This is a genomic window from Amycolatopsis sacchari, from assembly GCF_900114035.1.
GTDB classification, from domain to species: domain Bacteria; phylum Actinomycetota; class Actinomycetes; order Mycobacteriales; family Pseudonocardiaceae; genus Amycolatopsis_E; species Amycolatopsis_E sacchari.
The window spans coordinates 1-57,069 of the sequence record NZ_FORP01000027.1 but is presented as its reverse complement, the minus strand read 5'-3'; the positions used below and the strand labels follow the sequence as shown (position 1 = coordinate 57,069).

Annotated in this window: 50 protein-coding genes; 21 read left to right on the top strand and 29 right to left on the bottom strand. The window is 72.7% G+C overall.

Annotated elements, in window-relative coordinates:
* The first annotated feature begins 147 nt into the window (after positions 1-147).
* Positions 148-477 (top strand): hypothetical protein, encoded by a 330-nt coding sequence (locus tag BMZ92_RS37635; protein WP_177228947.1) that lies wholly within the window; start codon positions 148-150, stop codon positions 475-477.
* Positions 478-561: 84 nt separating this feature from the next.
* Here BMZ92_RS37635 and BMZ92_RS31000 read toward each other — a convergent pair whose 3' ends face one another.
* Positions 562-1,527, bottom strand: coding sequence for an Lrp/AsnC family transcriptional regulator (locus BMZ92_RS31000; protein WP_091514958.1), 966 nt, complete (start codon positions 1,525-1,527; stop codon positions 562-564).
* 114 nt (positions 1,528-1,641) lie between these two features.
* Between BMZ92_RS31000 and BMZ92_RS30995 the strand changes: the two genes are divergently transcribed.
* The gene (locus tag BMZ92_RS30995) at positions 1,642-3,084 is read left to right on the top strand and encodes an FAD-dependent monooxygenase (RefSeq protein ID WP_091514884.1); all 1,443 of its coding nucleotides are present in this window, start codon (positions 1,642-1,644) and stop codon (positions 3,082-3,084) included.
* Between the two features lie 28 nt (positions 3,085-3,112).
* Here BMZ92_RS30995 and BMZ92_RS30990 read toward each other — a convergent pair whose 3' ends face one another.
* From BMZ92_RS30990 to BMZ92_RS30980, 3 genes are read right to left on the bottom strand one after another with little or no spacing between them, the layout of a single operon-like run.
* On the bottom strand, positions 3,113-3,550 hold the full coding sequence (locus BMZ92_RS30990) for an SRPBCC family protein (protein ID WP_091514882.1): 438 nt from the start codon (positions 3,548-3,550) through the stop codon (positions 3,113-3,115).
* A complete protein-coding gene (locus BMZ92_RS30985) occupies positions 3,551-4,390 on the bottom strand; it encodes a phosphoenolpyruvate hydrolase family protein (RefSeq protein ID WP_091514879.1) in 840 nt (279 codons plus the stop codon).
* 1 nt (position 4,391) lies between these two features.
* On the bottom strand, positions 4,392-5,588 hold the full coding sequence (locus BMZ92_RS30980) for a Tm-1-like ATP-binding domain-containing protein (RefSeq protein WP_091514877.1): 1,197 nt from the start codon (positions 5,586-5,588) through the stop codon (positions 4,392-4,394).
* Positions 5,589-5,675: 87 nt separating this feature from the next.
* On the opposite strand from BMZ92_RS30980, the gene BMZ92_RS30975 reads away from it, so the two are divergent.
* Positions 5,676-5,882: an RNA-binding S4 domain-containing protein gene (locus BMZ92_RS30975; protein WP_091514874.1), complete on the top strand. Its 207-nt coding sequence runs from the start codon at positions 5,676-5,678 to the stop codon at positions 5,880-5,882.
* Between the two features lie 9 nt (positions 5,883-5,891).
* On the opposite strand, the gene BMZ92_RS30970 is transcribed toward BMZ92_RS30975, so the two are convergent.
* Together BMZ92_RS30970 and BMZ92_RS30965 are read right to left on the bottom strand one after the other, a co-directional pair.
* Positions 5,892-6,632, bottom strand: a complete 741-nt coding sequence (locus tag BMZ92_RS30970) for a S1 family peptidase (protein WP_091514872.1) — start codon at positions 6,630-6,632, stop codon at positions 5,892-5,894.
* A 102-nt stretch (positions 6,633-6,734) separates the two neighbouring features.
* Complete coding sequence (locus BMZ92_RS30965; protein ID WP_091514869.1) at positions 6,735-7,817, bottom strand: DUF5937 family protein; 1,083 nt, start codon at positions 7,815-7,817, stop codon at positions 6,735-6,737.
* A 158-nt stretch (positions 7,818-7,975) separates the two neighbouring features.
* On the opposite strand from BMZ92_RS30965, the gene BMZ92_RS30960 reads away from it, so the two are divergent.
* The 4 genes from BMZ92_RS30960 to BMZ92_RS30945 are packed head-to-tail and all read left to right on the top strand — an operon-like array spanning position 7,976 to position 12,248.
* Entirely contained in the window at positions 7,976-8,710 is a 735-nt protein-coding gene (locus BMZ92_RS30960; RefSeq protein WP_091514867.1) for an amino acid ABC transporter permease, read from the top strand.
* Complete coding sequence (locus BMZ92_RS30955; protein ID WP_091514865.1) at positions 8,710-9,489, top strand: amino acid ABC transporter ATP-binding protein; 780 nt, start codon at positions 8,710-8,712, stop codon at positions 9,487-9,489. Before BMZ92_RS30960 ends, BMZ92_RS30955 begins: the two co-directional genes overlap by 1 nt.
* A 33-nt stretch (positions 9,490-9,522) precedes the next feature.
* A complete protein-coding gene (locus tag BMZ92_RS30950) occupies positions 9,523-10,356 on the top strand; it encodes an ABC transporter substrate-binding protein (RefSeq protein WP_091514862.1) in 834 nt (277 codons plus the stop codon).
* A complete protein-coding gene (locus tag BMZ92_RS30945; protein WP_091514861.1) occupies positions 10,353-12,248 on the top strand; it encodes a CocE/NonD family hydrolase in 1,896 nt (631 codons plus the stop codon). The genes BMZ92_RS30950 and BMZ92_RS30945 overlap by 4 nt, the downstream gene beginning before the upstream one ends.
* Positions 12,249-12,290: 42 nt before the next feature.
* Here BMZ92_RS30945 and BMZ92_RS30940 read toward each other — a convergent pair whose 3' ends face one another.
* The gene (locus BMZ92_RS30940; RefSeq protein WP_245783354.1) at positions 12,291-12,686 is read right to left on the bottom strand and encodes a winged helix-turn-helix transcriptional regulator; all 396 of its coding nucleotides are present in this window, start codon (positions 12,684-12,686) and stop codon (positions 12,291-12,293) included.
* A 97-nt stretch (positions 12,687-12,783) separates the two neighbouring features.
* Here BMZ92_RS30940 and BMZ92_RS30935 point away from each other — a divergent pair, with 97 nt between their 5' ends.
* Positions 12,784-13,653: an alpha/beta fold hydrolase gene (locus tag BMZ92_RS30935; protein ID WP_091514856.1), complete on the top strand. Its 870-nt coding sequence runs from the start codon at positions 12,784-12,786 to the stop codon at positions 13,651-13,653.
* Positions 13,654-13,655: 2 nt separating this feature from the next.
* Here BMZ92_RS30935 and BMZ92_RS30930 read toward each other — a convergent pair whose 3' ends face one another.
* Positions 13,656-14,993 (bottom strand): MFS transporter, encoded by a 1,338-nt coding sequence (locus BMZ92_RS30930; protein ID WP_091514854.1) that lies wholly within the window; start codon positions 14,991-14,993, stop codon positions 13,656-13,658.
* 53 nt (positions 14,994-15,046) lie between these two features.
* Here BMZ92_RS30930 and BMZ92_RS30925 point away from each other — a divergent pair, with 53 nt between their 5' ends.
* Positions 15,047-15,658 carry a TetR/AcrR family transcriptional regulator gene (locus BMZ92_RS30925; protein WP_091514852.1) on the top strand — a complete coding sequence of 204 codons (612 nt, stop codon included), beginning with the start codon at positions 15,047-15,049 and terminating at the stop codon, positions 15,656-15,658.
* Positions 15,659-15,895: 237 nt separating this feature from the next.
* Here BMZ92_RS30925 and BMZ92_RS37630 read toward each other — a convergent pair whose 3' ends face one another.
* A complete protein-coding gene (locus tag BMZ92_RS37630) occupies positions 15,896-16,063 on the bottom strand; it encodes a hypothetical protein (RefSeq protein ID WP_177228945.1) in 168 nt (55 codons plus the stop codon).
* Between the two features lie 71 nt (positions 16,064-16,134).
* Complete coding sequence (locus BMZ92_RS30920; RefSeq protein ID WP_091514850.1) at positions 16,135-16,977, bottom strand: SDR family NAD(P)-dependent oxidoreductase; 843 nt, start codon at positions 16,975-16,977, stop codon at positions 16,135-16,137.
* 70 nt (positions 16,978-17,047) lie between these two features.
* Here BMZ92_RS30920 and BMZ92_RS30915 point away from each other — a divergent pair, with 70 nt between their 5' ends.
* Positions 17,048-17,965: a LysR family transcriptional regulator gene (locus BMZ92_RS30915; protein ID WP_091514847.1), complete on the top strand. Its 918-nt coding sequence runs from the start codon at positions 17,048-17,050 to the stop codon at positions 17,963-17,965.
* A 9-nt stretch (positions 17,966-17,974) separates the two neighbouring features.
* Here the strand turns inward: BMZ92_RS30915 and BMZ92_RS30910 are convergent, their stop codons facing one another.
* A complete protein-coding gene (locus BMZ92_RS30910; RefSeq protein WP_091514845.1) occupies positions 17,975-19,024 on the bottom strand; it encodes an aldo/keto reductase in 1,050 nt (349 codons plus the stop codon).
* A gap of 101 nt (positions 19,025-19,125) precedes the next feature.
* On the opposite strand from BMZ92_RS30910, the gene BMZ92_RS30905 reads away from it, so the two are divergent.
* On the top strand, positions 19,126-19,710 hold the full coding sequence (locus BMZ92_RS30905; protein ID WP_091514844.1) for a TetR/AcrR family transcriptional regulator: 585 nt from the start codon (positions 19,126-19,128) through the stop codon (positions 19,708-19,710).
* Between the two features lie 8 nt (positions 19,711-19,718).
* On the opposite strand, the gene BMZ92_RS30900 is transcribed toward BMZ92_RS30905, so the two are convergent.
* Complete coding sequence (locus tag BMZ92_RS30900) at positions 19,719-21,323, bottom strand: ArnT family glycosyltransferase (RefSeq protein WP_245783353.1); 1,605 nt, start codon at positions 21,321-21,323, stop codon at positions 19,719-19,721.
* A gap of 171 nt (positions 21,324-21,494) precedes the next feature.
* On the opposite strand from BMZ92_RS30900, the gene BMZ92_RS30895 reads away from it, so the two are divergent.
* From BMZ92_RS30895 to BMZ92_RS30885, 3 genes are read left to right on the top strand one after another with little or no spacing between them, the layout of a single operon-like run.
* Positions 21,495-22,022 (top strand): (2Fe-2S)-binding protein, encoded by a 528-nt coding sequence (locus tag BMZ92_RS30895; protein WP_091514842.1) that lies wholly within the window; start codon positions 21,495-21,497, stop codon positions 22,020-22,022.
* The gene (locus tag BMZ92_RS30890; RefSeq protein WP_091514840.1) at positions 22,019-23,011 is read left to right on the top strand and encodes an FAD binding domain-containing protein; all 993 of its coding nucleotides are present in this window, start codon (positions 22,019-22,021) and stop codon (positions 23,009-23,011) included. Before BMZ92_RS30895 ends, BMZ92_RS30890 begins: the two co-directional genes overlap by 4 nt.
* Positions 23,008-25,101, top strand: coding sequence for a xanthine dehydrogenase family protein molybdopterin-binding subunit (locus tag BMZ92_RS30885; protein WP_091514837.1), 2,094 nt, complete (start codon positions 23,008-23,010; stop codon positions 25,099-25,101). The genes BMZ92_RS30890 and BMZ92_RS30885 overlap by 4 nt, the downstream gene beginning before the upstream one ends.
* Before the next feature lie 20 nt (positions 25,102-25,121).
* On the opposite strand, the gene BMZ92_RS30880 is transcribed toward BMZ92_RS30885, so the two are convergent.
* Positions 25,122-25,676 carry a TetR/AcrR family transcriptional regulator gene (locus tag BMZ92_RS30880; RefSeq protein WP_091514835.1) on the bottom strand — a complete coding sequence of 185 codons (555 nt, stop codon included), beginning with the start codon at positions 25,674-25,676 and terminating at the stop codon, positions 25,122-25,124.
* 248 nt (positions 25,677-25,924) lie between these two features.
* Between BMZ92_RS30880 and BMZ92_RS30875 the strand changes: the two genes are divergently transcribed.
* The gene (locus tag BMZ92_RS30875; RefSeq protein WP_091514832.1) at positions 25,925-27,532 is read left to right on the top strand and encodes an ABC-F family ATP-binding cassette domain-containing protein; all 1,608 of its coding nucleotides are present in this window, start codon (positions 25,925-25,927) and stop codon (positions 27,530-27,532) included.
* A gap of 3 nt (positions 27,533-27,535) precedes the next feature.
* The gene (locus tag BMZ92_RS30870; RefSeq protein ID WP_091514830.1) at positions 27,536-29,137 is read left to right on the top strand and encodes an ABC-F family ATP-binding cassette domain-containing protein; all 1,602 of its coding nucleotides are present in this window, start codon (positions 27,536-27,538) and stop codon (positions 29,135-29,137) included.
* A 518-nt stretch (positions 29,138-29,655) separates the two neighbouring features.
* Here the strand turns inward: BMZ92_RS30870 and BMZ92_RS30865 are convergent.
* On the bottom strand, positions 29,656-30,783 hold the full coding sequence (locus BMZ92_RS30865; protein ID WP_091514828.1) for an FAD-dependent oxidoreductase: 1,128 nt from the start codon (positions 30,781-30,783) through the stop codon (positions 29,656-29,658).
* Positions 30,784-30,857: 74 nt separating this feature from the next.
* On the opposite strand from BMZ92_RS30865, the gene BMZ92_RS30860 reads away from it, so the two are divergent.
* On the top strand, positions 30,858-31,529 hold the full coding sequence (locus tag BMZ92_RS30860) for a TetR/AcrR family transcriptional regulator (RefSeq protein ID WP_091514826.1): 672 nt from the start codon (positions 30,858-30,860) through the stop codon (positions 31,527-31,529).
* 16 nt (positions 31,530-31,545) lie between these two features.
* Here the strand turns inward: BMZ92_RS30860 and BMZ92_RS30855 are convergent, their stop codons facing one another.
* The 4 genes from BMZ92_RS30855 to BMZ92_RS30840 are packed head-to-tail and all read right to left on the bottom strand — an operon-like array spanning position 31,546 to position 35,607.
* Positions 31,546-32,199 (bottom strand): response regulator transcription factor, encoded by a 654-nt coding sequence (locus BMZ92_RS30855; RefSeq protein ID WP_091514824.1) that lies wholly within the window; start codon positions 32,197-32,199, stop codon positions 31,546-31,548.
* Positions 32,199-33,590 carry a sensor histidine kinase gene (locus tag BMZ92_RS30850; protein ID WP_091514955.1) on the bottom strand — a complete coding sequence of 464 codons (1,392 nt, stop codon included), beginning with the start codon at positions 33,588-33,590 and terminating at the stop codon, positions 32,199-32,201. Before BMZ92_RS30850 ends, BMZ92_RS30855 begins: the two co-directional genes overlap by 1 nt.
* A gap of 29 nt (positions 33,591-33,619) precedes the next feature.
* Positions 33,620-34,330 (bottom strand): type 1 glutamine amidotransferase, encoded by a 711-nt coding sequence (locus BMZ92_RS30845; RefSeq protein ID WP_091514822.1) that lies wholly within the window; start codon positions 34,328-34,330, stop codon positions 33,620-33,622.
* A complete protein-coding gene (locus BMZ92_RS30840) occupies positions 34,327-35,607 on the bottom strand; it encodes a Mur ligase family protein (RefSeq protein WP_342743527.1) in 1,281 nt (426 codons plus the stop codon). Before BMZ92_RS30840 ends, BMZ92_RS30845 begins: the two co-directional genes overlap by 4 nt.
* A gap of 205 nt (positions 35,608-35,812) precedes the next feature.
* On the opposite strand from BMZ92_RS30840, the gene BMZ92_RS30835 reads away from it, so the two are divergent.
* Genes BMZ92_RS30835 through BMZ92_RS30825 form a run of 3 tightly spaced genes read left to right on the top strand, consistent with a single transcriptional unit; the run spans position 35,813 to position 41,286 of the window.
* Positions 35,813-37,030: an alpha/beta hydrolase gene (locus BMZ92_RS30835; RefSeq protein WP_091514819.1), complete on the top strand. Its 1,218-nt coding sequence runs from the start codon at positions 35,813-35,815 to the stop codon at positions 37,028-37,030.
* A 36-nt stretch (positions 37,031-37,066) separates the two neighbouring features.
* A complete protein-coding gene (gene lysX / locus BMZ92_RS30830) occupies positions 37,067-40,333 on the top strand; it encodes a bifunctional lysylphosphatidylglycerol synthetase/lysine--tRNA ligase LysX (protein WP_091514817.1) in 3,267 nt (1,088 codons plus the stop codon).
* Entirely contained in the window at positions 40,330-41,286 is a 957-nt protein-coding gene (locus BMZ92_RS30825; protein WP_091514815.1) for an alpha/beta hydrolase, read from the top strand. Before lysX ends, BMZ92_RS30825 begins: the two co-directional genes overlap by 4 nt.
* Positions 41,287-41,290: 4 nt before the next feature.
* Here the strand turns inward: BMZ92_RS30825 and BMZ92_RS30820 are convergent, their stop codons facing one another.
* Genes BMZ92_RS30820 through iolC form a run of 9 tightly spaced genes read right to left on the bottom strand, consistent with a single transcriptional unit; the run spans position 41,291 to position 51,520 of the window.
* Entirely contained in the window at positions 41,291-42,709 is a 1,419-nt protein-coding gene (locus BMZ92_RS30820; RefSeq protein WP_091514813.1) for a sugar porter family MFS transporter, read from the bottom strand.
* A gap of 15 nt (positions 42,710-42,724) precedes the next feature.
* On the bottom strand, positions 42,725-43,585 hold the full coding sequence (locus BMZ92_RS30815; RefSeq protein ID WP_091514811.1) for a sugar phosphate isomerase/epimerase family protein: 861 nt from the start codon (positions 43,583-43,585) through the stop codon (positions 42,725-42,727).
* 1 nt (position 43,586) lies between these two features.
* Positions 43,587-44,594 (bottom strand): Gfo/Idh/MocA family oxidoreductase, encoded by a 1,008-nt coding sequence (locus BMZ92_RS30810; protein ID WP_091514809.1) that lies wholly within the window; start codon positions 44,592-44,594, stop codon positions 43,587-43,589.
* A complete protein-coding gene (locus BMZ92_RS30805) occupies positions 44,591-45,520 on the bottom strand; it encodes a TIM barrel protein (RefSeq protein ID WP_091514807.1) in 930 nt (309 codons plus the stop codon). Before BMZ92_RS30805 ends, BMZ92_RS30810 begins: the two co-directional genes overlap by 4 nt.
* An 8-nt stretch (positions 45,521-45,528) precedes the next feature.
* Entirely contained in the window at positions 45,529-47,013 is a 1,485-nt protein-coding gene (locus BMZ92_RS30800) for a CoA-acylating methylmalonate-semialdehyde dehydrogenase (protein WP_091514804.1), read from the bottom strand.
* A gap of 8 nt (positions 47,014-47,021) precedes the next feature.
* Positions 47,022-48,878, bottom strand: coding sequence for a 3D-(3,5/4)-trihydroxycyclohexane-1,2-dione acylhydrolase (decyclizing) (iolD, locus tag BMZ92_RS30795; RefSeq protein ID WP_091514801.1), 1,857 nt, complete (start codon positions 48,876-48,878; stop codon positions 47,022-47,024).
* Positions 48,875-49,702 (bottom strand): 5-deoxy-glucuronate isomerase, encoded by an 828-nt coding sequence (gene iolB, locus BMZ92_RS30790; protein ID WP_091514799.1) that lies wholly within the window; start codon positions 49,700-49,702, stop codon positions 48,875-48,877. The genes iolD and iolB overlap by 4 nt, the downstream gene beginning before the upstream one ends.
* The gene (locus tag BMZ92_RS30785; RefSeq protein ID WP_091514796.1) at positions 49,699-50,568 is read right to left on the bottom strand and encodes a Cgl0159 family (beta/alpha)8-fold protein; all 870 of its coding nucleotides are present in this window, start codon (positions 50,566-50,568) and stop codon (positions 49,699-49,701) included. Before BMZ92_RS30785 ends, iolB begins: the two co-directional genes overlap by 4 nt.
* Positions 50,561-51,520, bottom strand: coding sequence for a 5-dehydro-2-deoxygluconokinase (iolC, locus tag BMZ92_RS30780; RefSeq protein ID WP_281245241.1), 960 nt, complete (start codon positions 51,518-51,520; stop codon positions 50,561-50,563). Before iolC ends, BMZ92_RS30785 begins: the two co-directional genes overlap by 8 nt.
* 111 nt (positions 51,521-51,631) lie before the next feature.
* On the opposite strand from iolC, the gene BMZ92_RS30775 reads away from it, so the two are divergent.
* A complete protein-coding gene (locus BMZ92_RS30775) occupies positions 51,632-52,666 on the top strand; it encodes a LacI family DNA-binding transcriptional regulator (protein WP_245783352.1) in 1,035 nt (344 codons plus the stop codon).
* A gap of 201 nt (positions 52,667-52,867) precedes the next feature.
* Here the strand turns inward: BMZ92_RS30775 and BMZ92_RS30770 are convergent, their stop codons facing one another.
* Positions 52,868-53,257 carry a hypothetical protein gene (locus tag BMZ92_RS30770; RefSeq protein ID WP_091514794.1) on the bottom strand — a complete coding sequence of 130 codons (390 nt, stop codon included), beginning with the start codon at positions 53,255-53,257 and terminating at the stop codon, positions 52,868-52,870.
* Positions 53,258-53,263: 6 nt separating this feature from the next.
* On the bottom strand, positions 53,264-57,069 hold a 3,806-nt coding region (locus BMZ92_RS30765; protein ID WP_091514792.1), incomplete at its 5' end, for a DUF6531 domain-containing protein.

The following is a 57,069-nucleotide window of genomic DNA, read 5'->3' as shown; positions in this document are numbered from 1 at the left end:
AGATCGGTGCAGGACTCATCCCCCGTGCGCGGCCCCGGCGGCGTCGTGCTGCGCCCGGCCCGCTGGATCGGAGGGCAGGTCCCGGTCGTTGCGCCGATCGAGTTGATTTCGGCGTTGTCCCGCGAATCACCCGAGTAGTCGTACAGGTTGGTGCAGGACTCGTCCCCCGTCCGCGGCCCCGGCGGCGTCGTGCTCCTGCCGGACCGGGTCCGCTGTGCCTGCGCCGGGGGCCTGGTCGTGGAACTCTTCGCGGGCGGTGCGACCGCGACGGAGCTGCTCGGCGCCGCGGACGTGACCGGCGACGACGACGCGGGCGGCGACGACGACGCGGGCGGCGACGACGGTGTGGGCGTGGTGTTCAACGGCGAATCACACCCGGCCAGTACCGCACCGGCCAGCACGGCGCCCATCGAGACCATCGCCGCGGCGCGGAAACCGCGAAGTGCCTGCGGAACCATCGGCTTTCTCCTCCCCTGAACTTCCCTTTGCCCAGAAGACGCCGCAGGCGCGGTGGGGTTGCTCGCCCTTTCGGACATCGTCGCGTGTCCACAGAGGACGGACTTACTTGCGCGTCGCGGCCTGCTTGACGGTCCTGATCACCGGTGCCGTCTCGACGTGCGTGATCGCGGGCAGGGCGGCCACCCGGGTGGTCAGGTACCGGTACAGCTCCTCCTGGCTCGCGCACAGCACGCTCGCGTACAGGTTCGTCGGACCGGTCGTGGCGGCCGCGAACGCGATCTCCGGGTGCCCGGCGAGCGCCGCGCCGGCCTCCGCCAGGTGGGTGGGGGCGACCGAAAGCCAGAGCATGGTCCGGGTGCCGAGCCCGAACAGGGTCACGTCGATGTCGATGTCCAGGTACAGCAGCCCCCGTTCGCGGAGCTCGGCGAGCCTGCGCCGGACCGTCGTCGGGGACCAGCCGGTCACGGCGGCCAGCTCCTCGAACCCCGCCCGGCCGTCCTGGGCGAGCGCGGCGAGGAGCTTGCGGTCCCCGTCGTCGAGCCGCACGGGGCCCGGCCGCCGCGGGATCGGGGGCGGGCGCAGCCGCTCGATCGCCTCCTCGTCCAGCGAACCGAGCTTGGCGACCAGGCTGTCCGGGCCGCCGTAGAAGACGTGCAGCACGGAGTGCGCGGTCACGCCCTCCACGCGTGGCGTGCGTGGCAGCTTGGCCAGCAGCAGCGCCTCACTGTCGGCCTCGCTCTCGGTGCGGACCGCGCAGGTGATCTCCGTCCCTCCGGAGGTGATGCTCACCCACGACGTGTCGGGACGCCGGGCCAGCGCCTCGGCGACCGGGACCGTCGCGGTGGGCGCGCAGCGCACCCGCAGGAACCACATCACCGCGCCCAGGGCGACCGGGTCGGGCAAGCCGAGCACCCGCAGCGCCCCCGTCGAGCGCAACCGCGCGTACCGGCGGGCGATGGTGCGATCCGACACGCCGAGCACTTCGGCGATCGTGCTGAAGGGGGCCCTGCCGTTGATCTGCAGGGCGTGCACGAGCCGGCGGTCCAGCTCGTCGTAGTCGGATTCCACCTCCCGCACCGTACGCGGTGTCGTATCCCGACACAATCCGCCTGGTTCCTGGCGGGATCGTGGCGGCGGGCGAAGTGTCGATCACGTCCCGATCGACACAACCAGGGAGGATCCATGGACACCGAGGTGCTCGTGGTCGGCGCGGGGCCGACCGGCATGACACTGGCCAACGAACTGCGGGTGGCGGACGTGCCCGTCGTGCTGTCCGACAAGCTGTCCCAGCGCAGCACGCTGTCGAAGGCCGGCGCCGTGCAGTCCCGCACGCAGGAGGTGCTCGACCAGCGCGGACTGCTGGAACCGTTGCTGGCGCTCGAAGATTTCGCCACCGGCGGCGCTCACTTCGCCGGGGTCGACCTCCCGCTCGCCCACGGCAGGCACCGCCACCCGTGGCGGTCCATCACGCAGGTGGTGCTCGAAGGGTTCCTGGAGCGGCACCTCGCCGCCCACGGCATCCACGTCCGCCGCGACCACGAACTGACCGGCCTCACCCAGGACGCGGACGGGGTCACCGCGACCTTCGCGAACGGCCAGGTCGTCCGCTCCCGTTACCTCGTCGGCGCCGACGGCGGGCACAGCACGGTGCGGTCGCTGCTGGGCGCCGAGTTCCCAGGCAGGCCGGGCACGGCGACCACGGTCGCCGCCGACGTGCGGGTGCGGGGCGGCGACGACCTGGTGCTGAAGCACGTCCAGAGCGAGGACGGGCAGTGGGCGCGGATGTTCCCGCTCGGCACGGATGCGCAGGGCAGGCCGCTGCGCCGGCTTTCGCTGGGCGGGCGGGGCCGGTCACTGCCCCGGGAGACCCCGGTCACCGAGGACGAGATCCGCGAGGGGCTGCGCGCCGTCTACGGTTCGCGGGTCGAACTGCTCGAACTCCACTACGCCCACCGCATCACCAACGCGGCCCGGCAGGCCGCGCGGTACCGGCACGGCCGGGTGTTCCTGGCGGGCGACGCGGCCCACGTGCACCTGCCGATCGGCGCGCAGGGCATGAACACCGGGATCCAGGACGCGGTCAACCTCGGCTGGAAGCTCGGCGCCGCGGCGCACGGCTGGGCCCCGGCGCACCTGCTCGACACCTACCACGCCGAACGCCACCCGGTCGCGGCCATGGTGCTGCGCAACGTCCAGGCGCAGAGCCTGCTGATGGACACCCAGGGCAGCGGCGACCCGGACCTCGCGGCGCTCAAGGACCTGTTCGTGTCCCTGCTGCGGCTGCCCGAAGTGCAGTACGCCATCGACGACATGATGTCCGGCACCGGCATCCGCTACCCGATGCCCGGTGCGGGCGAGCAGTCGCTCGTCGGCCTCCCCGCGCCGGACCAGGACCTCGGGCCCGTCCGGGCACACGAGCTGCTGCGAAGTGGGCGCGGCGTCCTGATCGACCCGGCGGACCGGTTCGCCAAGGTCGCCGCCCTCTGGCAGGACCGGGTGGACCGCGCCGGCCAGGGCACCGGCGCCCAGCCGATGCTCGTCCGGCCGGACGGCTACGTGTGCTGGGCGGGCGACCCGGACGAGCTCGAACCGGCGCTGGGCCACTGGTTCGGCGAGCCGCGCTGAGCACCGGCCGGTGTCGATGTCCGTCGGCTCAGCGGCCGAAGTGCTCCGCGAGGCCGCTGATGCCGCCGGCGTACACGCCCTGACTGAAGGTGTGGTTCAGCCGCTCCTCGTCCCCGGCGTCCGCGTCGTAGTCGCACCACCACTCGACGAACGACTCGCCCGTCGCGGTGACCGGCGCGACCCGCACCGTGCTCACGTAGTGGCGCACGGGGAACGGACCCTCGATGATCTGGTAGGTGTAGCTGCGGTCCACGTCGTCGAGGCGCAGCAGCTTCTCCCTCACCGTGCCGCCGTCCGCGAGCGTCAGCCTGCGGACCGCGCCGACCTCGCCGGCGACCGCACCCGGTTCGATCTCACTCGACTCGATCCCCGGGTGCCACACCGGCAGCCCGTCGAAGTCCCGGACCACCGCCCACACCTCCGCAACGTCGGCGGGCACGATGCCACTCGAATACGGCCTGGGCATTCACTTCTCCTTCGCGGGCAGGTTCTTGAACGCGCGGGTCTGCTCGGTGAGCGCCCGCTCGACGGGCAGCCGCTCCATGCTGCTGGCGCCGTAGAACCCGTGGCAGTACTGGGTTTTCTCCAGCACGTACGCGGCGTCCTCCGGTTCGGAGATGGGGCCGCCGTGGCACAGCACGAGCACGTCGTCCCGGATCTCCCTGGCCGCCGAGGCCCATTCGTCGATCAGGGCCACGCAGTCGTCCAGGCTCTTCGCGGTGACCGCGCCGATCGAGCCACCGGTGGTCAAACCCATGTGGCACACCAGGATGTCGGCACCGGCCTCGGTCATCGCGCGGGCGTCGTCGGCGCTGAACACGTACGGCGTGGTGAGCAGGTCCGCCGCGCGGGCCGCGGCCACCATGTCCACTTCGGACTGGTAGCCCATCCCCGTCTCCTCCAGGTTGGCCCGGAACGTCCCGTCGATCAGCCCGACCGTCGGGAAGTTCTGCACGCCGGAGAAACCCAGGTCCGCCAGCCGGCGCAGGAAGCGGGGCACGTCCAGGAACGGGTCGGTGGCGTTCACCCCGGCCAGCACCGGCGTGTGCCGCACGACCGGCAGCACCTCGGCCGCCATCTCGACCACGATCTCGTTGGCGTTGCCGTACGCCAGCAGCCCGGCGAGCGAACCACGCCCCGCCATCCGGTAGCGGCCCGAGTTGTAGATGACGATCAGGTCGATGCCGCCCGCTTCCTCGCACTTCGCGGACAGCCCGGTCCCCGCGCCACCACCGACGATCGGCTCCCCGCGCGCGGCCATGTCCCTGAACTTCGCCAGCAGGTCCGCCCGGTCCAACCGTGGCACGTCAGTCCTCCCTCACCTCGTCGAAGGCCGCGACCAGTTCGGCCGCGAACTCCGGGTCGTTGATGTGGTGCGAAGACCGGACGAGCCGCCTGCTGCCGGTCTGGCGCACCTCGCGTTCCAGTGTGCCGAACAACGCCGCGTCCGCCTCGGGGTCGTGGAACGGCTGGCCTGGACTGTCCAATGCGGACACCCCGCCCTCGGGGATGAGGAACCGCACGGGACCTTCGCAGGCGTTGAGCTTCGCCGCGATGAACGACCCGATCCGCTCGCACTCCTCCGGGGTCGTGCGCATCAGGGTGATCTGCGGGTTGTGCGGGTAGAGCAGGCGGCCGGCGTAGCGCTCGGGCACGGTGTCGGCCGCGCCGAAGTTCACCATGTCCAGCGCACCGCAGGAACCGACGTAGGGCACCTTCGTGCGGGCGATCGCGTCCAGCCTGCCCTCGCCCGCGCTGAGGATGCCGCCCGCGATGTGGTCGCACACCTCGGTGGTGCTGATGTCGATCACGCCGCCGAGCAGGCCGTCGTCGACGAGTTTCTCCATCGCCTTGCCGCCGGTGCCGGTGGCGTGGAAGACCAGGCACTCGAACCGCTCGTCCAGCTGCCCGGTCACCGCGCGCACGCACGGCGTGGTGACGCCGAACATGGTCAGCCCGATCGCCTCCCGGTCGTCACCGGCCGGGACCGGGTTCGCGCACGCCCCGGCCAGCGCGTGCGCCGCGTTGCCCAGCACCCGGCGGGAAATCCGGTTCAGCCCGGCCACGTCGGTGACCGAGTGCAGCATGGCGATGTCGCTGCCCTCGACGTAGCCGGACACGTCCCCGGAGGCCACCGTCGACACCATGATCTTGGGCACGCCGACCGGCAGCGCCCGCATGGCCGGTGTGATCAGCGCCGTCCCGCCGGAACCGCCCAAGCCGATCACCCCGGACAGGTCGGGCGCGGTGGGCAGGTACCGCCGGAACGCCTCGGCCATCGCGGCCACCGCGCTGCCCCGGTCCCCGGTGAACACCGCGTCCGGGCCGTCCGGGTGCGCCTCCGCGACCCGCGTCGCGCGCACGTCCACCCCGTCACCACCGGAGCCCGAGGTGGACAGGTCCACCGTGCGCACCGTGACGCCCGCCGCGGCGATCAACCCCGCCACGTAGGCGAGTTCGTCGCCCTTGGTGTCGAACGTCCCCACCACGTACGCGATGCCCACCTTCGCCTCCCGCGTCCTCGCAAGATCCCGCCCCCCAAGTTAGTGGCCGTCCGGCGCGAGCGCACCTGTCCCGGGGATGATGACGGCATGCGCGAAGTCGTCATCAGCACCGACTCCATCCGGGTCGGTCAGTTCCTCAAGCTCGCGAACGTGGCCGACGCCGGTTCCGACGCCCGGTCGCTGCTGGAGAGCGGACGGGTCCGGGTCAACGGCGAGGCCGAGGACCGCCGGGGCCGCCAGCTCGTGCGCGGCGACGTCGTCACCGTGGGAGACACCGAACTGCGCGTCGGGTGAGGCCCGGTTTCAGCCGATGCCGGTCACGGAGCGGATCCACTCCCGCTGCTGGGAGATCTCGCCCGCACCCGCCATGGTCTCCCGGTCCGACGCGGCCAGCACGCCCACCAGGACCTCGCTGCCTCGCGGGCCGCTGGTCATGACCGGCCCGCCCGAGTCCCCGCCCGCCGGTTCCCCGGAGACCTTCCGCAGGCAGAAGTCCGGCCCGCCGGGCACGCTGAACCCGGCGCACTCGGCGACGCCGGTGGGCAGGACCTCCAGGTCCGCCTGCTTGAGCACGTCGGACTGGCACTGGTTCTCGTCCTCGGTGCAGGTGGCACCCCAGCCGTACTCACGGACGAGCTGGCCCGGCTGGACCGGATCATCGGACAACCGGGCAGGCTGGACCGCCATCGGGGGCACCTTGATCAGCGTCATGTCGGCCACCGGGTTGTCCACGCGGCTGCCGGGCACGGGATGCACCACGACGCCGTCGCGCTGGTCCAGGCTGCCGACGCGGAACTCGATCCGCGACTCGGCGAACGGGGCGTCCGGCTGCTCGTAGAAGCAGTGCCCCGCGCTGAGGACCCACTCCGGCGAGATCGCGGTGCCGGTGCACTCCGGCAGGCCGTCGACCAGCATCCGCACCGCCCAGGGACCGTAGTCGCTCACCGAGCCGCCGAGCACGGCCGACGCCGGTGTCGCCGACGCGCCCACCGCCGCCAGCACCAGCGGAACGGTCACCGCCAGGCCACGAAGACCACGCACCATTCGAACACACCCCTGTCCCCGAGAAACGATCACGTACTCAAGGGACGCGTACGAAGTGCCGAGGTTGCTTCACCCGAGACGCGTCCACTGTGGATGCCGTCGTCAGTGGATGATCGAGGTCAGCACGTCCAGGCCGAGCCGCATCAGGCGGTCGACCTCGATGCGGTGGTAGATCATCCGGCCGTCACGCCGGGAATCGAGCAGCCCGCTCTCGCGCAGGCGCGCCAGGTGACGGGAGACCTGCGGCAGCGTCATGCCGGTGCGGTCGGCGAGGTCGGACGTCGTGATCGGCTCGTTGACCAGGTGCCGGCACAGCGAAAGACGCGCGGGGTCGGACAGGACGGCCAGGCGCAGCCGCACCTGGGCGAGGGTGTCCCGCCCGCCGCCCGGCGGGAGCTCCACCGGGAAGTGCACGACCACCGGCCAGCCGGGATCGGCCTTCACGATGAGGTGCGGTCGCGTGTGGACGGACGGCAGGAGCAGGCAGCGGCGGCCCCGCAGGCCGGCACGCAGCGACTGGAGCTTGTCGAACACGACCGAAGGCGGGTCCTGCCGCACGGCCGCGTTGGTGCTGAGTGAGGCGAGCGCTTCGGCCATCGGCAGCGCCCTGACCCTGGCGCGCAGGCTCGCGCACTCGCTTTCCAGCCGGTGGTGGACGCGGTTCCACTCGTCCTCGAAGAACTCGGCGTGGCACGACGTCAGCAGGGCGAGCAGTTCGTGCCGGAAGGCCCCGGGATCGCGGACGAGGTGCCGCGCCAGCTCACCACGCCGGAACGAACGCCGCTCGCACGAAGCGATGTACTCCTCCCTGGCCGCCGAATCGTGCGCCAGGTCGCCGATCTCGTGGAAGACACCGTGGATCGCCTCGGCCGTGGCCGTGGTGAACCGGTCGAGCGGCAGCTCCGCGAGCCTGCGCAGTTCCTCGTCGAACGACAGCCCGAGCGGAGCGTCGGGCGGCAGCAGCGCGCGGCAGCGGCGCCGAGCCCAGAGCGGCGCGTACGTCGTGAGCCGGTGCTGGAGGTCGGCCGACAGCTCGGCCCGCACCCTCGTGAGCCACGGGCGGCCCTCGATGTGGTGCTCCGGCTCGGCGATCGCGTGCAGGCACGCCAGCAGCTCGGCCAGTGGCGAGACGCCCACCACGAGATCGGCTTTGCGGGCCCCCTGCACGGTCAGCACCACGGACATCGCCCCAGCGTACCCGGCACGTTTACCGCGGCCCCGGTAAACGTGGCCTGGTCGGCCACCGGTGCGCCTTAGCCTTGTCGGAACCGTCGTTCCAGCGCGATCCGCCGGGACGCCCGCACCCGCTCCGAGGTTCCGCGCACCACGAGAGGCCAGGTCCGATGCACGACTTCCTGCGCACCTTCTTCGACCTCCACGAAATCCTCCAGGTCCTGCCCACCCTGCTCACCGAAGGCCTGCGCAACACGCTGCTGATCGCCGCGCTGGCCATCGCGTTCGGCGTCGTCGCCGGTGTGCTGCTGGCGATGCTGCTGCTGTCCCGCAGACGGCTGGTGCGGCTGCCGGCGCGCCTGTACGTCGACGTCTTCCGCGGACTCCCCGCGATCGTGACCGTCAGCCTGGTCGGCCTCGGCCTGCCCGCGGCGGGCATCAGGCCGTTCGGGCGCGAAGCGCTGGGCTACGCGGTGCTGGCGATCGCACTCATCTCGGCCGCCTACTCGGCGGAGATCTTCCGCGCCGGCATCCAGTCCGTACCCCGCGGTCAACTGCACGCCGCACGCAGCCTCGGCATGCCGTACCTCACGGCGATGCGCGTGGTCGTCGTGCCCCAGGGGGTGCGCAACGTCCTGCCCGCGCTCGCCGGCCAGTTCATCATCGACATCAAGGAGAGTGCCCTCGTGTACCTGCTCGGTCTCGGGCTCGGGCAGCGTGAGCTGTACTTCATCGCCCAGGAGCGGCAGGCGGCCACCTACAACTCCTCGGCGCTCGTGGCCGCCGGCCTGTGCTACCTCCTGCTCACCATCCCCCTGACCTACGCGGTGAACCTGCTCGACCGCCGCATGCGCGAAGGCCGCCGGCCCCCGGTGACCGCCGCACCCGCGAAGGCGGTGGCGTGATGCCGGGCCAAACCGCGTCCGTCCCGCCGTCCGCCACCGAAACCGGTGCCACCGCCGCGATCTCGATCCGCGGCCTGCGCAAGGACTACGGCCCGCTCGAAGTGCTGCGCGGCGTCGACCTCGACGTCGCGCCGGGCGAAACCGTTTGCGTCATCGGCAGGTCCGGCTCCGGCAAGTCCACTTTGCTCAAGTGCCTCAACCTCCTGGAGGAGCCCACCGCGGGGGAGATCCTGCTCGGCGGCACGCCCATCACCGGCCCGGGTGTCGACGCCGACCGGGTGCGCGTGCGGGTCGGCATGGTGTTCCAGCACTTCAACCTGTTCGGCCACATGACGGTGCTGGGCAACGTGACGGCCGCGTTGCGCCACGTCCGGCGGATGGATCGGCGTTCCGCCGAAGCGACGGCAATGGCCCAGCTCGAACGGCTCGGGCTGGCCGGTTTCGCGAGCCAGCGCCCGCACCGCCTCTCCGGCGGTCAGCAACAGCGCGTGGCGATCGCGCGCGCACTCGCGATGGAGCCCGAGGTCATGCTGTTCGACGAAGCGACTTCGGCGCTGGACCCCGAGCTGGTGAAGGACGTGCTCGACGTGATGGGCGCACTCGCGTCCTCCGGGATGACGATGGTCGCCGTCACCCACGAGATCGGCTTCGCCCGTGAAGTCGCCGACCGGGTCGTGTTCATGGACGAGGGCCGTGTCGCCGAATCCGGCCCCGCCCGCGCCACGCTCGAAAACCCCGCGACCGAGCGCCTGCGCGACTTCCTCGCCCGGGTCCTCTGACCGCGAAACCCACCCTCCCGAAAGGACTCACCGATGTCCCCCGTTCCGAAGCGGACCGCCGCCGCGGTGGCCGCGTGCGCACTCTTGCTCGCCGGCTGCTCGTCGTCAGCGGACGACGACCCCTACGGCCTGCAGGACCCCGGTGTCCTCCACGCCGCGACCCAGACCAGCCAGCCCCCGTTCGCCTACGGCGACCCGTCCGGCAAGCCGGTCGGGTTCGTCATCGACCTCACCGACGAGATCGCGAAACGCCTGCGGGTGCGGGTGGAGTACCAGGCGACGTCCGTGACGTCGTCGCTCGCCGGGCTCACCTCCCACCAGTACGACCTGGCCGCGGCCGGGCTGGGGGTCACGCCCGAACGGCAGAAGACGGTCAGCTTCACCAAGCCGTTGTTCTGGAGCACCACCGCGGTGCTCACCACCACGAAGACGACGGCCACGCAGCTGACCGCCTTCGGCGGCCACAAGGTCGGCGTGGTGACCGGTTCGGCGCAGGAACCCTTCGTGCCCGCGAAGATGCCGGGCGCCAACCCGGTCTCCTTCCCCACCGCCAACGCCGCGATCAGCCAGCTGCTCAACGGCAACATCGATGCGTTCGTCGTGGGCGGCCCCGACGCCGAACACTTCCTCGGCCAATACCCCGCGCTGCGCGTCGCCACCACCGAGCCGGTCGACCACCCGACGGCGATGGCCGTCGCCAAGGACCACCAAGCCCTCCTCACCGCCGTCGACGAACAGCTGGGCGCGATGGTCGCCGACGGCACCTACGCGCGGCTCTACCGCAAGTACTTCACGACCGCGCCGCTGCCGCAGCTGCTGTCCGCGTGGCCGGCGCTGAACGCGCAGTTCGCCGGAGGCGGCCGGTGAGCGGCTGGGAGGAACTCGCACCGGGCTGCTGGCGGACCGTGCTGGAGATCCCGGCGCGTGACGGCGTCCGCCTCGTCGCCGATCTCTACGCCCCCGAGCCGGATCCGCCGGCGGGCACGGTGGTACTGGAACGAACCCCGTACGGCCGCCGGGCCGTGCGCAGGTCCGACGGGCGCATGGGAGCGAAGCTGCCGCCCCCGCCCGAGGCGGTCGCGGAGCGGTTCGTCCGCGGCGGCTACCTGGTGGTGCGCCAGGACTGCCGCGGCCGGGGCGACTCCGGCGGAACCTTCACCAAGTACCTCAACGAGGCGGAAGACGGCTACGACACGGTGGCCTGGCTGGTCCGGCAGGACTGGTGCGACGGCCGCGTCGCGACGATGGGGGTGTCCTACTCCGCGCACACGCAGGCCGCGCTCGCCTCCCTCGGCGCGCCGGGACTGGCTGCGATGTTCCTCGACTCCGGCGGGTTCGCCAGCGCCTACGAAGCCGGCACGCGGATGGGCGGCGCGTTCGAGCTGAAGCAGGCGACGTGGGCGTTCCACCGGGCCCGCAACAGCACCGAGGTCCGCGAGAACGCGGTGCTCGCCGCGGCACTCGACGCCGAAGACCTCGAAGCGTGGTTCAGCCGCATGCCGTGGCGGCGCGGCGCGAGTCCCCTGCGGTTCGTCCCGCGGTACGAGGACTACCTGCTGCAGCAGTGGGAACACGGCGTCTTCGACGACTACTGGCGCCAGCCCGGCATCTTCGCGCGGGGGTACTACGACGCCTTCCCCGACGTCCCCAGCCTGCACATGTCCAGCTGGTACGACCCGTACGTGCGCACGGCCACCGAGAACTTCCGCGAGCTGGGCCGCAAGAAGCACAGCCCGGCCTACCTCGTGCTCGGGCCGTGGACGCACGGGGCGCGCAGCGTGAGCCACGCGGGCGACGTCGACTTCGGACCGCACGCCGTGCTCGACGGCAACCTCGACGAGGACTACACCACCATGCGGCTCCGGTGGTTCGACGCCCACCTGAAACCGGGCATCGCGGCCACCCGGCCCCCGGCGGTGCGGTACTTCCTCATGGGCGGGGGTTCGGGCCGTCGCACCCCCGAGGGACGTCTGGACCACGGCGGCCGGTGGCGCACCGCCACCGCCTGGCCGCCCGAGGAGACGACGGACCTGGTCCTCGAACTCCGCGCCGACGGCAGCCTCGCCGAGCCCGGCACCCCGCACCCGCCCGGCCCGGAGTTCCTGGAGTACGACTTCGACCCGGCCGATCCCGTGCCCACGCTCGGCGGAGCGGTCACCTCCGGCGAGCCGGTCATGTCCGGCGGCGCCTTCCACCAGCGGCCCGACGAGCGGTTCTTCGGCGCCAGGCCGCCGTTCCTGCCGTTGGAGAGCAGGCCCGACGTCCTCGTCTTCCAGACCCCTCCGCTGACCGCGGACGTCTCCGTGGCCGGTCCGGTCACCGTGCGGCTGACGGTGTCTTCGAGCGCGGTCGACACCGATTTCACCGTGAAGCTCCTCGACGTGCACCCGCCCAGCGCCGACTACCCGCAGGGGTTCGCCATGAACCTCACCGACGGGATCCTGCGCTGCCGCTACCGCGACTCGTTCGCCGAACCCACGCCGCTGGTGCCGGGCGCGACCTACGCGATCACGGTGGAAGCGCCGGACACGGCGAACCTGTTCACGGCCGGGCACCGGATCCGCCTCGACGTCAGCTCCAGCAACTTCCCGAGGTTCGACGTCAACAGCAACACCGGCGCACCCGAGGCGGGCGACCGGCGGAAGGTCGTCGCCACGAACCGCGTGCACCTGGCGGGCCGGTCGTGGCTCACCCTCCCGGTCCTGCCCGCGTACGCGACTTCCACTCGTGACGCCGCAGGGCCTACCAGAGCCCGCTGATCTCCCCGGCCGATTCCGGCGTCCGGCCCGGCCACCGACCGGTCACGCGGCCCCGGAACCCGCGCGCGCGTCGTGGTCCTCGTTGGCGCGGTCGATCTCGGCCATGTGCTCCTCGGCCCAGTTCCGCAGTGCCGCGAGGGGGACCTCCAGCGACAGGCCCAGCTCGGTGAGCCGGTAGTGCACGCGGGGCGGCACGGTCGGCTCGACGCGCCGGACGGCCAGCCCGTCGCGCACCAGGCTCTGCAGGGTGACCGACAGCATCTTCTGCGAGACACCCGGCATCCGGCGCCGCAGGTCGGCGAACCGCACCTCCTCGGGGGCGGCCTCGGCGAGCACCTTCACCGCCATGGAGGTCCACTTCGTGCCGACGCGGTCCAGCAGCCGGCGGGTCGGGCACAACGGGTCGAACAGATCGCCGCGGGCCTGCCGTGTGGTCACCCGGACCTCACCACCTGTCGGGAAAGTGCCGTCTTGGCGGCACGACTGCGGTTGCCTACCGTTTCCTGGTAACCAATGGTAACCACCTGGAGGACGGATGTCCCACCCCCAGCCGGTCACGCTGCACCGGATCGCGACCAACGGCATCGAGGCCAACGTGGCCGTCGCCGGCACCGGCCCAGCCGTCGTGCTGCTGCACGGCTTCCCCTACACCTGGCGGCTGTGGAGCCGGGTCATCGGCCCGCTGTCGGCGAGCCACCGGGTCATCGCCCCTGACCTGCGGGGTTTCGGCGGGAGCACGCGCGCGGCGGACGGGTACGACGCGGGCACGCTCGCCGCCGACGTCGACGGGATCCTCGACGCCCTGGGCGAACCCTCCGCGGCCGTGGTCGGTATCGACGCCGGCACCCCCGTGGCGTTCCTGCTCACCCTCCGGCGGCCCGACCGCGTGCGGCGGCTCGTGGTGATGGAATCCCTGCTCGGCACGCTGCCCGGCGCCGAGGAGTTCCTCGCGCCCGGCCCACCGTGGTGGTTCGGCTTCCACGCGGTGCCCGGGCTCGCCGAAACCGTGCTGGCCGGGCACGAAACCGAGTACCTCGACTGGTTCCTCGCGGCCGGGACCCGCGGCCGCGGCGTGCCGCCGGACGTCCGCGAGGCGTTCCTCGCCGCCTACACCGGGCGAGACGCGCTCCGCTGCGCGTTCTCCTACTACCGCGCGCTGCCCGAGAGTGCCCGCCAGATCGACGAGGCCACCGCACGCGCCCGTCTCACCGTGCCCACGCTGGCGATCGGCGCGCACCCCGTCGGCCGCTCGCTGGAACGGCAACTGCGCCCCGTCACCGACGACCTGACCGGGCACCTGATCCCCGACTGCGGCCACATCATCCCGCTGGACCGCCCACGGGAACTGCTCGAAATCCTCACGCCCTTCCTGGCTGCACCGGTGGAGCAGCCAGCGAGTGATTGAGGTCAGGCCTTTGGCGCCAACCGCCCGGCCACCAGCACCCCGAGGAGACCGAGCACACCCGTCGCGGCGAATATCGCCGCGAACGCGGGCGGCACCGCGCCCTGGTGGGCTACCAGCGCGCCGCCCGCACCGCTGGTGATCGCCGTCGCCAGTGTCTGGGCCAGCTGGAGCGCCGCGCTCACCGACCCCTGCCGACCTTCCGGCGCCCTGCCGAGGGTTTCGGTGGTGGCGGCGTTGAACGCGGCGCCCATCCCGGCGCCGCCGATCGCCCAGCCGAGCACCGCCAGCAGTCCCGGCCCGGCGAGCACCCCCAGCGCCAGCACCGCCACCCCGGCCACCAGCACCACGAACCCCCCGCCGACCGCCGCCCGGCGCCCGCGGTCCCACTTGGCCTGCAACGCCGAACCGGCCACCCAGCTCAACGCTCCCGCCGACAACCCGAGCCCGGCTTCGAGCGCGCTCAGGTGCCGGAGTTCCGTCAGGCCCAGCGGCAGGAACGCCTCGGTGCCGAAGTACACCGCGCACAGCAGGAACCGCACGACGACGCCGGCGGGCACACCACGCCGGACGGTGAGCGTTCCCTCCGGCGTGACGTGCCGGAGCGCGAACACCGAGGCCGCCAGCCCGGCCACGGCCAGCGGAACCAGCAGGGCCATCGAGCGCTGTCCCAGTGCCGCCACCAGGATCCCGGAACCCACGGCGAGCACGACGCTGTTGACCAGCGGACCGCGCCACCCCGGCACGGCACGGGGCCGCCTATCCCGAGGGAGCCCGGGAAGTGTGCACCACGCGGCGACGGCGGCGAGCGGGACCATGCACACGAACACCACCCGCCACCCCATGGCGCTCGCCACGGCCGCCGCGAGGACGGGACCGACGAGCGACGGGATCGTCCAGGCCGAGGACAGCAGGGCGAACATGCGGGCACGCAGGCGTTCGGGGTAGACGAGGCCGATCAGCGTGTACGCCATCGCCATCACGGCCCCGACGCCGAGCCCCTGCACGAGCCTGCCGAGCAGGAACAGCGGCCAGACCGGAGCCGCTCCGGCCAGCACGCTGCCGAGCGCGAACGCCGCGAGCCCGGCCGCCAGCGGCCGTTTCGGTCCCCTCCGGTCCGCGGCGTGCCCGGCGAGCACGGTGCCGACGATGTTCGCCAGCATCAGCGCGGCCACGCCCCAGCCGTAGGAGCCGAGGCCGTCGAGGTCGCGGGCGATCTCCGGCAGGATCGTGGCCACGCCGAGGGATTCGAGCGCGACGAGGCCGACCGTGAGCACCATGCCGGCAGTGCGGGAGCGGTAGCGGGGCGAAAGCACCCCTTCGGATGTGGTCGAGTGGGTCACGGTCGCAATTATGTTCCGTTTCGCAACGCAATGGAAGTGGTAGGGTGCATCGCGTGCCGAACAACCGCTCCGGGCGACCGCGTGACGACCGCATCGACAGCGCGGTCCGTCAGGCCACAGTGGACATCCTGAACGAGGTCGGGTACGCGAACCTCACGCTGGAGGCCGTGGCGAGCAAGGCCGGCACGAGCAAACCCGCGCTCCGGCGACGCTGGGCGAGCAGGAGGCACCTGGTCGTCGACGCGCTCGTCGCGACCGTCGGCGCCACCCCCACCCCCGACACCGGCTGCACCCACTGCGACCTGGTCGCGGGCATCCAGACCCTCACGGACGCCTTCACCACGCGCATCGGCAGGCGCGCGCTGCCCGCGCTCGTGGCGGACCTCGCCGACGACCCGGAGCTCGCGGAGCTGTTCCTGGACAAGTACTTCCACACCCGGCGCGCCTCCACGGCGGAGGCGCTGCGCCGCGGCGTCGAACGCGGCGACCTCAACCCCGACGTCGATGTCGACCTCGTCCTCGACATGCTCGCCTCGACGACGTACTACCGGGTCCTCTTCGGACACCTGCCGGTGACGCCGCGGCTGGCGGAGCAGGTCGTGGACGTGGTGCTGACGGGGGTCGCCACGCCGCGGCTCCGCCGCCGCCGTCATCGGGCGCTGTGACGTCGCTCGGGGGTGCCGGGCGTCGCGGAGCACGCCTTTGCGGTGGCGGACCAGGCGGGGGCGCTGCGCGGGACAGGCTGACCTCGGCGAGATCTTCGCGCAGCTGGGCATCGAGGTCCGCGAGCACGCCCTGGTCACCGAGGTCCGCACGGACGGCGTGCTGCTCGACGACGGGCAGCACGTGGTAGCGCACACAATGGTCTGGACCACTGGTTTCCACGTGCCTCGCCCCGAGATCTACGGCATCGGCGACGCGACGGCGGCACACGAGCGGGACGGCCAGGAGCTGCGCATGGCGTGCGCGACGGCTCTCCCGTGCGCCGGGCACGTGGTGGCCTCGCTGTCCACCCGGCTCGCGGGCCGCACCCCGAAACCCTTGCGGTTCCGGTACTTCAACCAGTGCATCAGGAGCCATCGTGCGGGGAGCCGCGTACGTGCAACGCCGCCCCGGCGTGCTGGCCCTCCCCTGACGTGGCTCACCGCCACGGCAGGACCTCGCCGTAGCGGACCAGTTCGCCGTAGTGTGCGGGGTCGGCAGGCTGGAACACGAGGTCCAGCAAGGCTTTCGCGGCCTCGGCGGGACTCGGTGCGGTGCTGGCGTCCCACCAGAGGGCGGACGTCGGCGTGTTCATCATCCCGGGGCACACGGCGGCGAGCAGGATCCCCCGCGCCAGGTCGTCGTCGCGGCGCTGGGCGGCGAGTGCGCGCACGGCCGCGACCTGGCCGATCTTGGACGGGATGTTGACGAAACCCGGCCAGTCACCGGCCCGGGCGCTGCCGTCCTCGACCGCGTCGCGCCACGCCGCGACCTGGTGGTCCACCTCGTCCAAAGAGGACAAGGCGTCGAACCGGTCGTGCAGGACCGGTGCCAGGTGGCGCAGCGTGCCGAACGAGCTGGCGACCACGAGGAACCGGCCGCCGTCCCGCAGCAACGGCGCGAAGGCGCGGAGCAGCCGGGTGGTGCCGAAGTTGTTGACCTCGGCGTAAGCGCGGACGACCGCACGCGGGTCGTCGTCGGGACCGACGCGCATGACGGCGTTGCCGAAGACGATGTCGACCCCGCCGTGCCGCTCGGCGAGCCGCGTGGCGAGACGGGCGGCCGCACCAGGCTCGGCGACGTCGAGGACCTCACCGCGGACCTCGGCGCCGCCCGCCGGCAAGGCTTCGACGGCCTGGGCCACGCGCCCGGCGTCACGACCGGTCAGGTACACCGTGTCCTGAGTGGACAGATGTTGGGCGAGCCCTTCGACGAGGGCAAGGCCGAGGCCTTGCGTGGCGCCGGTGACGAGAGCGACTTCGGGGGTTCGGAGTACGTCCACAACTCCACGCTAGGCGCGGTTCGACCATGCCGGCAGCGAGAGAAACGCACACCTGGTATGCATTTGTCTCATGTCACTGTCCGACGCGTCGATGACCTCGCTGCGGGTGTTCCGCGAGGTGGCCGAGCGCGGCACGCTCACCGCCGCGGCCGCCGCGCTCGGCTACACCCAGTCCGCCGTCTCACGGCAGATCGCCTCGTTGGAACGCGCGGCGGGCACCCCGCTGCTGGAACGGCGCCGCGACGGGGTGCGGCTCACCCCCGCCGGGCAGCTCGTGGTGCGCCGCGCGGCCGACGTGCTCGACCGGCTCGACGCCACCGCCCGCGAACTGGCCGGGCTACCCGGCGAAGGGGCCACCGTCCGGCTCGGCTGGTACCCCATCGCGGGCGCCGACCTGCTCCCCCGCGCCCTGTCCGCGCTGCGGCGCACGCACCCCGCCATCACCGTGGTCAGCCGGGAGGGCCGCACCCCGGCACTGGTCCGCGCCCTGCGCGCCGGGACGATCGACCTCGCCCTGCTGGCCTCGGCCCCGCCGTTCCGCCCGCCCGACACCGAAACGCCCGCACTGGCGGTGCGGACGCTCACCGAGCGCAGCCTGCGTGTCGCCGTGCCCGCGGACCACCCGCTCGCCCGCCAGGACTACCTCGACGTCACGGATCTGCGCGGGCAGCGGTGGATCGGCGGGTCGGGTGACGAGTACGTCATGGGGGTGTGGCCCGGGCTGGACGAGCGGCCCGAGATCGCCCACACCGCCCGCGACTGGCTCGCCAAACTGCACCTCGTCGCCGCCGGCTGCGGCATCACCACCGTGCCCGGCGCGATCGAATCCGTGCTGCCACCGGGAGTGCGCGTACTGCCCGTGCGCGGCGGCCCCGGCGAGCGACGACGGGTGCTCCTCGCCCACCTCCCACGACCACTTCCGGAGGCGGCGGTTCGCGTCGCCGCCGCGTTGCGCTCCGCCGCACTCGAAACGGACAGGCGGCCGTGACGATCATCCTTACGTCAGCGCCATTCCGGGGACGCGGGCGCGGATCGCGGCCAGGGTCGCCTCGTCCGAGACGCCCTGCCAGTCGTACCGCGGCGTGTAGGGAGCGTTCAGGGCTCGGAGGTCCTCGTCGGTGAGCTGGACGTCCAGCGACGCGACGGCCTCGTCGATCTGCTCGACCGACCGAGCCCCGACCAGCGGAGCCGTGACGACCGGCTGGCGGTGCAACCAGGCCAGCGCGACCGCCGCGCGGCTCACGCCGTGGGCGGCCGCGACCTTGCCGACCGCGTCGATGATCGCGCGGTTCGAGGCCTCCTGCTCCGGCGTGTACAGCAGGTCCGCGTAGGCACCGTCGGTTTCGGCGCGGGCGGTGGCTTTCGCGTCGTCCCAGGCGCGGGCGAGGCGGCCGCGGGCCAGCGGGCTCCAGATGATCGTGCCCACGCCTTCGTCGAGGCACAGCGGGATCATCTCGCGCTCTTCCTCGCGGGCGAGCAGGTTGTAGTGGTCCTGCATGGACACGAACCGCGCCCAGCCGTGCCGCTCCTGCAGGTGCAGGGCCTTCGCGAACTCCCACGCGAACATCGACGACGCGCCGAGGTACCGCACCTTGCCCGCCTTCACGAGGTCGTGCAGCGCTTCGAGGGTCTCCTCCAGCGGGGTCGCGTGGTCGTTGCGGTGGACCTGGTACAGGTCGATGTAGTCGGTGCCGAGCCGCCGCAGGGAGTGGTCGACCTCGGTCATGACCGCCTTGCGGGACAGGCCACTCCCGTTCGGCCCCGGCCGCATCGGGTGCCGCAGTTTGGTGGCGATGACGACGTCGTCGCGGCGGGCGAAATCCCTCAGCGCGCGGCCGAGGATCTCCTCGCTGGACCCGTTCGAGTACATGTTCGCCGTGTCGAAGAAGTTGATGCCCACCTCCAGCGCGTGCTTGATCAGCGGCCGGGCCTGGTCCTCGCCGAGGGACCAGACGGGGTGGCCGCGGTCGGGCTCGCCGTAGGTCATCGCGCCGATCGCGATGGGCGAGACGTCGAGGCCGGTGGTGCCGAGCTTGCGATAACGCACGGGGTCCTCCTGGGGAGCAAACTCGCGGAGGATTCTCCGCAAGTGCTCGCCAAACTAGCGGAGGATTCTCCGCATGTCAAAGCGTGCGGCATCATCGGGGTATGACCGACCAGAAGCCGGGGACCTACGGCACGCAGCGCAAGGCCGCCGCGCGCAACCGGGCCGCGATCATCGAGGCCGCCCACGAGCTGTTCGCCGAGAACCCCCACGTGCCGCTGAGCGAGGTCGCCAAGCGCGCCGGCGTCGGCGCCGGAACGCTCTACCGCCACTTCCCCACTCGCGAGGACCTGATCCTCGCCGCCTACCAGCACGACATCGAGCGCCTGACCGCCACCGCCGACGAGGTGCTGGAACGCCACCGCTCCGCGAAAAAGGCGTTCGTCGAGTGGTTCGAGACCCTCTCGGCCTACGTCCGCATCAAGCACGGCCTCGGAGACGCCCTGCACAGCGCCGCCGCCCAGGACGTGATCGCCGCGTCCTGGGCGCCGACCACCGCGGCCGTGAAGAAACTCGTCGACGCCTGCGTGGCCGAGGGCAGCATCGCCCCCGGCCACGACCCGGCCGACATCATCATGCTGATGAGTTTCCTGTGGCGCGTCGCCGACGACGATGAGGGCGCCGCGCAGGCACGCCGCCTGATCGCCACCGTGTTCTCCGGGCTCCAGGAGGCACCTCGGCCGCTCTGACGCGACAGCTAGGACCGGCGGTAGATCGTGATCGAGTGGCCGACCTCGTCGACCGGGGTGCTGCTGCCGAGCAGCCCCGCCAGGCGGGCGTCGGCCTTCGCGGCGGCGGAATCCGAGACCACGAGCAGCCCGCGCATGTCCTCCGGGGGCACCGCGAACGGGTCCGCGGCGGCGATGCCGTACGCCGACGGCACGCCGCTTCCCTTGTACACCAGCCAGATCCGCTCCCCCGGGTACCGCTGCCGCAGCCGGTCGCCCAGGCGCCCCAGGTCCTGGCCCCAGTCGACGTTCGAGTCGTGCAGGTGGAGGTGCGTGTCCGCGGGCCCGCCGAACGCCTCGTTCGAGTAGGGCAGGTAGTACGGGAACGTCCGCAGCGAGCTGACCGCCGCGAAGGCGACCAGGACCGCGAGCGCGGCGTGCGCCCACCGCCGCCGCACCACGACCAACCCGGCCGCCGCCACCGCGAGGAACATCGGCACGAAGATCGCGTACCGCGCCCCCAGATCACGGTGCCCGGTCATCGCCGCCGCGAGCAGGACGGCGGTCGGCAGCAGGACGTACTGTGCCGCAGGGCGCAACCGCCGCACGGCCAGCAGCACGACGGCACCGGCGATCCAGAGCGCCAGCGCGCCCAGCGGGGTCTTCACCAGCAACGCGGCGGGCAGGTAGTACCACAGCGAACCGGTGTAGAGCCTGCCGAACAGGAAGCCGCTCCACACCTGGTCCTCCAGGCCGAACTGCAGGCGCATCCCGTCCCGGTACGGCTGGGGGAACGGCAGCCAGCCGACGAGCGCACGCAAGCCCTGCGCGGGCGGCAGACCCGCCGGGGTTTCCCAGCGCAGCCGGGGATCCACGGCGAGGTAGGAAAGCCACACCACGCCGACCGCGATCACCGCCGCGGCGGCGACGAGCCAGAGCAACCGGCGGCAGCGCCAGACCGACAGCACGCCGAGAAGCAGCAGCACCGGAACCGCGGCCAGCGTGCTCATCTTCGTCGCGAGGGCCGCGCCGAGCGCGAGCCCCGCGAGGGGGAGGTACAGCGTCGGCCGGGCCCGAGCCCGCCACACCAGCCAGACCGAGGTCAGCACGAAACCGGCCGCCGGCACGTCGAGCGTGGCCAGTGAGCCGTGAGCGATGATGTCCGGCGAGAACGCGTACAACGCGAGCGCGGCCACCCCGCCGACTGCACCGGCCAGGTCCGTGGCGAACGCGAAAACGACGAGGCCGAACAACAGCGTGAGCACGATGACCGGCAGCCGCGCCAGCAGCATCAGCCGCCAGGGATCCTGCCCCGACTCGTACAGCACCTCCCGGCCGAGCTGCGTCTGGTCACCGGCGAACGCGGGGTCGAGGTGGACGTCGGCGAAGGCCAGCCCGCTCGCGATGACCAGCTTGCCCAGCGGCGGGTGCTCCGCGTTGTACCGCAGGCTGTGCTGCTCCAGGTACACCACGGCCGTGCCCGCGTACACCGGCTCGTCGATGGTCGGCGTCTGCTCCACGGCCGTCGTCACCATCGCCACGGCCAGCTGGGTGAGCAGCGCGAGCACCGCGAGCGCCAGGACCCACCGGCGGTGCCGCCGCAGCAGGTCGAACCGGCTCGTGGCGGACGACACCCTCTGAAGTCCTTTCCCGCGGCGGAACCCGTCACCCGGTTCCACGCATCAGCCCGGCTTCCGGTTCACCTGCCCGGTACTGGCGGGTCCTTGCCTGATCGTGTCCGCGGGCCCCGCCGGCCCACGACGCGCCCATATCCTGCCGGAACCCACTGTCCACACGGGAGGATCATGAACGAGCACACGCGCGGTGAGGTGGCGCTGCGGGTCAACGGGGTGGCTCACCGGCTGTCCGTGGACAACCGGCGCACCCTGCTCGACCTGGTGCGGGAGGACCTCGGCCTGACCGGGCCGAAGAAGGGCTGCGACCACGGGCAGTGCGGCGCCTGCACGGTGCTGTGCGACGGCAGGCGCGTGGTCTCCTGCCTGACGCTCGCGGTCGCCGCGGACGGCGCGGAGGTCACGACGGTCGAAGGGCTGGCCGCCGGGGGCGAGCTGCGCCCGCTGCAGGAGGCGTTCGTGCGGCTGGACGGTTTCCAGTGCGGTTTCTGCACTTCCGGGCAGCTGTGCTCGGCGGCCGGGATGCTCGCCGAACACGCCGCGGGCTGGCCCAGCGCCGTCAGCAGGGACGAGGAACCCGAACTGGACGAGGCCGAGGTGCGCGAGCGGATGAGCGGAAACCTGTGCCGCTGTGGGGCGTACCCGCAGATCGTCCGGGCGGTGCTCGAAACCGCGGCACGCGAAGGGAACGCGGGATGAGGGAGTTCGCCTACGAACGCGCCGCGCGGGTCCGGGACGCGCTCACCGCCGTCGCCGGCGACCCCGGCGCCCGGTTCCTCGGCGGGGGCACGAACCTCGTCGACCTGATGAAGTCCGGGGTCGAGGAGCCGACCCGGCTGGTGGACGTGCGGCGCCTGCCGCTCGACGGCGTCGAGGTCACGCCGGACGGCGGCGTGGTGCTCGGCGCGACCACGACGAACAGCGACGCGGCCGCGCATCCCGAGGTGCGCCACCGCTTCCCCGCCGTGACGCAGGCCGTGCTCGCGGGCGCGTCCGGTCAGCTGCGGAACATGGCGACGGTGGGCGGGAACCTGTTGCAGCGCACCCGTTGTGGCTACTTCGCGGACCTTTCCCGGGCGTGCAACAAACGGGACCCCGGCAGCGGGTGCGCCGCGTTCGACGGGATCCACCACAACCACGCGGTACTGGGTCACTCCCCGCACTGCGTGGCCACGCACCCGTCGGACCTGGCGGTGGCGCTGGCCGCGTTCGACGCCGTCGTGCACTACGAAACGCTCGACGGTGCGGGTGAACTCCCGCTGTCGCGGTTCTACCTGCCCGTCGGCGACCGCCCGGACCGCGAGACTGCGTTGCCGCCCGGTGCGTTGATCACCGCCGTCGCCCTGCCGGGATCGGCCGCGGGGCTGCGCTCGCGCTACCGCAAGGTCCGCGAGCGCGCGTCGTACGCCTTCGCGACCGTCTCCGTGGCCGCCGCGCTCGACGTCCGCGACGGCGTGGTGCGGGACGTGCGGATCGCGCTGGGCGGCGTGGCGTCGCACCCCTGGCGGGCCGCTTCGGCCGAAGCCGTGCTGCGCGGCAACCGGCCGACCGCCGAACACTTCCGCGCCTGCGCCGAGGAAGCGTTGTCCGCCGCGGAACCGTTGCGCGACAACGGGTACAAGGTGCCGCTGGCGCGCAATCTCATCGAGGCCGTGCTCGCCGAACTCACCGGAACGGAGAACCGATGAACCAGGACACGCCCGCTGTCGGCGCGCCACGGCCCCGGATCGAGGGGCGCCTCAAGGTCACCGGTGCCGCCACCTACGCCGCGGACGTGCCGGTGCCGGACCTGGCCCACGGCTGGCTGGTGACCGCCACCGTCTCACGCGGCCGGATCCGCGACCTCGACGTCTCGGCCGCGCTCGCCATGCCGGGCGTGCTCGGGGTGCTCGACCACCGCAACGCGCCCCGGCTCAACCCCAAGGCGGGCGGCTTCTTCGGCCCCGATGGCAGCCTGCAGTTGTTGCAGGACGACGAAATCCCGTACGCCGGCCGCCCGGTCGCGCTGGTCGTGGCGGAAACCCCCGAGCAGGCCAGTGCCGCGGCCGCGGCGGTGCGCGTGACGTACGACGTCGAGGCCCACGACCTGGACTTCAGGCTCGGGCACCCCGCGACGCGCCCAGCCTCGACGGCCTTCGGCCCGGAGGCCGACACCGGGGACCTGGAGGCGGAGCTGGCGGCGTCGGCGGTCGTCGTCGAGGAGCGCTACCGCACCCCCGAGGAAAGCCACTGCGCCATGGAGCCGCACGCCGCGACGACGTGGTGGGATGGCGACGACTTGCACGTGCTGGACTCGAACCAGGGTGCGTTCAGCGTGTCCGAGGTGCTGGCGGCGTTGTGGTCGGTGGACCGGGAGCGGGTGCACGTCCGCTCCGAGCACGTCGGCGGCGGGTTCGGCGGCAAGGGACCCTGTGGGCCGCAGGTGATCCTCGGTTCGATGGCCGCCCGCGCGTTCGGGCGCCCGGTACGCGTCGCACTGACCAGGGCACAGGTCTTCGAGACGACGTCGTCCCGGCCGCCCACGGACCAGCTGATGACGATCGGCGCGGACGCCGACGGCCGCCTGCGGGCCATCCACCACCGCGCGGCCTACGCGCTGTCCCCGCTCGCCGAGTACATCGAGTGGTGCACCGAGCAGGCGAAGATCCTCTACACCGCACCGGCGATCCGCACGCAGCTCACCGCCGTGCCGCTCGACGTCCTGCCGCCCGCCTCGATGCGCGGCCCGGGCGCGACGCCCGGCTCGTTCGCGCTGGAATCGGCGATGGACGAACTCGCGGAACGGCTCGACCTGGACCCGCTGGAACTGCGCCTGCGCAACGAGCCGACGGTCACGCCCGCAACCGGTCGGCCCTTCAGCACCCGTCGCCTCGTCTCGTGCCTGCGGGAGGGATCCCGCAGGTTCGGCTGGGCGGCACGCGACCGGCGTCCCCGCTCGCGGCGGGAAGGCCCGCTGCTGATCGGCACCGGACTGGCCGCGACTTCGTTCAGCGCGGGGGTTTTCCCGTCGACCGCCTCGATCACCGCGGAGGCGGACGGGACGTTCACGGTGGCGATCGGCGCGAGCGACATCGGGACCGGCGCCCGCACCGCGCTGACCGCGGTCGCGGCTGACGCGCTCGGCGTCGGCACGGAACGGATCCGGCTCCACCTCGGCGACAGCGACCTCGGCATGGCCTGGGGCGCCGGTGGTTCCCGCGGGACGACGTCCTGGTCCTTCGCCATCGGCAAGGCCGCGGCGGAACTGCGGGCGCGCCTGGCCGATCCGGTCCGGCCGGTGACCGCGACCGTGGACACCACCACGATGATCGACTACCAGCCCGCGCGCGAGCGGCAGACCTACAGCGCGGTCTTCGCGGAGGTCGCGGTCGACCCGGCGACCGGGGAGGTGCGGGTGCGCAGGCTGCTCGGGATGTTCGCGGTGGGCCGGGTGATCAACCCGCTGCTCGCCCGCAGCCAGGTCGTCGGCGGGATGATCATGGGACTCTCCATGGCACTGCACGAGGAAAGCGTGCGCGACCCCGGCACCGGCAGGCAGGCCAACGGCGACTTCGCCGGCTACCACATCGCCGCGCACGCCGACGTGCCCGACGTGGAGGCGGAGTTCGTGCCGGACTACGAACCCCAGGACCCGTTGGGGCTCAACGGTCTCGGCGAGATCGGCACGGCGGGCACCGCGGCCGCGATCGCCAACGCCGTGTGGCACGCGACGGGCAGGCGCCAGCGGACCCTCCCGATCCGCCTGGACCGCGTGCTGGAGCCCGGCGTGACGGGTTGAGGCGAGCTGCCGGAGTCCGCCTACGGCGAGGCCGTGTCGCGGCCGAAACCACGCAGGAACGTGTCCACGACGACGTCGGCGGCCTGCGCCTCGCTCAGCTCGGGCAGTTCCCGCGCGGCGAGGTGCACCAGCTGCCCGAGCACGTGACCGGGCCAGCCGGCGGGCAGCCCCGGCCGGAGCAGCCCCTCGTCCGCGGCCCGCTGGAGGAATTCCTCGACCTCGTCCACCGCCCGCAGCCGCCGCGCCCAGATCTCGGGTTCCGTGCGCATCCTCGACAGCTCGACGGGCCACTTGCGGTTCACCCCGACGATGCCCTCGGCGTAACGGTGCAGGGCCACCGCCACCGGCGCCTCCCGGAACCTCGCGGCCGCGATCGCGGCCTCGATCGCGTCCAGCCGGGCCTCGTACACCGCAGTCAGCAGCTCGTCGCGGCCGGCGAACCGCCGGTACACGGTGCGGCGGTCGACGCCCGCTTCCGCGGCGATCGCCGCCATGCTCGCCGCCGGGTCCTCGGCGAGCATGCGGGCGCCGGTCGTCAGCACCAGTTCGAGGTTGCGCGCGGCGTCGGCTCTCACGCGGTCAAGATACCCGTCGTTGCCGCACTCCAGCCGGACATCCGCCACAGCGCTGTGGCACTGTATGATCAGGATGGAAGAGAACCGTTCCAGGGAGAGTTCGACGTGGCAGGTGAAGACGACATCTCCGGGTGAGCCCCGGAGTCGACCGGCCCCCGGCAGCTATCGCCGAGGTGGCCGTTTTTGTCGTCCACCCGTTCCCGCGCGCCGGTGACCGGCGTGCCCCCTTCTTCCGAGGTCTCGTTCCCATGTCCGATTCCCCCATCGTCGTGTCCGGCCTGTCCTTTTCCTGGCCGGACGACACCCCCGTCTTCGACCAGCTGTCCGTCACGGTCCCGGACGGCCGCACCGGCCTGGTCGCCCCGAACGGCGCGGGCAAGACGACCCTGCTCCGGCTGATCGCGGGCGAGCTGCGCCCCGCCGCGGGCAGCGTGTCCGTCGACGGCCTGCTCGGCTACCTGCCCCAGAACCTGCCGCTGACCGGCGAACCTTCGGTGGCCGAGGTGCTCGGCATCGAGCCGGTCCTGCGCGCGCTGGCCGCCGTCGAGTCCGGTGACGTGGCCGAGGAGCACTTCACCACGATCGGCACCGACTGGGACATCGAAGAGCGCACCCGCGCGCAGCTCGACCGGCTCGGGCTCGGCGACGTCACGCTGGACCGGACGCTGAGCACGTTGTCGGGCGGCCAGGTCGTGTCGCTGGGCCTCGCCGCGCAGCTGCTCAAGCGACCCGATGTGCTGCTGCTCGACGAACCCACCAACAACCTCGACGCCGAGGCCCGCCACAAGCTGTACGCCGTGCTCGACGACTGGTCCGGTTGCCTGCTGGTCGTCAGCCACGACCGCGCGCTGCTGGACCGGATGGACCGCATCGCCGAGCTGCACGCGGGCGAAATCCGGTACTACGGCGGCAATTTCAGCGAGTACGAGGCGGCGGTGCAGGCCGAGCGCGAGGTCGCGGAGAAGAACGTCCGCAGCGCCGAGCAGGAGGTCAAGCGCGAGAAGCGCGAGATGCAGCAGGCCAGGGAGCGGGCCGCGAAACGGGCGAGCAACGCGCAGCGGAACCTCTCCAGCGCGGGTCTGCCGAAGATCCTCGCCGGGGCGCGCAAGCGCAACGCGCAGGAGTCCGCGGGCAAGGCCGACGGCACGCACGCGGCCAGGGTCGGTGCGGCCAAAGCGAAACTCGACGAGGCGGAGCGGTCGCTGCGCGAGGACCAGAAGATCGTCCTCGACCTCCCCCGGACCGCGGTGCCCGCCGGGCGGACCCTGTTCACCGGTGAGGGCCTGCGCAAGCGGGACCTGTTCGGCGCGGGCGTCGACCTGACCGTGCGGGGTCCGGAACGCATCGCGCTGTCGGGGGCCAACGGCACGGGCAAGTCCACCCTGCTGCGGATCGTCGCCGGTGACCTGGAGCCCGACGCCGGTGAGGTCCGGCGCGCGGACGGCCGGATCGCCTACCTGTCGCAGCGCCTGGACCTGCTCGACGACGAACGCACGATCGCGGAGAACCTGGCGGCGTTCGCGCCCGCCATGCCGCAGGCGGACCGGATGAACCTGCTGGCCCGCTTCCTGTTCCGCGGCGACCGCGCACACCGGCCCGTCGCCGTGCTGTCCGGCGGGGAACGGTTGCGCGCCACGCTGGCCTGCGTGCTGTTCGCCGAGCCCGCCCCGCAGCTGCTGTTGCTGGACGAGCCGACGAACAACCTGGACCTGGTCAGCGCCGGGCAGCTGGAAAGCGCTCTCAACGCCTTCCAAGGCGCCTTCATCGTGGTCAGCCACGACGACCGCTTCCTCGACGGGATCCGCATCGACCGCAGACTCCGGCTGGCGGAGGGCAGGCTCGTCGAGGGGCGCTGAGCGGTGGAAGCGGCTCTCATCGCCCGCGACATCGTGCGCGTGCTGGGCGGCCGGCGCGTGCTGGACGGGGTGTCGCTCACCGCGGCGCCGGGGCGCCGGATCGGGGTGATCGGGGAGAACGGCGCCGGGAAGTCGACGCTGCTGCGGGTGCTGGCCGGGGTGGACCGGCCCGACCGCGGCACCGTCGAGCGCCCGGCGGACCTGGGCTACCTGCACCAGGAAATGCCGTTCGACGCGGCGGCGACGGTGGCCGACGTGCTCGACGACGCGCTCGCCGTCGCACGCGAAGACCTCGCCGAACTGGAGCGCCTCGGCGGGTTGCTCGGCGACGACGAGGCCCTCCTCGCCGCGTACGCCGACCGGCTGGACCAGGCCCAGCTCCACGACGCCTGGGACGCCGACCGGCGGGCGGCGCTGGTCCTCGACGGGCTGGGGCTCGGCGGGATCGAGCACGGCAGGCGTCTCGGGGAGTTGTCCGGCGGGCAGCGCGGCCGGCTGGCGCTGGCCGCGCTGCTGGTCCGCCGCCCGTCGGCGGTCCTGCTGGACGAGCCGACGAACCACCTCGACGACGCCGCCGCGGCGTTCCTCGAGGAGCAGGTGCGTGGCCTGCCCGGCACCGTCGTGGTGGCTAGCCACGACCGCGCGTTCCTCGACGCGGTGTGCACGGATCTGCTCGACCTCGATCCCGCGGTGGACAGCCCCGTCCGGTTCGGCGGTGGCTACAGTGCTTATCTGGCAAGGAAACGCGCCGACCGGGAACGCTGGGAGCGCCGCTACGCCGAGGAACAGGAGGAGCTCGCGGCCCTGCGGGAGGACCTCGGCGTGACCACGCATCGCGTCGCCCCGGACCGGGCGCCCCGCGACAGCGAGAAGATGGGTTACGGGCATCGGGCCGGGCGGGTGCAGAACTCGATTTCGCGCCGGGCACGGGCTACGACGCGAAGGCTGGAGGAGCTGGAACGCCGCCAGGTACCCGCCCCGCCGCCGCCCCTGCGGTTCCGCCCCGACGCGCTCACCGGCGAGGTCCCGGACGAGGTCCTAGTGTCGCTGCGGGACGTCCACGTGCCGGGGCGGCTCACCGTGGCACGCCTCGACGTCCGCACCGGCGCCCGGCTGCTGGTCACGGGTCCCAACGGCGCGGGCAAGTCGACGCTGCTGCACGTCCTGGCAGGACGGCTGGGGACGGCGGGTGTGCGGCGGTACCCGGGCCTGCGGGTCGGCCTGCTGGGCCAGGACACCGAGTTCGGCGAGCCCGGGCGCACCGCGCACGAGACGTACGCGGTGGCGCTCGGGGCGCGTGCGGCGGTGGTGCCGCTGGAATCGTTGGGGCTGCTGGGAAAGCGGGACCTCGGCAAGCCCGTCGGGGAGCTGTCGGTGGGCCAGCGGAGGCGGCTCGCGCTCGCGATCCTCGTCGCGGACCCGCCCCAGCTGCTCCTGCTCGACGAGCCGACCAACCACCTGTCCCCCACCCTGTGCGACGAGCTGGAGGACGCACTGGGCCCCGGCCCGGGCGCGATCGTGGTCGCCGCCCACGACCGGTGGCTGCGGGCCCGGTGGCAGGGCGCGGAAGTGTCCGTCCACGATGGACGGTTGGACGTCGTCTGACCGGGGGCCGGTGACCGGGGCGCTGGGGCCCCCTGGCGGCCCGACTCGCCCTGCCTGGCGGTGGCCGGGCCGGGCGCTGCGGCGCGGTCATCGACGCAGGGTCGCTCTGAGCTGCCCACCCGCGATGCCGAGGCAGCCTCTCCACCTGGTAGCTGCCGCCCGGACGCCCCGGCCTCACCCCGCCTGGTGGTGGCCGTGCCGGGCACTGCGGGCGGGGCCACCCCCGCCAGGTCGCCGCGAGCTGCCCGCCCGCGATGGCCGGGGCAGTCTCTCCACCTGGTGGCGGCCGCGCCGGACGCCCCGGCCTCACCCCACCTGGTGGCGGCCGGGCCGGGCGCTGCGGCACGGTCGCCGCCGAGAGGCCCCTCAAGTCATACGTCTACAACGGACACTCCCTGCGCTCCGCGCCTGGCGGCACCCGCGCCGGGCGCCTCCGCCTCGCCCTGCCGCGCCGGGCACTGCGGGCGCGGTCACCGCCGCGAGGCCCCGCAAGCGACCGTCCACAATAGGCTCCCCCTTCACGCCGCCTGGTGGCTGGTGAACATCTCGACCAGGCTGTGGGGCGCGCGGTCCCCGAGGCAGAATTCCAGGAGCTCCGCCGCATCGGCTGCGGCCTTCGCGCTGCGGGCGAACATCGCGGCCTCGTACTCGGCGAGGGCGGTCTCGACATCACCCGGGTGCGCCACGATCGCCTTGGCGAGTTCGGCGCCGTCGAACATGGCGAGGTTCGCGCCCTCACCGGACGGTGGCATCAGGTGCGCGGCGTCACCGAGCAGGGTGACGCCGGGGACGCGCTCCCACCGGTGCTCGGCGGGCAGCGTGTGCAGCACCCGCACCACCGGCGCCGTCTCACCGTCGGTGATGAGCGCCCGCAGCTCCGGCGCCCAGCCGTCCAGCTCCTCCGCCACCCTCGCCCTTGCCGCATCGGCGTCGGTGAAGTCGATGCCCTCGGCCCACTCGCGCGGCCGCCGGAGCTGGACGTAGGTGTGCAGGACCGCGCCCGGTTCCCGGTGGGCGGTGATCGCCGTCCCCGGCACGCCCGCGAACAACGCGCCGCCGCCCACCGCCTTCGCCGTCGCGGGGTGACGTGCGTCGGCGTCGAACAGGTACGTCTCGACGAACGTCACCCCCGCATACTCGGGCTTCGCGTCGGACAGCAGCGGGCGCACGCGGGACCACGCTCCGTCCGCTCCGACCAGCAGGCTCGCCACCGCCGCGGAACCGTCGGCGAACGTCAGCTCGTGCCCGCCGTCGACCGGGCGGATGCCGGTGACCTTGTGTCCCCAGTGGACGGTCCCGGCCGGGAGCGACTCGAGCAGGATGCGCCGCAGCTCGCCGCGTTTGACCTCGGGCCTGCCGCCGGTGCCGTCGTCGGGCTCGTCGAACAGCACCGCGCCCTGGCTGTCGAGCACGCGGGTCGCCTGGCCGCCCTCGTGGATCAGGGCGCGGAACTCGTCAGTCAGGCCGGCGGCCGCCAGCGCGACCTGGCCGTCGTGTTCGTGGATGTCGAGCATGCCGCCCTGCGTCCGGGCTTCGGGTGAGCCCTCGGCCTCGTAGACGGTGACCGGGATGCCGTGGACGTGCAGGACGCGCGCGAGCACGAGCCCACCGAGCCCGGCCCCGACGATCGTGACTGATGTGGTCATGGAATTCCCCTTCCTCTGGAACGTCGTTCCATAGACAGTTTGGAACGACGTTCCAGGTATGTCAAGATGGAGGCATGGCCACGAGGACGCGGCGCCCGGAGCGGCGTGCGGATGCCCTGTCACGCGAGCGCATCGTCGAGGCGGCGGTCGAGATGCTCGACGCCGCGGGAGAGAGCGGGCTGACCTTCCGCGCGCTGGCCGCGCGGTTGCGGACCGGTCCCGGCGCGATCTACTGGCACGTGGCGAACAAGGACGAGCTGCTCGTCGCCGCCACCGACGCCGTGCTCACCCGGGCGATCGCCGCCGAGCCCTCCGACGGCACCCCGGAGGACGCGGTGCGCGCGCTCGCGCTCGGCGTCTTCGACGCTATCGACGCGCACCCGTGGGCGGGCACCCAGCTCGCCCGCCTCCCGTCCCAGCCGACCATGCTGCGGATCTTCGAGCGCATCGGGCAGCAGGTGCGCGCGCTCGGCGTGCCCGCGGCCGCGCGGTTCGCCTCGGCGTCCGCGCTGCTGAACTACATCCTCGGCGTAGCGGGGCAGAACGCCGCGAACGCGCGCTCGGTGGAGCCGGGCACCGACCGCGGCGAGGTCCTCGCCGCGGTCGCGGACCTGTGGGCCGACCTCGATCCCGCCGAGTACCCGTTTGCCCACGAGGTCGCGACCCAGCTGCGGGACCACGACGACCGCGAGCAGTTCCTCGCGGGCATCGACCTCATCCTCGCCGGGATCGAAGCGCTCTGGTGACGCCCTGCCCGCCGGGTCACGCCATCCGGTAGCCCACCCCGCGGAGCGTCTGGATCGCCTCGGTGCCGATCTTGCGGCGCAGGTAGCCGATGTAGACCTCGACGATGTTCTCGTCACCCTCGTAGTGGGCGTCCCAGACGTGGGTGAGGATCTGGTGCTTGGTCAGCGCCTCGCCCCGGCGCCGCAACAGGAACTCCAGCAACCCGAACTCGCGCGCGGTCAGCTCGATCTCGCGGCCGCCCCGGTGCACGGTGCGGGCGGCGGGGTCCAGCCGGAGGTCCCCGGCGGTGAGCACCGCGGGACGTTCGGGGGCGCCCCGCCGCAGCAGCGCGCGGAGCCTCGCCAGCAGCACGACGTAGGAGAACGGTTTGGTGAGGTAGTCGTCGGCGCCGAGGTCGAACGCGTCGGCCTCGTCGTACTCGCCGTCCTTGGCGGTGAGCATCAGCACGGGTGTCCAGTTCTCCTGCGCCCGCAGGCTTTTCAGCACCTCGTAACCGGACGCGCCGGGCAGCATGATGTCGAGCACGATGACGTCGTACGGCCGTTCCGTCGCGAGCCACAGCCCGTCGGTCCCGGTGTGGGCGACGTCGACGGTGAACCCCTCGGCGGCCAGTCCCCGCCGCAGCGTCTCGGCGAACGCCTGCTCGTCCTCGACCACCAGCACCCGCATCAGCGATCACCTCCCAGCGGCAGGCTGAGCCGGAAGCACGCACCCGGGTACACGCCGTCCGTGCTGGCCAGGCACTCGGCGGTACCGCCGTGGCGGGCGGCGATCCCGGCGACGATGGCCAGCCCCAGCCCCGCCGAACCGCCCGCGCCGTGGTGCCGGGAGTCGTCGCGGCGCACGAACCGTTCGAAGATGCGGCGGCGGTCGGCCTCGGGCACGCCCGGCCCGTCGTCGCTGACCTCCACCAGCGCGTACCCGTCCGCGACGCCGGTGCGGACCCGGATGCGGGAGCGGGCGTGTTCGCGGGCGTTGTCGACGAGGTTGCGCACGGCGCGCCGGAGCTGCCCGGCGTGCCCGCGGACCTTGACGGGGCTCGCCCGGACCTCGACGGAGAGCCCGACCGTGGCGCGCGCCCGGTCGGCTTCCGCGTGGGCGAGGTCGTCGAGGTCGATCTCGGTGTGCGGCGGGTTGTCGGTGGTGTCGTCGGTGCGGGCCAGCAGCAACAGGTCGTCGACCAGCTCACGCAGGCGGGCGGTCTCCGTCGAGACGACGCGGCGCAACTCGTCGTCGGGCATGGCGCCGGGGTGGTGCTCCCGCACCTCGAGCGCGGTGGTGATGGTGTTCAGCGGGGACCTCAGCTCGTGGCTGGCGTCGGCCACGAACCGCCGCTGCGCGCTCTGCGCGGAGGCGAGCCGGTCGAGCATGCCGTTGAGCGTGGTGGCCAGGCGGTGGAACGCGTCGCCGCCGGGCGGCACCTCCACCCGCCGCCCCAGGTCCCTGGTGGAGATCTCGGCGACGTTGCGGCGCATCCGCTCCACCGGCCACAGCGCCGAACCCACCGCCCGGTACACCGCGAGCGCGGAGATCGCCAGCAGCGGCAGCCCGGCGAGCGCGAGCAGCAGCGACAGCCTGGCCGACGCCTCGGTCACGGGGGCCAGCGACCGCGCCGACACCACGACGTACGGGCCGCCGGGCCCCCGCACCCCCATCGACACCAGCCGGAAGTCCCCGTCGACACCGTCCACGTTCAGGCTGGTGGTCTCGACCACCTCCTGGCCGGGCGCCGGGCGCGCGGCGGTCAGCGGCGGGCGGCCGGCCAGTGCCGGGTCGCTCGTCAGCGGGCGGCCGGTGCGGTCGAGGACCTGGATCACCGAGGCGCTGTCCCCGGTGCTGGCGATGTCGTTGCCGGTCAGGTCCCCGGCGCCCTCGCGGGCGATCTCGTTGACGACCTGCCGGGCCGCGCCGCGGGCGTCCTCGGTGGTGGACTTGTCGAGGGACCAGTTCAGCAGCAGGATCACCACGACCCCGGCCACCACGAGGGTGACGGCCACCGCGACGACCGCGACGAACGTGGTGCGCACCCGCAGCCCGGGCCTGCGCCGGACGCCTCGCATCGCCCCACTGTAGGACGGCGGGCGCACGCTCAGCGCCACCGGGCCGCCCTCGCCGCGCGCAGCCGTTCCCGCCGCAGCTCCCCCACCTCCGGCACCGGGAGTTCGCCGGGCGGCGTGCCGAGCACCCAGCTCAGCAGCAGGTCGGCCAGCGCGGGATTGCGCGCCAGCACCGGGCCGTGCAGGTAGGTCGCGAGCACGTGACCGGTGACGGCGCCGTCGGTGCCGTCACCGTTGCCGGTGCCCGCCGCGACCCTGCCGAGCGGCCTGCTGCCGGGACCGAGCGTGGTGACGCCGAGGTGGTTTTCGAACCCCGTGAGCGGTTCGCGGTCCCACTCGACGACCACCTCCCCCACCGCGCGCCGCTCGCCGGGGCTCGTGCTCACGTCGAGCAGGCCGAGGCCCGCGTGGCGGGTACCGCCGGAGACCACGAACGACGAGCCGAGCACCTGCAGTCCCGCGCAGACCCCGAAGACCACGGCACCGCGCGCCGCCGCGCGCTGGAGCCCCGGGTGGGCGCGCAGGTGCGCCGCGGCCAGTGCCTGCGCCTCGTCCTCGCCGCCGCCGAGCAGGTACACGTCGAGCCCCGACGGGACGGGAGCGCCGAGGTGCACGTCCACCACCTCGGCGTCGATGCCCCGCCACCGCAGCCGCTGCCGCAGCACGGCCGCGTTGCCGGAGTCGCCGTAGGTGCCCAGCACGTCCGGCAGCACCAGCCCGATCCGCACCGCCGTACCGGTCACCCGTGTCTCCCCGCCAGCCGCCGGGAAACATCGCGGAACGCGGTGTAGTTCGCGACCAGCTCCACCGGGCCGGGCCCGGCGGCGGAAATCGCGTCGAGCGGGTCGGGCCGCACCGTGTGCGGCACCTCCGCGTAGGTCAGCCGCACGGCGAGGTCCAGCGCGCGTTCCCCGCTCACCACCACCGTGCGCCCGGCGAGCTGCCCGAACGGCACGTCCCACAGCCACGACAGGTCACGCCCGTCCGCCTCGCGGCCGTTGACGGCGAGCACGATCGGCGCGCCCGGTTCGAGCATCGGCAGGGTTTCCCGCCAGCCGGCCGGGTTCTTCGCCAGCAGCAGCCGCACGGTCCGGCCGTGCACCTCGACCCGGCGGTAGCGGCCGCCGACCTCGGTGATGGTGCTCAGCCGCTCGGCCGCGAGCCGCGGCGGGACGCCGAGGGTGGCCGCGGTGGCGAGCGCGAGTGCCGCGTTGGCGGCGTTGGCGCGGCCCGGCAGCCCCAGCCCGAGCGGCACGCGGACCCCGTCCCCGAGCACGGCTGTCTCGTCCTCCAGCACCCACGCCGGTTCCGGGCGGGTGAGCCCGCACCGGCACGACCAGTCCGCGCCCTCGTGCCGCAGCGGCTCACCGCAGCGGGCGCACGCCGTGGCGTCGGCGTGCCACGTCTGGCCCGCGGCCACCCACACCGCGGAGCTCGCCGCCAGCCCCACCGACACGACCAGCGGGTCGTCGCAGTTGGCGACGACCGTCGTGCCGGGCAGCTCCGCCACCGCCTTCCGGAGGGCGCGTTCGACGGCCCGCACCTCGCCGACCCGGTCGAGCTGGTCGCGGGTGAGGTTGAGCAGCACCAGGCACACCGGCCGCACCGCCGCCGCGACCGCGGGCACGTGGAACTCGTCCACCTCCAGCACCGCGAGCGGCACGCGGGGGCGCGCGGCCAGCGCGGCGGTGACGCCGTCCGGCAGGTTCGCGCCATCGCCGTTGACCGCGACCTCGCCCAGCACCCCGAGCACCCGGCTCAGCATCGCGGTCGTGGTCGTCTTGCCGTTGGTGCCGGTCACCAGCACCACGGTCCGGGCCCGCCCCAGCCGTGCCAGCGCCCGCGGGTCCAGCCGGAGCGCGAACCTGCCGCCCGCCACCCCGCCCGCACCCGTGCCGAGCCGCCGGGAGCCGGCGGCGACCAGCCGGGCGAGTGCGGCGGCGGCGCTCGTCCGCCACGGCAGCCGCCGGGGCGGTGCGGCGTGCGGTGCCCCCAGCTCGGGCGGTGCACTCAGGCTCACCAGGACGCTCCTCTTCGTTCGGTCGGCAGGCGGGCGTCACCCTGCGCTCCGATCGCTGTGAGGACACTGAGAAAGCGCCGCGAGGGCCACGCGCACAGCGCCCCCGCGCGTAGCGTAGAACGCCTTTCCTGAGCGGACGCTGAACGACGTTTGCCCTGCTAGGCGGTAGATCGAGCCCGGGAGGGCACTGGCTAGCGTAAGCCCCATGCACGCATCCGCGATCCGGATCGACACCCTGCCGGTGGTCCTCGGTGCCGCTGTCGTCGCGCTCGTCGCGGTGGCCGCGGTCCCCTGGGCGTGGGACCGCTGGCGGCACCGCACGCCGGGCCGGGTGGGCACGACCGTGCTCGCCGTGATGGCGGTGGTGGCGGCCTGCGGGCTCGCGGTGAACTCGGCAGGCAGCTTCTTCCCGACGCTGGGTTCCCTGCTGGGCACGTCGCCGAACCCGGGCGAGGGCACGGTGGCCGACGCCGGGCCGGACGGGCGCGACCTCGACCGGACCCTGCCCACGGTCCGGGAGCGCGCCGGCGCCGGGAAGGGCTCGATGCTGCACCTGACGGTGACCGGCCACCGCACCGGCATGACGCGCGACGTCGACGTGTACCTGCCCGCCGCGTACAGCGCGCCGGAGTGGGCGGGTTTCCGGTTCCCGGTGATCGAGTGGATCCCGCACTTCCCCGGCGAGCCGCGGCAGGTCGCGACCCTCTACGGGCTGCCGGACCTGCTCGACCAGCAGATCGCCGCACACCGGCTGCCGCCCGCCGTCGTGATCGTGCCCGACCCCAACGGCGAACCGCGGCTGAGCCACGACTCGGAGTGCGTGGACGCCGTGTCCGGTCCGGCGGACGACACGTTCCTGTCCGCCGACGTGCGCGGCTGGGCGCAGCACGCGCTCCGGCTGCGCGCGGACCGCGAGGGGTGGGCCGTGGCGGGCTGGTCCTCCGGCGGGTACTGCGCGCTCGACCTGGCCGCGCGGCACCCGCAGTGGTTCTCCGTGGCGGTGAGCATGAGCGGCTACGACGTCACCCCGCACGACGTCGAGACCGGGGACCTGTTCCACGGCCGCGACGACATCCGGCACGCCAACGACGTCTCCGCCGTGCTTCGCGAGCACCCGTCGCCCCTGCGGCTGCTGGCGACGGCGGACGGCGCGGCGGGCGACGAGCGGGCCGCGCTGGACCGGCTGCACGCCGCGGCCGCCTCGCCCGTGCAGCTGACGACGTGGGTGCTGCCGCCCAGCGGGCACAACCTGAACAGCGTGCGCACCGAACTCCCCGCCGTGCTGACCTGGCTGGGCGGCCAGCTCGGCAGCCCGGTGCCCGCCGACGCGCCTCCCGCCGACGGGGTGCCGCCGTGGCCGCTGCCCGATCCGGGGACTCCCGGGTGCCTGCGCGGAACCGACACCTCGGTCCAGCCGTCCTGAGCGCGTCGGGCGACGAACGATCCCTGGAGGTTCGGAGTGGGCAAGCAAGTGCCCCGTTGGCGGCGGAAGGCCGCGGGGGTGGTGGCCACGGTCGTGCAGCTGAGCGCGCTGGCGTCCGTCGCGCTGCTCGTCTGGGGCGGCCACCGCGCGTTCTACCGGTGGACGGTGGGCGTGTTCGACCTGCTGAACCTGCCCACCGATGCCAACGTCCTGATCGCGCTGGTGCTGGCGGTGCTCGGCGCGGCGTTGCGGCGGCGCAAGCGCGCGGCGCTCGACGTGCTGCTGCTGTTCCAGGCCGGTGGCCTGCTGACGACGCTGGCGCTGCAGGCGACCCTGCTCTGGGCGCCGCACGCGCTGAAACTGCCGCGCACCACCCACCACCTGCCCGCCACGCTGTGGGTGCTGACCGGCGCCGAACTCGTCTCGGTCGGCCTGATCGTCCTGCTGTGCGTGCTGCGGCCGGCGTTCCCGGCGCGGCTGGCCCCCGGCGCGTTCAAGGACACGCTGCTGGTGGCCGGCTGCGGGATCACGGTGGTCGTCTTCGGCGGGTGGGCGTTGCTCACGGTCTTCCCCGGCACGCTGTCCGGGCTCGGCGACAGCTTCCTCTGGGCGGCCAACCACGCCACCGGTGAGCTGGTGTCGCTGCGCCGCCTGGGGGTGCGGGAAGGACCGGCCTGGATCGACTGGCTGCTGGACGTGGGCAGCACGGCCGTCGTGGTCACGGCGTGCGCGGTGTTCTTCCGCAGCGTCCGCGGCCAGCGGCAGCTCACCGCCGACTCGGAACTGCGGGTCCGGGAGCTGCTGGCGCACCACGGCGAGGACGACTCGCTGGGCTACTTCGCCACCCGCCGGGACAAGAGCGTGATCTTCGCCCCGAACGGGCAGGCGGCCGTCACCTACCGCGTGCTGGCGGGCACCAGCATCGCCAGCGCCGACCCGATCGGCGACCGGGACGCGTGGGGGCAGGCGATCGAGGCGTGGCTCGCCGAGGCCCACACCTACGGCTGGGTGCCGGGTGTGCTGGGCGCCAGCGAGCAGGGCGCCCGCGCCTACGCCGCCGCCGGGCTCAAGGCGCTGGAGCTGGGGGACGAGGCGGTGCTGGACATCCACGAGTTCACGCTGGCCGGCCCGCAGCGGCGGTCAGTGCGGCAGGCGGTGAGCCGGATCGAGCGCGCCGGGTACACCGCGCGGGTGCGCCGCCACAGCGAGATCCCGCCGGAGGACATGGTGGTGCTGCTCGACCGCGCGCAGCGCTGGCGCAACGCCGACACCGAGCGCGGGTTCTCGATGGCGCTGTCCCGGCTCGGCGACCCCAGCGACCGGCGGTGCGTGATGGTCGAGGCCTACGACGCGCACGGCGAGCTGCGCGGCATGCTGTCGTTCGTGCCGTGGGGCAGGCGCGGGCTGTCGCTGGACCTGATGCGGCGGGACCGCACCGCCGACAACGGGCTGATCGAGTTCATGGTCACGCGCCTGGTCGAGGAGGCGGGACGGCTCGGCACCACCCGGGTTTCGCTGAACTTCGCGATGTTCCGCGCCGTGTTCGCCGCCGGGGAACGCATCGGCGCGGGACCGGTGCTGCGGGCCTGGCGCGGGGTGCTCGGGGTGGCGTCCCGGTTCGTCCAGCTGGAGTCGCTGTACCGGTCGAACGCGAAGTACGGCCCCGTCTGGCAACCGCGGTTCCTGTGCTACACCTCGGCCCGCGGCATCGCCCGCGTCGCACTGGTCGCCGGTGCGCTGGAGGGTTTCCTGCCCGCAGGCTGGCGCGCGACCCGGCGCACGATCACCGGCGGCGATGTCAGCCCCGGGTTCCTCGACAGGGTCGCGGAGATCGACGCGACGGCCCCAGATCCGCACCCGGTGGTCCGGCGCCCCGAGCAGACCCGGGTGCGGCTGGCCAAACTGGACCGGCTACGCGAGGCCGGGGTGGACCCCTACCCCGCCGGGTTCGCCCGCGACACCATGCTCGCGGACGTGGCCGCCGAGTTCGCCGGGCTGCCGCCGGACACCAGGACCGGCCGCCACGTCTCGGTCGCGGGCCGCGTCGTGGCGCTGCGCGACCTCGGCGGGGTGCGGTTCGCCCGGCTGCGCGACTTCACCGGCGAACTGCAGCTGATCCTCGGCGCGGACCCGCTGTGGCAAGCGGGCGTGGACATCGGCGACCACGTCGGCGTGCGCGGCGAGGTGGTCACGTCGCGCCGCGGTGAGCTGTCCGTGCGGGTGGCCGACTGGACCGTGACCGCGAAGTGCCTCCACCCGCTGCCCGACAAACGCCACGGCATCACCGATCCCGACACCCGGCTCCGCCGCCGCTACCTCGATCCCGACCTGCCCTCGATCCTCCGGCTGCGCAACACCGTCCTGCGGAGCCTGCGGGACCACCTGTACGCGGCGGACTTCCTCGAGGTCGAAACCCCGATGCTGCACGGCGTGCACGGGGGCGCCAACGCCCGCCCGTTCGTCACCCACAGCAACGCCTACGACACCCGCCTCTACCTGCGCATCGCGCCGGAGCTGTACCTCAAGCGCCTCTGCGTCGCGGGCACCGAGCGGATCTTCGAGCTCAACCGCAACTTCCGCAACGAGGGCGTCGACGCGACCCACAACCCCGAGTTCACGATGCTCGAGGCGTACCAGGCGTATGCCGACTACCACACGATGCGGGTGCTGGCGCGTGAGCTGATCCAGCGGGCCGCCGTCGCCGCGTACGGCGCGCCGGTGGTCCGCCACGCCGACGGCGAGCACGACATCTCGGGTGACTGGCCGGTGGTCACGGTCCACGACGCCGTTTCCGCGGCGCTGGGCGAGCACATCACCCCCGATGTCGCGGAGGCCGACCTGCGCAGGCTGTGCGAGAAGGCCGGGGTGCCGGTCACCGAGGTGATGGGCACCGGAGATCTGGTCCAGACCACCTTCGAGCACCTCGTCGAGCCCGCGACCGTCGAACCGACCTTCTACACCGACTACCCGGCCGAGACGTCGCCGCTGACGCGCCCCCACCGCGACGACCCGCGACTGGCCGAGCGGTGGGACCTGATCGCCTTCGGCACCGAGATCGCCACCGCGTACACGGAACTGACCGACCCGGTCGAACAACGCCGCCGCCTGCACGCCCAGTCCCTGCGTGCCGCCAGCGGCGACCCGGAGGCCATGGAGATCGACGACGACTTCCTCAGCGCGCTCGAACACGGCATGCCGCCCACCGGCGGGCTCGGCCTCGGGGTGGACCGGCTGCTGATCCTGCTCACCGGGGGCAGCATCCGGCAGACCGTGTTGTTCCCGTTCGTGCGGCCACGGGGGTGAGCGCGCTGAGCGGCTGGTGGCCGGTGCTGGCCGCCGGGCTGCTGGCCGTCACGGCCTGGCTCGTCCGGCGCCGGGGTACGCGGCTCGTCCTCGCCTCGGTGGCGGTGGTGCTGCTGGCCGCGTCCGGGTTCGTGGCGGTGAGCGGGAACCGGCCCGCCGGTGAGGCGCAGCGGCCCCACGCGGGTGTCTTCACGACGGTCGCGATCCCGTCGCCGGGCTTCGCGGCACGTCCGGCGGTGGTGTACCTGCCACCGGTGTGGTTCACGGTGCCGCGGCCCAGCCTTCCGGTCCTGCTGCTCCTGCACGGCACCCCGGGCGCGCCGGAGGACTGGCTCACCAGCGGCGACGCGGCCGCCACGCTCGAGACGTGGGCGGCGGCGCACGGCGGCCGGGCACCGGTCGTCGTGATGCCCGACATCAACGGAAACCGTGACGGCGACAGCGAATGCGTCGGACCGGCCGAGGACTACCTCACGACCACTGTTCCGTCCTTTGTGCACAGTCGCTATGGGACACAACCGCCGGGTGCGCACTGGGCCGTGGCCGGGCTGTCCGAGGGTGGCTCGTGCGCGCTGCAGCTGACGCTCGGGCATCCCGGCGTGTTCGCCACGTTCGGCGACTACAGCGGGCTGGCGGGGCCCCGCACCGGTGACCGCAACGCCCCCGGTGACACCGTGCCGAAGCTCTTCGCCGGTTCCACCGCGGCGTTCGACCGGCACGAGCCCCGGTGGCTGCTGACACACCGGCGCTACCCGGGCACGGCCGGCTGGTTCGAGGTCGGCGACCAGGACGCCGACCCGCTCGCCGCCGCCCGGCAGCTGGAACCCCTGGCCCGCTCGGCGGGTGTCGCGACGCGGCTGACCGTGGTGCCCGGTGGCCGTCACGACTTTCCCTTGTGGCGGCAGGCTTTCGCCGATTCCCTGCCGTGGCTGGAAGAGCGGCTGTCCTCCTGATCGCCTACCGTGCCGAATACCGCGCCCGGAGTTCCTCCTCCAGCGTCTCCAGCGAACGGCCCCGCGTCTCCGGCACGTGCTTCGCCACGAAGGCGACCGCCCCGAGGCCCAGTACGACGAACAGGAAGAACGTGCCGGAGATGCCCATCCCGTCGACCAGCACCGGGAACAGCAGGCCGATCGCGAAGTTCGTCAGCCACAGCACCAGCGCGCACAGGCCGAACCCGAACCCGCGCAGCCGCAGCGGGAAGATCTCCGACAGCATCAGCCACGTCACCGGCGAGATCGCGCCCTGCTGGAACGCCAGGAACGTCACTGTCAGCGCCAGCACCACGAACGCGCGGCCGGTGCCCGCCGGCAGCACCAGCGAGAAGATCCCGATCAGCAGCAGCGCGCACAGGGTCCCTGCCTGCCCCGCCAGCAGCACCGGGCGGCGGTTCCGCCTGCCCAGCAACCAGATCCCGGCGAACGTGGCCAGCACCGAGATCACGCCGTTGGCGATGTTGGCGGTGAGCGCGCCGTTCGCGGAGAACCCGGCGCCGGTGAGGATCTGCGTGCCGTAGTACATGATCGAGTTGACGCCGGTGATCTGCTGGACGACCGCGATGCCGACCCCGACTCCGACGAGCCGCCGGAGCCACGGGGTCGCCAGGTCCGCCCAGCCGCCGGACCGGCTCCGCTCGTCCGCCGCGGCCAGCTGCTCCACCTCGGCCAGCTCCGCCTCCGCCCGGTGCGCGGCGCGGACCTGCCGTAGCACGGCGAGCGCCTCGCCGGAGCGGCCCCGCGCCGCCAGCCAGCGCGGGCTTTCCGGCAGCACCAGCATCCCGAACCACAGCACGACCGCGGGCAGGGTGGCCAGCACCAGCATCCACCGCCACACCCCGCCGCTCTCCCCGAACGCGTTGCCGATGACGGCGTTGAACGTGAACGCGAGCAGCTGCCCGGTCACGATCATCAGCTCGTTCTGGGTGACCAGCCTGCCGCGCCGCTCGGCGGGCGAGACCTCGGCGAGGTACGTCGGCACGGTCACCGACGCGCCGCCGACCGCGAGCCCGAGCACGAACCGGGACCCGACCATCACGGCTGTGGCCGGGGCGAGCGTGCAGCCGAGCGTGCCGGCCAGGAACACCACGGCGAGCAGCAGGATCGTGCGCCGGCGGCCCCGCCGGTCGGACAGCCGCCCGCCCGCCACGGCGCCCAGCGCCGCGCCCAGCAGCAGCGAACTGGTGACCAGCCCCTCGGTGAACGGCGTCAGCCCGAGGTCGGACCGCATGTACGGCAGGGCACCGTTGATCACCCCGGTGTCGTAGCCGAACAGCAGGCCGCCGAACGTGGCGATGACCGTGATGAGCTTGAGCCGGGCGCGGTGCGGTTCCCTGGCGGCACGCGGCGCGGCGACGGCGTCGTCTTTGACGTCGGACAATCCAAACCCTCCGGTTCAGGCGGCCAGTTCCTTGGCCACGCGTTCGAGCATGAGCGTCGAGGACTCCACGGCCCGTTCCTCCCAGGCGAAGACACACACCGTCGCGACGCCGTCGAACCGCAGCTCACGCAGGGTGCCGAAGAACTCCGCCCAGTCCACCTCGCCCTCGCCGATGTCGAGGTGCTGGTGGACGCGCGCCGGGGTGCCGGGCGGGTTGAGGATGTACCGCAGGCCCGAGGACCCCTTGTGGTTGAAGGTGTCCGCGATGTGCACGTGCCGCAGCTTCGGTCCGGCGTACCGCAGCATCCCGGCGATGTCGCCCGCGCCGTCGGAGAGGTGGAAGGTGTGCGGGGCGCAGTAGAGGTAGTTCACCCACGGCTTGTTGACCGCCCGCACCAGGTCCACGGCCGGGCCGTTCAGCTCGCAGAAGTCGTCGGGGTGCGCTTCGAGGTCGAGCGCGATGCCCTCGCGCTCGAACACCGGCAGCAGCTCCTCCATCGAGCGCCAGAACGCGGCCTCGCTCTCCGCCGCCTTTTCGGGGCGCCCGTTGAACTCCGAGTTCATCAGCGGGCATCCCAGCTCGGCGGTCACCTCGATCATCCGCTTCCAGTAGCGGACCGCGGCCTGCCGCTCCGCCTCGTCCGGGCTGGACCACTTGTAGAGCGGCAGCACGCTCGCGAGCTGCACCCCGGTCTCCCGAAGCACGCGCTTGAGTTCCGCCACCTTGTCGTCGTCGGCACGCGGGTGCAGGAAGAACGGCATGAAGTCCTCGCGCGGCGACAGTTCGAGGTACTCGTAACCGATGTCCGCGACTGTGCGGACCATCTCGGCCATCGGCAGTCCGCGCAGCATGTAGGGGTCGAGTGCGATCTTCACGTCAGCTCCGGTAGAAGTCGGGCCGGTCCTTGAGCCGCACCGACACGACGCGGCCGGTGTGCAGCGCTTCGGTGGCGGCGTCGGTGATCACGGCGGCGGCGTAGCCGTCCCAGGCGCTGGGTCCGGTGGGCCCGCCGTCGTGCAGCGAGGCGATCCACTCGGCGAACTCCAGGTCGAAGGCCGCACCAAAGCGCTGCTTCCAGTCCTGGAGGACGCCGGTGCGCTGCCCGGTGGCGGTCTTGACGATCGCGTCGGCCGGGTCGGGCAGCCGCACGGTGCCCGACTCGCACACCGTCTCGCACTGGATGTCGTAGCCGTACTGGCAGTTGACGAACACTTCGAGGTCGGCGCGAACCCCGCTCTCGGTCTCGAAGAGCATGAACTGCGGGTCGGCCAGGTGCGCGAAGCGGTGGCGGGTGCGGCGCGGGGTGAGCACCTGCGCCGACACGATCTCCTCCCCGAGCAGCCAGCGGATGGCGTCGATCTCGTGCACGGCCGTGTCCTGCACCGCCATCTCCGAGCGGTAGGACTCGGGCACGCTCGCGTTGCGGTGCGCGCAGTGCATGAGCAGCGGGTGGCCGAGCTGCCCGCCGTCGAGTGCCCGTTTCACCGCCCGGTACCCGGGGTCGTAGCGGCGCATGAACCCGACCTGCACCAGCCCGCGGCCGGCGGCCTGCTCGGCTTCGAGGATCCGCAGGCAGTCCTCCGCCGTGGTGGCCAGCGGTTTCTCGCAGAACACCGGCTTTCCCGCCGCGGTCGCGGCCAGCACGTACTCCGCGTGCGTCGGACCCCAGCTGGTGACCACGACCGCGTCCACCGCGGGGTCGGCGATCACGTCCTGGCCCGTGGGCAGGGCACGGGCACCGACGCGAGCCGCGACCTCCGCCGCGCGGGCGGCGTCCACGTCGGTCACCGCGACCACGTCGGCACCGGTGACCACGTCGGTCAGGCGCCGGATGTGGTCCTGCCCGATCATCCCGGTCCCGATCACTCCGATGTGGACTGTCATGCGCGTCCACCCCCCAGCCCGTGCGAGTTCAGGTACTCCCGCGTGCGCACGGCGATGGGCAGCGGGACCTCCGGCGCACACGGGTAGAGGTCCTGCTCGACGATCACGAAGATCTCGGCGTCCAGTTCGGACAGTGCGGACACCACGTCGGCCGGGTTGGGCACACCCGCGGGTGGCTCGACGCACACGCCGCGTTTGACGGCCTCCCCGAACGACAGCCCCTCCGCGCGGACCTGGTCCAGCACCACGGGGTCCATCTGCTTGATGTGCACGTAACCGATGCGCTCGCCGTAGCGCCGGATCAGGTCCACGGCATCGCCGCCGCCGTAGGCCACGTGCCCGGTGTCCAGGCACAGGTTCGCGTACCGGCCGTCGCTTTCGTTCAGGTAGCGCTCGATCTCGGGCTGGGTCTGGATGTGGCTGTCGGCGTGCGGGTGCAGCACGAGCCGCACGTCGTAGGTCTCCAGCAGGATCCGGCCCAGCTCGTCGGCGCGCCTGCCGAAGGAGGCCCACTGCCCGGCGGTCAGCTCGGGAGATTCGGTGTACTCGCCGGTCTTCTCGTCGCGGTACATGGGCGGGATGTAGACGAGGTGGTGCGCCCCGGCGGCCGCGGTCAGCTCCGCGACCTTGCGGGTGTTCGCGAGCATGTCGTCCCACTGGTCGGGGCGGTGCAGGGCGCCGAAGGTGGTACCGCCGGACACCCGCAGGCCCCGCTCCCCCAGCTCGTCGGCGAGCTGCCGCGGATCGGTGGGCAGGTAGCCGAACGGGCCCAGCTCCAGCCAGGAGTACCCGGCCTGCACGAGTTCGTCGAGGAAGCGGGTGTAGGGGAGCTGGTGCTCGTCCTGGGGGAACCAGATCCCCCAGGAGTCGGGAGCGGTGCCGAGGCACAGGTTGCCGATGACGGTGCGCGTCGTCGCGGTGGTCATGAGTGCTCCTAGCTGGAGGTGGGGAAGTTGAAGCCGGCTTCCGTGTGCGGCCAGCGGGTGGTCACGACCTTGGCGCGCGTGTAGAACCGGACGCCTTCGGGGCCGTGGATGGGGCTGTCGCCGATGAGCGAGTCCTTCCAGCCGCCGAAGGAGTAGTACGACATCGGCACGGGGATGGGCACGTTGACCCCGATCATGCCGACCTTGACCTCGCGCTGGAACCTCCGCGCGGCCTCGCCGCTGCCGGTGAAGATGGCGGTGCCGTTGCCGTAGGGGTTGGCGTTGATCAGCGCGATGGCCTCGTCCACGGTGTCCACCCGCACGATGCCGAGTACGGGGCCGAAGATCTCCTCGCGGTAGGCGTCCATCTCCGTGGTCAGGTTGTCCAAAAGGGACGGTCCGACGAAGAAGCCGTCCTCGTGGCCCTCGACCGTGAGACTCCGCCCGTCGACCACGACCGTGGCACCCTGTGCGGCCGCGGAGTCGACGGCGGCGAGCACGCGTTCGCGGGCGGCCTGGGTGACGACGGGACCCATGTCGCTGGCCGGGTCCGCTCCCGGGCCGACCTTGACCTCACGCGCCTTGCGTTCGAGGACCTCGACCAGCCCGTCCGCCGCGTCACCGACGGCGACTCCGATGGAGATCGCCATGCAGCGTTGCCCGGCGGAGCCGAACGCCGCCGCGGTGAGGTGGTTGGCGGCGAACTCCAGGTCCGCGTCGGGGAGGACGACGGCGTGGTTCTTCGCGCCGCCGAGGGCCTGGACGCGCTTGCCCGCGGCGGTGGCGCGTTCGTGCACGTACTTCGCGATCGGCGTGGACCCGACGAAGGACACCGCCGCGATACCCGGGTGGTCCAGGATCGCGTCGACCGCCACCTTGTCGCCGTGCACGACGTTGAACACCCCGTCCGGCAGCCCCGCCTCGGCGTAGAGGCGCGCGACGAAGTTCGACGCCGACGGGTCGCGCTCGCTGGGCTTGAGGACGAAGGTGTTCCCCGTGGCGATGGCGATCGGGTGCATCCACGACGGCACCATGACCGGGAAGTTGAACGGGGTGATCCCGGCGACCACGCCGAGCGGCTGGCGGAAGCTGTGCACGTCCACGTCGCGGGACACCTGGTCGGAGAAGCCGCCCTTGAGCGCGTCGGCGATGCCGCACGCGTACTCCACGACCTCGCGGCCCCGCACGATCTCGCCCCGCGCGTCGTCGACGACCTTGCCGTGCTCGCTGGAGACGAGCCGCGCCAGCTCGTCCTCGTGGCGCACCAGCAGCTCGCGGAAGGCGAACAACACACGGGTGCGCTGGGTGAGCGAGGAGTTGCTCCAGGACTCGAAGGCCTTGCCCGCCACAGCGACAGCGGTATCCACATCGGACGGTTCGGCGAGCAGGACCTCGGCTTGCCGCCTGCCCGTGGCCGGGTCGTGCACGGGGGCGGTACGGGTGGACCCGGCCGAGGTCAGGGCGCCGTCGATCCAGTGTTCGATGGTTGTCACGTCGTTCCTCACAGGTAGTGCCGTTGCCGCCGCTTGTGCGCGGCGTAGTTCTCGTGGGCCTTCCGGGTCGAGTCCAGTTCGGACACCTCACTGACCGGCACGTCCCACCACGCCGAGCCCGGTGGGTTCGGGCCGTGCAGGTCGGTCTCCACGTGCACGACGGTGGTCGTCGAGTTCGCTTTCGCCCGCGCGATCGCCTCGGTGAATTCGTCCACAGTGGAAGTGCGGAGCACGGTGGCGCCGAGACTCTCCGCGTTGGCCGCCAGGTCCACTGGGAGGACGTCCCCTTCCAGCAAACCGGAGTCCTGGCTGCGGTAGCGGTAGGAGGTGCCGAACCGCTGGGAGCCCAGCGATTCGGACAGCGAGCCGATGGAGGCGAAGCCGTGGTTCTGCACCACGACGACGATCACCTTGAGCCCCTCGGAGACCATGGTGACGAGCTCCTGGGCCATCATCAGGTACGAGCCGTCGCCCACCAGCACGACCACCTCGCGGTCCGGCGCGGCCAGCTTGGTGCCGACCCCGGCGGCGATCTCGTACCCCATACAGGAGTAGGCGTATTCGACGTTATACGCCTTGGGATCACGAGCCCGCCACAGCATCTGCAGGTCGCCGGGCATCGAGCCGGCCGCGTTGATCACGACGTCCCGGTCGCCCAGCGCCTTGTTGAGCGCACCCAGGATCTCGGTCTGCGCGGGCAGCGGCTGGTGCCCGGCCGTGAAGCACGCGTCGACGGTCCTTTGCCACTCGTCGGCGAGCGACCGCACACGGTCCCGGTAGGCCGCGTCCACCTGCCACCCGGCGAGACCCTCGTGCAACGCCGTGATCCCCCGCCTCGCATCCGCCAGCACCATCTCCGCCGAGTGCTTCGCGGCGTCGAGGCGGGCGACGTTGAGGTTCACGAACTTCACCGCCGGGTTGCCGAACACGGTGTGCGAGGCCGTGGTGAAGTCGGAGTACCGGGTGCCGATGCCCAGCACGACGTCCGCTTCCGCGGCCAGGGCGTTCGCCGCCGTGGTGCCGGTCGAGCCGAGGCCGCCGACCGAGCACGGGTGGTCCCACGGGACCGCGCCCTTCCCGGCGTGGGTGTCGGCGACGGGAATGCCGGTGGCTTCGGCGAAAGCACGCAGCTCGTGCTCGGCTTCGGAGTAGACCACTCCTCCGCCCGCGACGATCAGCGGCTTTTCCGCGCCCCGCAGGAGATCCACCGCCCGCCGCACGGCTTCCGGCGCCGGGACGGGGCGATCGACGTGCCAGACCCGGCGGCGGAAGAACTCCTCCGGCCAGTCGTACGCCTCCGCCTGCACGTCCTGCGGCAGGCACAGGGTCACCGCGCCGGTCTCCACCGGGTCGGTGAGCACCCGCATCGCCGCCAGTGCCGCGGGGATCAGCTGCTCGGGGCGCGTGATCCGGTCGAAGTACCTGGACACGGGGCGGAACGCGTCGTTGACCGTCACGTCCCCGCCGCGCGTGTCCTCCAGCTGCTGCAGCACCGGATCCGGCGCGCGGGTGGCGAACATGTCACTGGGCAGCAGCAACACCGGGAGCCGGTTCGTGGTCGCCAGCGCCGCGCCGGTGATCATGTTGGTCGAGCCGGGGCCGGTGGAGGCGGTGCAGGCGAAGGTCTGCAGGCGGTTGCGCATCTTGGCGAACGCGGCCGCCGCGTGCACCTGTCCCTGCTCGTTGCGGGCCAGGTAGTACGGCATCTCCTGGTGGTACTGCAGCAGTGCCTGCCCCAGCCCGGCCACGTTGCCGTGCCCGAAGATGCCCCAGGTGCCCGGGATCAGCCGCTGCTCGACCCCGTCCCGTTCGGAGTACTGGTTCGCCAGGAACTTCACCAGCGCCTGTGCCGTGGTCAGTCTCATCGGTCGCTCCCGAAAGGCAGGCGTGGATCGACTTCCCGCGATTCCCAGGTCTGGCGCACCCACGCGTGCGCGGGGTCGTCGGAGATCAGCCACGCCCGCTCGGGACCGGGACCCGCCATCACGTTGAGGTAGTACAGGTCGTACCCCGGCGCGGCCATCGACGGCCCGTGCCAGCCGTGCGGGATCAGCACGACGTCCCCGGAGCGCACCTCCGCCAGCACGTCCGAGGACCCGTACACCCGCTGGTAGCCCATGCCGCCGCCGGAGACCTCGAAGTAGTAGATCTCCTCCAGTACGCTCTCCCCTTCGCGGGCTTCGTCGTGCTTGTGGGGCGGGTAGGACGACCAGTTGCCGCCCGGCGTCAGCACCTCGCACACCAGCAGCCGGTCCGCCTCGAACGTGTGCGGCAGGCAGTAGTTGTTGACCTGGCGGGAACAGTTCCCGGCACCCCGCAGTTCGACCGGGGTGGCCTCGGCGGGCTGGTACCGCGCGGGTAAGCGCTTTCCGGTCTTCGCGGAGGGCAACGCGAACCGGCCCCTCCCGGTGATCGTCGCCTCGGCATCCCTCGGCAAGTAGACGAAATCGGTCACCGCGTCGAAGACTCCGGTACGGCCGCGCAGGGTGAAGCTCTCGCCTGCCACCGCGACGGTGCAGCCGCCGGACAGCGGCAGCACCAGCGTTTCACTGTCCCCTGTGGACACTGTCTGTACGCCGTCGAGGTCCAGCACCCGCAGGCCCGAGTAACCCCAGCCCGCGGATTCCGGCGTGACGACGACGTCGAACGGCTTCTCGGCGGTCGATCCCGCCTCGCGGTACAGGTTCACAGCAGCCCCACCGCCGTGTCGACCGCCTTGGCGACGTCGCCGTCGTGCGGGTAGAGCAGCGAACGTCCGACGACCAGGCCCTGCACGGTCGGCAGGGCCAGCGCGCGTTGCCACGACGCGAACGCCGCGTCCGGGTCCCTCACCTCGCCGCCGAGCAGCACCGCGGGCAGCGTCGAGGACGCGAGCACCCACTCCATGTCGTCCACGACGGGGAGCTTCAGCCACGTGTAGGCGGAGGTGCGGCCCAGCCCGGAGGCGATCGTGATCGACTTGATCACGGCTTCCGGGGACAGGTCGTTGTGCAGCCGCCCGTCCCGCCACTCCGACAGGAACGGCTCCACCATCGCGATGAGCCCGCGTTCGGCGAGCTCGTTCACGGCCTTGGCGGTGTTCTCCAGCACCCCCGGGGTGGCCGGGTCGGTCAGGCAGATCCGGGTGAGCGTCTTGCCGCCGTCGAACCGCATCCGCTCCAGGGATTCCGCGTCGTAGCAGGCGAAGCGGTCGTCGATCTCGAACACCGAGCCCGCCAGGCCCGTGCGGTTCATCGAGCCGAGCACGGTCTTGCCGTCCAGCGCGCCCAGCAGCAGCAGGTCCTCCAGGACGTCCGCCGTCGCCAGCACCCCGGTCACGCCGGGGCGGTCCAGCGCCAGGCACAGCCGCTCCAGCAGCTCGCCCCGGTCGGCCATCGCGAGCGGATCGCCGCCGACGGCGTTCGCGCCGCGGGCCGGGTGGTCCGCGGCGATGATCATCGTGCGGCCCCGGTCGTTGAACGGGGACTTCGCCCGCACCCGGTTCGCGGCGGCCTCCGCGATCGCCTCCGGTTCACGCACGCGGCGTTCGACGATCCGCCGCACTGTTTCAGACACCCGTTCCTCCCAGCTTCCGCAGTACCTGTTCCTCGGTCGGCATCGCGTCGGAGCACGCCAGCTCCCCGGCCACGTGTGCGCCGGCGGCGTTGGCGAACCGCATGATCCGCGCCGTGTCCCAGCCCGACAGCAGGCCGTGGCACAACGCCCCGCCGAACGCGTCGCCCGCGCCGAGGCCGTTCACCACGTCCACCGGCACCGGCGGCACCTCGACCTCGCCGGCATCGTCCACCGCCAGCACGCCCGCCGGCCCCTGCTTGACCACGGCGAGGCTGATCCCCTTGTCCCGCAAGGCTTTCGCGGCCTCGCGGGGGTCACGGGTGCCCACCGCCGTCTCGCACTCGTCGAGGTTGCCGACCGCGACCGTGACGTGCCCGAGCGCCTTGCCCACCCATTCCCTGGCGTGCTCGCGCGACGGCCAGAACATCGGCCGGTAGTCCAGGTCCAGCACGGTGGTACCGCGGCGGCCCCGCGCTTCCAGCGCGGCCAGCGTCGCTTCGCGGCTGGGCTCCTGCGACAGGCCGGTCACGGTGACCCAGAAGATCTTGGCGGTCCTGATCGCGTCGAAGTCCAGGTCGTCCACCGCGATGTCCAGGTCCGGCGCCTTGGGGAAGCGGTAGAAGTACAGCGGGAAGTCGTCCGGCGGGAAGATCTCGCAGAACGTCACCGGCGTGGGCAGGTGCTCGCTCGTCCCGACGAACCGGGTGTCCACGCCGTAGCCGGTCAGCGCGCGGCGGAGGAACACCCCGAACGGGTCGGCGCCGGTCTTGGTGACCACCGCCGAGCGCAGCCCGTAGCGCGCCCCCGCGACCGCGACGTTCGTGGCCGTGCCGCCGAGGTACTTGCCGAACGAGGTGACCTCCGCCAGCCCGACGCCGGTCTGCAGCGGGTAGACGTCCACCCCGATCCGGCCCATCGTCAGGAGGTCGTACCCCGCGTCGTGGCTGGTCACCTGCACACCTCCTTGTGCCGCGATCTCGCTTAGCGCGCTCTATTAGCGCGCTCTAGTAGCCGGTACTATGGGCCCGGCGACAGGAGCGTGTCAAGACCTGGCGAGGGGAAGATGGACGAAGGAACCCGGGGCGACGGCGGCAAGCGCGGCCGTCCGACCATGGCGGACGTGGCCGCGCGCGTCGGGGTGTCCCGCGCGCTCGTGTCGCTGGTCTTCCGCAACGAACGCGGGCCGAGCGAGGAGACGCGGGAGCGGGTGTTCGCGGCGGCGCGGGAGCTGGGCTACCGGCCGGACAGCGCCGCGCAGCTGCTGGCGCGGTCCCGCAGCAAGGTGCTCGGCGTGATGATGACGGTGCGCAACCCCTTCCACGCCGACCTGGTGGAGGGCATCTACCCGGCGGCCGAGGAGCTGGGGTACGACATCCTGCTCTCGGCGGCGGTGCCGACGCGGGACGAGCGGGCGGCGGTGGAGGCGTTGCTGAGCCACCGGTGCGAGGGCGTGATCCTGCTGGGCCCCAACCTCGACGGGGCCTACGTCGCCGAGCTGGGCCGCCGGGTGCCCACGGTGGTCGTCGGCCGCGGGGACGCGGACGGCGAGGTCGACACCGTGCACACCGCGGAGGCCCGCGGCGCCAGGGAGGTCGTGGACTACCTGGTCGAGCTGGGGCACACGGAGATCGTGCACATCGACGGCGGCAGCGGGCCGGGTTCGGCGGAGCGGCGCAGGGCCTACCGCACGGCGATGCGGCGGCACGGGCTGGAGGCGTCGGCGCGGGTGCTGCCCGGGGACCAGACCGAGGAGTCGGGCGCGCAGGCGGCGGAGAGCCTGCTCGCGGACCGGGCGGCGATGCCGACCGCGGTGTTCGCCGGCAACGACCGGTGTGCCGTGGGGTTCCTGGATGCGATGAAGCGGGCCGGGGTCGCCGTGCCGGGCGAGATCTCGGTCGCGGGCTTCGACGACAGCCGGCTGGCGCAGCTGTCGCACATCGACCTGACGACGGTGGCGCAGGCGCCCGACCGGCAGGCGGACCTCGCGGTGCGGGCGGTCGTCGCGCGGCTGGAGGACCCGGCCCGCGCCCCGGCCGACCACGTGGTCCAGCCGAAGCTCATCGTGCGCGGCAGCACGGGACGCCCGCCGGGGCGGTGATCACCGGGGGCGGTCGCCCTCGCGGGCGGTGGTTCGCGGTGGTCGGCGGGGGATCGGCGCCGTGCCCTCGGGCCTCGCGTGGCAGGTCAGCGCCGGTGCGGCAGCGCCTCGAGGTGGCCGCCCACGGATCGCCGCCGGTTCCCCGGCGCGGCCGTGCCCAGCGGCGTCAGCAGCTGCCCGGCAGGCATGGACCAGGAAGCGCTACTCCACCACCCAGGGGGCGGGCAGGTCCTCGGTCAGCCCGTCGAAAAGCTGCTGCACCGCGCCCGGGATGCGGTCACGCCGGACGACGTCCGTCAGGTTGAACTCGCTGCTCTGGCCGCCGACGACGAGGGTCACCTTGCCCTCCCCCGCGTCCGGCGTGGTGAGCTGCGGGAACGACCCGTCGCGCCCCTCGCCGGAAACGAGGAAGTACTCCGGCCCCCCGGCGATCGTCAGGTACTCAAAGGGCTCGTCGCGGCGGACGGACACCTCCGTGTGGATCTTGCTGTCGAGCTGGTCGACCGCCTCGAGGACCTGCTCGAGCGTGGGCTCCCCGATCTCGACGAACGAGACGTGGACGCCGTCCCACGTGTCGACTGACAGCTGCATCGTGTGTTACCCCTCGGACCATGGCACCGGGATGGACGGGCGTTTCGTGGCGTCGATTGTATAGCGGCCCGATGGCGTGTGGACCTCGAGCCGCTCCAGGCCCAGCCCGCGCATGAGCGAGCCGACGCCACCGTTGGGACCACACGCGCGGCAGAAGTCCCTGTCCACGTAGAGCGTGCCGGTTTTCCCGCTGACACCAGCGTTTTTCGCCTCCTGGAACGCCTGCGCCTCGGCGTGGGTCTTGGTCTGCGCGTTGGCCCTGATGTCGATGTCCATGCCGTGTCCGTTGCGCCCGTAGAACGACTGGCCGTCAACGTCGAGCCGGGCCGCGGTGTGGGCGTCCTCGGCGGACCCGGCGACCGGCATGCCCTGGCGCTGCCGGTACGCCGCGAGGTCGTCCGCCACATCGCACGGGATCAGGCCGGTCGGGTCGGCCGCGGTGGCCGGATTGGCGACGTACGCGTGGTTGTTGGGCGCCGCCTCCAGCCCCAGCGGGTCCGGGGACGCGTAGGACCCGGTGTCGGGGTCGTAGTAACGGAGGTAGTTGTAGTTGAGCCCGGTTTCCGGGTCGTGGTACTGCCCGGGGAACCGCAGCGGGCAGTCGGCGGCCTGACGCGGGGTGAACGTCGGCGCACCCCACAACGTGGTGCGGGCGTGCCAGCGGATCGCGCCACCGGGGTCGATCAGCTCCGTCGGGGTGCCGACCAGATCGGTCACGATCGCGTAGAACCGGCGGTCCACCTCGTCCCGCGTCAGTTCGGCCTGCGCCAGCGGCCGCGTGCTGCCCGGCTCGTAGTCCCAGCTCGTCGTCCCGCTAGAGGTGGTCTGCTCGGCCAGCACCGTGCGGTCCCACGTGAAGTCGGTTCGCTCGATCAGCTCGGTTCCGCCGGGGCCGTAGTGGAGTTTCGCGATGCGGCGGCCGAGCGCGTCGTAGGAGTACCGCCACACGTGCCCGTCGGGTGTGGTGACGGCGGTGAGCCGGTCTTCGGCGTCCCACGTATATGTCCAGGTTCGGCGCTGCCCCGACAGGCCGTGCCGCGTGCGGCGCACCACGCGGCCCTGCGCGTCGTGCTGGTAGCCGGTGCGCCCGGCGGACCGCACGAGCGTGCCCGCCGTGACGCGCTCGCCCTGCCGCTCGTCGTCGCCGCTGCCCGGCGTGCTCCACCGTGCTCCGGCGAGGTTTCCCGCCGGGTCGTAGGCATACGTCTCCCGCCAGCCACGGCCGGAGACGGCGGTGACGCGGCCAGCCGCGTCCAGGTCGTAGGTCTGGGTGCCGCGCAACAGGTCGTCGACGGCGGTCAACGCTCCATCGGCGCGGTAGCGGTAGGCGCGCTGCTGCAGCACACGGTCCGGACCGGACGGGTTGCCCGCGCTGACGACCTGCGCGGTGAGCCGGTGCTGCGCGTCCCAGCTCTGCGCGACCGTGACCGCGCCGTCGAGCCGGCGGGTGCGCTCGCGGCCCACCGGGTCGTACGCGAACTCCAGCAGGTGCTCGCCGATGGCCAGCGCGGACAGGAAACCCCGCGAGTCGTAGCGGTAGGTGCTGACCGTGCCCGCCGGCGTGGTGCGGCTCGTGCGGTGCCCGAGCGCGTCGTAGGTGTTGCGCAAGGTGCGGCCGTTGCAGTGCTCCGCCAGCACGTTGCCCAGGACGTCGCGGTCGAACCGGACCTCCGCGTCCGGGTTGGTCGCCTCGATCAGCTCACCGTCGGCGCGGTAGGTGAAGCGGCTGACCCGGTCCCCCGCCCGCTGCTCGACGACGCGGCCGAGCGCGTCGCGCGTGTAGTGCACGCTCTGGCCCGCCCCGTTGACGCGCTCGACGAGCTGCCCCGCCGCGTCGTGCCGGTACGTGACGGTGCGGCCGTCGAAATCGGTCTCCCCCACCAGGTTCCCGGCGGCGTCGTAGCGGTAGGACCAGCTGGCGCCGGCGGCGTTGGTCACCTCGACCAGCCGCAGCTCGCTGTCGTAGCGGAAGCCGATCCTGGCCCCGTCCGGCGTCGTGCGCGCCGCGACCTGGTCGAAGCCGGACACCTCGTACGTCGTCCGCGCTCCGGTCGGGCCGATGTGCTCGACAAGGTTGCCTTCGCCGTCGTAGCGCCAGCGTTCCACCGCCCCGTCCGGCGTGGTCCGCGACGCGGGCAGGCCCTCGATCGTCCAGGTGTAGCGCGTGACGCCGCCCAGCTGGTCGGTCACGCTGGTGACCCGGTTGAAGACGTCGCGCGTGTAGTGGACGGTGCCGCCCTCCGGATCGGTCACCGCCACCGGGAGCCCGGCGTTGTTGGTCACGACGTGGTGGGCGTTCCCCAGCCCGTCGACGATCCTGGTGAGGTGCCCGCGCTCGTCGTAGGACAGCAGGGTGCGGGTGCCCGCGGCGTCGGTGACCGAGGTGCGGTTGCCGCGCTCGTCGTAGGTGTAGGTGGTGGTGGCGCCGTCGGGTCCGGTGATGCTCACCGGCAGGTTCAGTTCATTGTGGACGGACGTCAGGACCGTGCCGTCCGGACGCCGGATCCGCGTCAGGTTGCCGTTTTCGTCGTACGTGTACCGGGTTTCGCGGCCGAGTTCGTCCGTGTAGGACAGCAACCTGTCCTCGGCGTCCCATTCCTGGGAGATCTCCGCGCCCAGCGGGTTCACGCGCCGCACGAGCTTGTGCGCCTCGTTGAACTGGTGCGTGGTGACTTCGCCGAGCGAGTTGGTTTCGACGGTGGTCCGCCGGAGGGGGTCGTACGCGATCGTGCCCCACACGGCGCTGCCCTCGGTGCGGACGCACCGGCCGTTTTCGTCGTAGTGGTACCGGTAGAACCGCCCGTTGCGGTCGACCCACTCGACTATCCGGCCCTCGGCGTCATAGCCGAAGCGCAACGCCAGGCCGGAGGAGTTGATCACCGTCACGAGCCGCCGAGCGTCGTCGTAGTCGAAGCGCGCCAACGGGATCTCGCCCAGCCACAGGCCCGCGACCAGCCCTCGCCGCGTCTCGACGTCGACCACGTAACCGCCCGAGTGCCGGACCCGCCGCACGAGACCGGTGTCGTCGTAGTCGAGGTCGATCCGGTGCCCGGTGCGGTCGGTGATCGCGGCCAGCTTCGCGGTGCCCGCGACGGGCGGGCCGAAGTGCAGGGTGCGCCCGGTCTGCGGCTGGACGAGGGTGGAGCCGGTCGCCGAGTGGTGCAAGGGCCAGCGCGCCCCCACGACGGGCAGCACGCCGTCGCCCCTCGGGTAGACGAGGATGACCCCGTCCGGCCCCGCGTAGCACACGCCGTCGTCGTCGAACTCCAGCCGCTGGTCCAAAGTGGACGCCCAGGTGGGGCCGAAGAGGCGGCCGGACCGGTAGGAGGAGATGTGGGTGCGCTGCAGCAGCAGCGGCAGGATCCCCGGCAGGTCGACGTCGGTCTGCGTCAGGTACATCTCGCCGGTCGCGAGGTCGATCGGCTCGCGACCGCCACACCGGCCGGTGACCTCCTGGGCGCGGTCCCGTGGCTCCGCGGCGTCCGAACGCAGGGAGCCCTCGCGGCCGGCGGTGGTCGTGCCGTCGCCGGCGTGAGTGCCGCCCGGCACGTCGGCGTCCGGGGTGTGCGGGGTGTGTGGCGCGTCCGGGGCGTGCAACTCCGGCGTGTCGATCGACTTCGCCCCCGAGGGCAGCGTCGCCCCATCCGCACGCCGGGCGAACTTACGCCCCAGCTTCGACAACTTCTCGATGATCTCACCGAGCTTGTCCACGATCCGGCGGATCTTCGGCGTCACGTTCCCGATCGTCTTGACCAGCTTCCGGATCAGATCCGACACCTTGCTGATCGCGTTCGTGATCGCCGTCGTCGCCT

Excerpts from the sequence above, each read along its gene's own strand:
- BMZ92_RS30890 (WP_091514840.1), top strand. The coding sequence starts at position 22,019 with ATGAGGGAGTTCGCCTACGAACGCGCCGCGCGGGTCCGGGACGCGCTC.
- BMZ92_RS30990 (WP_091514882.1), bottom strand. The coding sequence starts at position 3,550 with ATGCCCAGGCCGTATTCGAGTGGCATCGTGCCCGCCGACGTTGCGGAG.
- BMZ92_RS30865 (WP_091514828.1), bottom strand. The coding sequence starts at position 30,783 with ATGACCACATCAGTCACGATCGTCGGGGCCGGGCTCGGTGGGCTCGTG.
- BMZ92_RS30960 (WP_091514867.1), top strand. The coding sequence starts at position 7,976 with ATGCACGACTTCCTGCGCACCTTCTTCGACCTCCACGAAATCCTCCAG.
- BMZ92_RS30905 (WP_091514844.1), top strand. The coding sequence starts at position 19,126 with ATGACCGACCAGAAGCCGGGGACCTACGGCACGCAGCGCAAGGCCGCC.
- BMZ92_RS30835 (WP_091514819.1), top strand. The coding sequence starts at position 35,813 with ATGCACGCATCCGCGATCCGGATCGACACCCTGCCGGTGGTCCTCGGT.
- BMZ92_RS30955 (WP_091514865.1), top strand. The coding sequence starts at position 8,710 with ATGCCGGGCCAAACCGCGTCCGTCCCGCCGTCCGCCACCGAAACCGGT.
- BMZ92_RS30775 (WP_245783352.1), top strand. The coding sequence starts at position 51,632 with ATGGACGAAGGAACCCGGGGCGACGGCGGCAAGCGCGGCCGTCCGACC.
- BMZ92_RS30805 (WP_091514807.1), bottom strand. The coding sequence starts at position 45,520 with ATGACCACCGCGACGACGCGCACCGTCATCGGCAACCTGTGCCTCGGC.
- BMZ92_RS30875 (WP_091514832.1), top strand. The coding sequence starts at position 25,925 with ATGTCCGATTCCCCCATCGTCGTGTCCGGCCTGTCCTTTTCCTGGCCG.
- BMZ92_RS37630 (WP_177228945.1), bottom strand. The coding sequence starts at position 16,063 with ATGCACTGGTTGAAGTACCGGAACCGCAAGGGTTTCGGGGTGCGGCCC.
- BMZ92_RS30995 (WP_091514884.1), top strand. The coding sequence starts at position 1,642 with ATGGACACCGAGGTGCTCGTGGTCGGCGCGGGGCCGACCGGCATGACA.
- BMZ92_RS30970 (WP_091514872.1), bottom strand. The coding sequence starts at position 6,632 with ATGGTGCGTGGTCTTCGTGGCCTGGCGGTGACCGTTCCGCTGGTGCTG.
- BMZ92_RS30770 (WP_091514794.1), bottom strand. The coding sequence starts at position 53,257 with ATGCAGCTGTCAGTCGACACGTGGGACGGCGTCCACGTCTCGTTCGTC.
- BMZ92_RS30935 (WP_091514856.1), top strand. The coding sequence starts at position 12,784 with ATGTCCCACCCCCAGCCGGTCACGCTGCACCGGATCGCGACCAACGGC.
- BMZ92_RS30965 (WP_091514869.1), bottom strand. The coding sequence starts at position 7,817 with ATGTCCGTGGTGCTGACCGTGCAGGGGGCCCGCAAAGCCGATCTCGTG.
- iolD (WP_091514801.1), bottom strand. The coding sequence starts at position 48,878 with ATGAGACTGACCACGGCACAGGCGCTGGTGAAGTTCCTGGCGAACCAG.
- BMZ92_RS30855 (WP_091514824.1), bottom strand. The coding sequence starts at position 32,199 with ATGCGGGTGCTGGTGGTCGAGGACGAGCAGGCGTTCGCCGAGACGCTG.
- BMZ92_RS30850 (WP_091514955.1), bottom strand. The coding sequence starts at position 33,590 with ATGCGAGGCGTCCGGCGCAGGCCCGGGCTGCGGGTGCGCACCACGTTC.
- BMZ92_RS30950 (WP_091514862.1), top strand. The coding sequence starts at position 9,523 with ATGTCCCCCGTTCCGAAGCGGACCGCCGCCGCGGTGGCCGCGTGCGCA.
- BMZ92_RS30975 (WP_091514874.1), top strand. The coding sequence starts at position 5,676 with ATGCGCGAAGTCGTCATCAGCACCGACTCCATCCGGGTCGGTCAGTTC.
- BMZ92_RS30915 (WP_091514847.1), top strand. The coding sequence starts at position 17,048 with ATGTCACTGTCCGACGCGTCGATGACCTCGCTGCGGGTGTTCCGCGAG.
- BMZ92_RS30885 (WP_091514837.1), top strand. The coding sequence starts at position 23,008 with ATGAACCAGGACACGCCCGCTGTCGGCGCGCCACGGCCCCGGATCGAG.
- BMZ92_RS30860 (WP_091514826.1), top strand. The coding sequence starts at position 30,858 with ATGGCCACGAGGACGCGGCGCCCGGAGCGGCGTGCGGATGCCCTGTCA.
- BMZ92_RS30895 (WP_091514842.1), top strand. The coding sequence starts at position 21,495 with ATGAACGAGCACACGCGCGGTGAGGTGGCGCTGCGGGTCAACGGGGTG.
- BMZ92_RS30810 (WP_091514809.1), bottom strand. The coding sequence starts at position 44,594 with ATGACAGTCCACATCGGAGTGATCGGGACCGGGATGATCGGGCAGGAC.